49 protein-coding genes and 9 pseudogenes (1 of these 58 only partly in view) are annotated in these 57671 nt (G+C 50.2%); 23 read left to right on the top strand and 35 right to left on the bottom strand.

Annotated features, from left to right (window positions below; all coding sequences use genetic code 11):
• The 7 genes in view from F4V61_RS18200 to yihU are tightly spaced (at most 45 nt apart) and all read right to left on the bottom strand, a layout consistent with a single transcriptional unit that may run on beyond the window.
• A protein-coding gene (locus F4V61_RS18200; protein WP_079828383.1) for an MFS transporter crosses the window boundary here: on the bottom strand, positions 1 to 1289 show its 5' portion. 133 nt of this gene lie to the left of the window's left edge; the window shows 1289 of its 1422 coding nt (coding positions 1-1289); its start codon is at positions 1287 to 1289; its stop codon lies off the left edge, out of view.
• A 45-nt stretch (positions 1290 to 1334) separates the two neighbouring features.
• Positions 1335 to 2717 (bottom strand): MFS transporter, encoded by a 1383-nt coding sequence (locus F4V61_RS18195; protein WP_079828381.1) that lies wholly within the window; start codon positions 2715 to 2717, stop codon positions 1335 to 1337.
• 45 nt (positions 2718 to 2762) lie between these two features.
• Positions 2763 to 4799 carry an alpha-glucosidase gene (locus F4V61_RS18190; protein WP_079828379.1) on the bottom strand — a complete coding sequence of 679 codons (2037 nt, stop codon included), beginning with the start codon at positions 4797 to 4799 and terminating at the stop codon, positions 2763 to 2765.
• A gap of 43 nt (positions 4800 to 4842) precedes the next feature.
• Entirely contained in the window at positions 4843 to 5700 is an 858-nt protein-coding gene (locus tag F4V61_RS18185) for an aldose-1-epimerase (protein ID WP_038397293.1), read from the bottom strand.
• 3 nt (positions 5701 to 5703) lie between these two features.
• Positions 5704 to 6945 carry a sulfoquinovose isomerase gene (gene yihS, locus F4V61_RS18180; RefSeq protein ID WP_000870933.1) on the bottom strand — a complete coding sequence of 414 codons (1242 nt, stop codon included), beginning with the start codon at positions 6943 to 6945 and terminating at the stop codon, positions 5704 to 5706.
• A 15-nt stretch (positions 6946 to 6960) separates the two neighbouring features.
• Positions 6961 to 7839 (bottom strand): sulfofructosephosphate aldolase, encoded by an 879-nt coding sequence (yihT, locus tag F4V61_RS18175; RefSeq protein ID WP_038397290.1) that lies wholly within the window; start codon positions 7837 to 7839, stop codon positions 6961 to 6963.
• 22 nt (positions 7840 to 7861) lie between these two features.
• Positions 7862 to 8758 (bottom strand): sulfolactaldehyde 3-reductase, encoded by an 897-nt coding sequence (yihU, locus tag F4V61_RS18170; RefSeq protein ID WP_000268247.1) that lies wholly within the window; start codon positions 8756 to 8758, stop codon positions 7862 to 7864.
• A gap of 164 nt (positions 8759 to 8922) precedes the next feature.
• Between yihU and F4V61_RS18165 the strand changes: the two are divergent.
• The 6 genes and pseudogenes from F4V61_RS18165 (at position 8923) to fabY (ending at position 13731) form a co-directional block, all read left to right on the top strand.
• A pseudogene (locus F4V61_RS18165) lies at positions 8923 to 9818 on the top strand (sugar kinase).
• A 33-nt stretch (positions 9819 to 9851) separates the two neighbouring features.
• The gene (locus F4V61_RS18160) at positions 9852 to 10655 is read left to right on the top strand and encodes a DeoR/GlpR family DNA-binding transcription regulator (RefSeq protein ID WP_000059685.1); all 804 of its coding nucleotides are present in this window, start codon (positions 9852 to 9854) and stop codon (positions 10653 to 10655) included.
• Between the two features lie 190 nt (positions 10656 to 10845).
• On the top strand, positions 10846 to 11445 hold the full coding sequence (yihX, locus tag F4V61_RS18155) for a glucose-1-phosphatase (RefSeq protein WP_000965699.1): 600 nt from the start codon (positions 10846 to 10848) through the stop codon (positions 11443 to 11445).
• Positions 11439 to 12311, top strand: a complete 873-nt coding sequence (locus tag F4V61_RS18150; protein ID WP_079799522.1) for a virulence factor BrkB family protein — start codon at positions 11439 to 11441, stop codon at positions 12309 to 12311. The genes yihX and F4V61_RS18150 overlap by 7 nt, the downstream gene beginning before the upstream one ends.
• Positions 12308 to 12745, top strand: coding sequence for a D-aminoacyl-tRNA deacylase (gene dtd / locus F4V61_RS18145; protein WP_079828375.1), 438 nt, complete (start codon positions 12308 to 12310; stop codon positions 12743 to 12745). Before F4V61_RS18150 ends, dtd begins: the two co-directional genes overlap by 4 nt.
• Before the next feature lie 44 nt (positions 12746 to 12789).
• Positions 12790 to 13731, top strand: a complete 942-nt coding sequence (gene fabY / locus F4V61_RS18140) for a fatty acid biosynthesis protein FabY (protein WP_000274825.1) — start codon at positions 12790 to 12792, stop codon at positions 13729 to 13731.
• 25 nt (positions 13732 to 13756) lie between these two features.
• Here the strand turns inward: fabY and F4V61_RS18135 are convergent, their stop codons facing one another.
• Complete coding sequence (locus F4V61_RS18135) at positions 13757 to 14671, bottom strand: alpha/beta hydrolase (protein WP_079828373.1); 915 nt, start codon at positions 14669 to 14671, stop codon at positions 13757 to 13759.
• A gap of 218 nt (positions 14672 to 14889) precedes the next feature.
• Here F4V61_RS18135 and F4V61_RS18130 point away from each other — a divergent pair, with 218 nt between their 5' ends.
• Both F4V61_RS18130 and F4V61_RS18125 read left to right on the top strand, forming a co-directional pair.
• The gene (locus F4V61_RS18130; protein ID WP_001159630.1) at positions 14890 to 15201 is read left to right on the top strand and encodes a cytotoxic translational repressor of toxin-antitoxin stability system; all 312 of its coding nucleotides are present in this window, start codon (positions 14890 to 14892) and stop codon (positions 15199 to 15201) included.
• Positions 15202 to 15492, top strand: coding sequence for a helix-turn-helix domain-containing protein (locus tag F4V61_RS18125; RefSeq protein WP_058346057.1), 291 nt, complete (start codon positions 15202 to 15204; stop codon positions 15490 to 15492). It abuts the gene before it with no gap.
• A 46-nt stretch (positions 15493 to 15538) separates the two neighbouring features.
• Here F4V61_RS18125 and fdhE read toward each other — a convergent pair whose 3' ends face one another.
• The 4 genes from fdhE to fdnG are packed head-to-tail and all read right to left on the bottom strand — an operon-like array spanning position 15539 to position 21062.
• On the bottom strand, positions 15539 to 16468 hold the full coding sequence (gene fdhE / locus F4V61_RS18120; RefSeq protein ID WP_000027740.1) for a formate dehydrogenase accessory protein FdhE: 930 nt from the start codon (positions 16466 to 16468) through the stop codon (positions 15539 to 15541).
• Complete coding sequence (gene fdoI, locus F4V61_RS18115) at positions 16465 to 17100, bottom strand: formate dehydrogenase cytochrome b556 subunit (protein ID WP_080161311.1); 636 nt, start codon at positions 17098 to 17100, stop codon at positions 16465 to 16467. Before fdoI ends, fdhE begins: the two co-directional genes overlap by 4 nt.
• The gene (gene fdoH / locus F4V61_RS18110) at positions 17097 to 17999 is read right to left on the bottom strand and encodes a formate dehydrogenase O subunit beta (RefSeq protein ID WP_000331363.1); all 903 of its coding nucleotides are present in this window, start codon (positions 17997 to 17999) and stop codon (positions 17097 to 17099) included. The genes fdoI and fdoH overlap by 4 nt, the downstream gene beginning before the upstream one ends.
• Positions 18000 to 18011: 12 nt before the next feature.
• Complete coding sequence (gene fdnG, locus F4V61_RS18105; RefSeq protein ID WP_077946856.1) at positions 18012 to 21062, bottom strand: formate dehydrogenase-N subunit alpha; 3051 nt, start codon at positions 21060 to 21062, stop codon at positions 18012 to 18014.
• Positions 21063 to 21255: 193 nt separating this feature from the next.
• On the opposite strand from fdnG, the gene fdhD reads away from it, so the two are divergent.
• The 5 genes from fdhD to F4V61_RS18080 all read left to right on the top strand — a co-directional run bounded on the left by fdhD (position 21256) and on the right by F4V61_RS18080 (position 29471).
• On the top strand, positions 21256 to 22092 hold the full coding sequence (gene fdhD / locus F4V61_RS18100) for a formate dehydrogenase accessory sulfurtransferase FdhD (protein WP_038397281.1): 837 nt from the start codon (positions 21256 to 21258) through the stop codon (positions 22090 to 22092).
• 888 nt (positions 22093 to 22980) lie between these two features.
• On the top strand, positions 22981 to 27093 hold the full coding sequence (locus tag F4V61_RS18095) for a YadA-like family protein (RefSeq protein WP_058819895.1): 4113 nt from the start codon (positions 22981 to 22983) through the stop codon (positions 27091 to 27093).
• 64 nt (positions 27094 to 27157) lie between these two features.
• Positions 27158 to 27985, top strand: coding sequence for an OmpA family protein (locus tag F4V61_RS18090; RefSeq protein WP_080161164.1), 828 nt, complete (start codon positions 27158 to 27160; stop codon positions 27983 to 27985).
• 16 nt (positions 27986 to 28001) lie between these two features.
• On the top strand, positions 28002 to 28490 hold the full coding sequence (locus F4V61_RS22520; RefSeq protein WP_000760439.1) for a hypothetical protein: 489 nt from the start codon (positions 28002 to 28004) through the stop codon (positions 28488 to 28490).
• A gap of 96 nt (positions 28491 to 28586) precedes the next feature.
• Positions 28587 to 29471: a helix-turn-helix transcriptional regulator gene (locus F4V61_RS18080; protein WP_058346052.1), complete on the top strand. Its 885-nt coding sequence runs from the start codon at positions 28587 to 28589 to the stop codon at positions 29469 to 29471.
• A gap of 203 nt (positions 29472 to 29674) precedes the next feature.
• On the opposite strand, the gene F4V61_RS18075 is transcribed toward F4V61_RS18080, so the two are convergent.
• From F4V61_RS18075 to F4V61_RS18060, 4 genes are all read right to left on the bottom strand, one after another.
• Positions 29675 to 31774, bottom strand: a complete 2100-nt coding sequence (locus tag F4V61_RS18075) for a peptidase domain-containing ABC transporter (RefSeq protein WP_079828369.1) — start codon at positions 31772 to 31774, stop codon at positions 29675 to 29677.
• Entirely contained in the window at positions 31767 to 33041 is a 1275-nt protein-coding gene (locus tag F4V61_RS18070) for an HlyD family secretion protein (protein WP_000488564.1), read from the bottom strand. Before F4V61_RS18070 ends, F4V61_RS18075 begins: the two co-directional genes overlap by 8 nt.
• 181 nt (positions 33042 to 33222) lie before the next feature.
• Positions 33223 to 33849 carry a hypothetical protein gene (locus F4V61_RS18065; RefSeq protein WP_000873051.1) on the bottom strand — a complete coding sequence of 209 codons (627 nt, stop codon included), beginning with the start codon at positions 33847 to 33849 and terminating at the stop codon, positions 33223 to 33225.
• A 246-nt stretch (positions 33850 to 34095) separates the two neighbouring features.
• Positions 34096 to 34350 carry a hypothetical protein gene (locus F4V61_RS18060; protein WP_001664842.1) on the bottom strand — a complete coding sequence of 85 codons (255 nt, stop codon included), beginning with the start codon at positions 34348 to 34350 and terminating at the stop codon, positions 34096 to 34098.
• Between the two features lie 361 nt (positions 34351 to 34711).
• On the opposite strand from F4V61_RS18060, the pseudogene F4V61_RS18055 reads away from it, so the two are divergent.
• Positions 34712 to 34828: pseudogene (locus F4V61_RS18055) on the top strand (IS3 family transposase); the annotation flags it as partial.
• A gap of 342 nt (positions 34829 to 35170) precedes the next feature.
• Entirely contained in the window at positions 35171 to 35383 is a 213-nt protein-coding gene (locus F4V61_RS18045) for a YdgH/BhsA/McbA-like domain containing protein (RefSeq protein ID WP_058819898.1), read from the top strand.
• Between the two features lie 46 nt (positions 35384 to 35429).
• On the opposite strand, the pseudogene F4V61_RS18040 reads toward F4V61_RS18045, so the two are convergent.
• From F4V61_RS18040 to F4V61_RS18010, 8 genes and pseudogenes are all read right to left on the bottom strand, one after another.
• Positions 35430 to 36344 (bottom strand): annotated as a pseudogene (locus F4V61_RS18040) (PTS sugar transporter subunit IIA); the annotation flags it as partial.
• Positions 36341 to 36541 carry a hypothetical protein gene (locus F4V61_RS22885; protein WP_012210742.1) on the bottom strand — a complete coding sequence of 67 codons (201 nt, stop codon included), beginning with the start codon at positions 36539 to 36541 and terminating at the stop codon, positions 36341 to 36343. The gene F4V61_RS22885 and the pseudogene F4V61_RS18040, both read right to left, overlap by 4 nt.
• 27 nt (positions 36542 to 36568) lie before the next feature.
• Positions 36569 to 36808 carry a hypothetical protein gene (locus F4V61_RS22880; protein WP_012210741.1) on the bottom strand — a complete coding sequence of 80 codons (240 nt, stop codon included), beginning with the start codon at positions 36806 to 36808 and terminating at the stop codon, positions 36569 to 36571.
• Between the two features lie 42 nt (positions 36809 to 36850).
• Positions 36851 to 37024: pseudogene (locus F4V61_RS18030) on the bottom strand (LptF/LptG family permease); the annotation flags it as partial.
• 151 nt (positions 37025 to 37175) lie between these two features.
• A pseudogene (locus tag F4V61_RS22875) lies at positions 37176 to 37238 on the bottom strand (hypothetical protein); the annotation flags it as partial.
• A 73-nt stretch (positions 37239 to 37311) separates the two neighbouring features.
• Positions 37312 to 37758: a PTS fructose transporter subunit IIA gene (locus F4V61_RS18020; protein ID WP_079828367.1), complete on the bottom strand. Its 447-nt coding sequence runs from the start codon at positions 37756 to 37758 to the stop codon at positions 37312 to 37314.
• A 184-nt stretch (positions 37759 to 37942) separates the two neighbouring features.
• Complete coding sequence (locus tag F4V61_RS18015) at positions 37943 to 38266, bottom strand: AzlD domain-containing protein (protein ID WP_079828365.1); 324 nt, start codon at positions 38264 to 38266, stop codon at positions 37943 to 37945.
• Positions 38266 to 38925: an AzlC family ABC transporter permease gene (locus tag F4V61_RS18010; RefSeq protein ID WP_038397271.1), complete on the bottom strand. Its 660-nt coding sequence runs from the start codon at positions 38923 to 38925 to the stop codon at positions 38266 to 38268. Before F4V61_RS18010 ends, F4V61_RS18015 begins: the two co-directional genes overlap by 1 nt.
• 100 nt (positions 38926 to 39025) lie before the next feature.
• On the opposite strand from F4V61_RS18010, the gene F4V61_RS18005 reads away from it, so the two are divergent.
• Positions 39026 to 39574 carry a helix-turn-helix domain-containing protein gene (locus F4V61_RS18005; RefSeq protein WP_179128243.1) on the top strand — a complete coding sequence of 183 codons (549 nt, stop codon included), beginning with the start codon at positions 39026 to 39028 and terminating at the stop codon, positions 39572 to 39574.
• A gap of 42 nt (positions 39575 to 39616) precedes the next feature.
• Here F4V61_RS18005 and rhaM read toward each other — a convergent pair whose 3' ends face one another.
• From rhaM to rhaB, 5 genes are all read right to left on the bottom strand, one after another.
• The gene (rhaM, locus tag F4V61_RS18000; RefSeq protein WP_000619479.1) at positions 39617 to 39931 is read right to left on the bottom strand and encodes an L-rhamnose mutarotase; all 315 of its coding nucleotides are present in this window, start codon (positions 39929 to 39931) and stop codon (positions 39617 to 39619) included.
• On the bottom strand, positions 39928 to 41076 hold the full coding sequence (gene fucO / locus F4V61_RS17995; protein WP_000009266.1) for a lactaldehyde reductase: 1149 nt from the start codon (positions 41074 to 41076) through the stop codon (positions 39928 to 39930). Before fucO ends, rhaM begins: the two co-directional genes overlap by 4 nt.
• Positions 41077 to 41144: 68 nt before the next feature.
• Positions 41145 to 41972: a rhamnulose-1-phosphate aldolase gene (gene rhaD / locus F4V61_RS17990; RefSeq protein ID WP_038397269.1), complete on the bottom strand. Its 828-nt coding sequence runs from the start codon at positions 41970 to 41972 to the stop codon at positions 41145 to 41147.
• A 139-nt stretch (positions 41973 to 42111) separates the two neighbouring features.
• The gene (gene rhaA, locus F4V61_RS17985) at positions 42112 to 43371 is read right to left on the bottom strand and encodes an L-rhamnose isomerase (RefSeq protein ID WP_000211458.1); all 1260 of its coding nucleotides are present in this window, start codon (positions 43369 to 43371) and stop codon (positions 42112 to 42114) included.
• Positions 43368 to 44837 (bottom strand): rhamnulokinase, encoded by a 1470-nt coding sequence (rhaB, locus tag F4V61_RS17980; protein ID WP_079782023.1) that lies wholly within the window; start codon positions 44835 to 44837, stop codon positions 43368 to 43370. Before rhaB ends, rhaA begins: the two co-directional genes overlap by 4 nt.
• Before the next feature lie 360 nt (positions 44838 to 45197).
• Here rhaB and rhaS point away from each other — a divergent pair, with 360 nt between their 5' ends.
• Both rhaS and rhaR read left to right on the top strand, forming a co-directional pair.
• Positions 45198 to 46034: an HTH-type transcriptional activator RhaS gene (gene rhaS, locus F4V61_RS17970; RefSeq protein ID WP_000217121.1), complete on the top strand. Its 837-nt coding sequence runs from the start codon at positions 45198 to 45200 to the stop codon at positions 46032 to 46034.
• Positions 46035 to 46139: 105 nt separating this feature from the next.
• Positions 46140 to 46988, top strand: coding sequence for an HTH-type transcriptional activator RhaR (gene rhaR / locus F4V61_RS17965; protein WP_058346046.1), 849 nt, complete (start codon positions 46140 to 46142; stop codon positions 46986 to 46988).
• Here rhaR and rhaT read toward each other — a convergent pair.
• Positions 46985 to 48019: an L-rhamnose/proton symporter RhaT gene (gene rhaT, locus F4V61_RS17960; RefSeq protein ID WP_000063541.1), complete on the bottom strand. Its 1035-nt coding sequence runs from the start codon at positions 48017 to 48019 to the stop codon at positions 46985 to 46987. The two genes, rhaR and rhaT, sit on opposite strands and share 4 nt — an antisense overlap.
• Before the next feature lie 611 nt (positions 48020 to 48630).
• On the opposite strand from rhaT, the pseudogene F4V61_RS17955 reads away from it, so the two are divergent.
• Positions 48631 to 48924: pseudogene (locus F4V61_RS17955) on the top strand (oligogalacturonate-specific porin KdgM family protein); the annotation flags it as partial.
• A 96-nt stretch (positions 48925 to 49020) separates the two neighbouring features.
• Here the strand turns inward: F4V61_RS17955 and F4V61_RS17950 are convergent.
• The 3 pseudogenes from F4V61_RS17950 to F4V61_RS17940 all read right to left on the bottom strand — a co-directional run bounded on the left by F4V61_RS17950 (position 49021) and on the right by F4V61_RS17940 (position 51785).
• Positions 49021 to 50329: pseudogene (locus F4V61_RS17950) on the bottom strand (TRAP transporter large permease).
• Positions 50322 to 50838 (bottom strand): annotated as a pseudogene (locus tag F4V61_RS17945) (TRAP transporter small permease). Before F4V61_RS17945 ends, F4V61_RS17950 begins: the two co-directional pseudogenes overlap by 8 nt.
• 18 nt (positions 50839 to 50856) lie before the next feature.
• A pseudogene (locus tag F4V61_RS17940) lies at positions 50857 to 51785 on the bottom strand (TRAP transporter substrate-binding protein).
• A gap of 328 nt (positions 51786 to 52113) precedes the next feature.
• On the opposite strand from F4V61_RS17940, the gene sodA reads away from it, so the two are divergent.
• Together sodA and yiiM are read left to right on the top strand one after the other, a co-directional pair.
• Positions 52114 to 52734, top strand: coding sequence for a superoxide dismutase [Mn] (sodA, locus tag F4V61_RS17935; protein WP_079829231.1), 621 nt, complete (start codon positions 52114 to 52116; stop codon positions 52732 to 52734).
• A gap of 69 nt (positions 52735 to 52803) precedes the next feature.
• The gene (yiiM, locus tag F4V61_RS17930; protein ID WP_000559239.1) at positions 52804 to 53475 is read left to right on the top strand and encodes a 6-hydroxyaminopurine reductase; all 672 of its coding nucleotides are present in this window, start codon (positions 52804 to 52806) and stop codon (positions 53473 to 53475) included.
• Positions 53476 to 53574: 99 nt separating this feature from the next.
• Here yiiM and cpxA read toward each other — a convergent pair whose 3' ends face one another.
• Positions 53575 to 54948: an envelope stress sensor histidine kinase CpxA gene (cpxA, locus tag F4V61_RS17925; RefSeq protein ID WP_000580434.1), complete on the bottom strand. Its 1374-nt coding sequence runs from the start codon at positions 54946 to 54948 to the stop codon at positions 53575 to 53577.
• Positions 54945 to 55643 carry an envelope stress response regulator transcription factor CpxR gene (gene cpxR / locus F4V61_RS17920; protein ID WP_038397257.1) on the bottom strand — a complete coding sequence of 233 codons (699 nt, stop codon included), beginning with the start codon at positions 55641 to 55643 and terminating at the stop codon, positions 54945 to 54947. The genes cpxA and cpxR overlap by 4 nt, the downstream gene beginning before the upstream one ends.
• 150 nt (positions 55644 to 55793) lie before the next feature.
• Between cpxR and cpxP the strand changes: the two genes are divergently transcribed.
• Positions 55794 to 56294: a cell-envelope stress modulator CpxP gene (gene cpxP, locus F4V61_RS17915; RefSeq protein WP_001233469.1), complete on the top strand. Its 501-nt coding sequence runs from the start codon at positions 55794 to 55796 to the stop codon at positions 56292 to 56294.
• Positions 56295 to 56660: 366 nt separating this feature from the next.
• A complete protein-coding gene (locus F4V61_RS17910) occupies positions 56661 to 57413 on the top strand; it encodes a peptide transporter (protein ID WP_080161165.1) in 753 nt (250 codons plus the stop codon).
• Positions 57414 to 57671: the final 258 nt, after the last annotated feature.

Here is a 57671-nt window from a genome sequence, read left to right as displayed (position 1 = left end):
GTTAGTGCTGCGATAATGGCAAGACCGCAAGGCCATAAAAAAATGAGCTGACGCAAACCAAGCAACGTGGCGTCACTTTGAGCTATGTTGGGCATATAACCGATTTGCGTCAGCATAATACCTGGCAAGAAGCCAGCAAGCGCAGCGGAAATTTTGCGGGAAAAGGTATAACCGGTATAAACCGAGCCTTCAGAGCGAATACCCGTTTTCCATTCGCCGTAGTCAACCGTATCCGGGACCAGAGCCCAGTTCAGGCTGTTGACGAAGGCGGTACCGAAAAACGCGACACAGGAGAAAATAACAAACAGGAATGATGTTCCACCCCAGATAAAATTCAGGATATCGCCAATGGCCCACAGTATCAGGCCGCCAAGATAAACCTGTTTTTTCCCGAAGCGTTTTACCGCTGTAGGTACTAATAAGACGCCAACCAGGATACAGCCCATGCTGAAAAAGCCCATCCATGACAGTAAATGAATATCGTTTAGCACGTACTGAGTGTAATAAACCTGAATGGCCAGTTTAATATTAAAGGCGGCCAGCGTACACAGATTGGCGATACAGAGCACCAGCAGGGGCGGATTACGAAAAATAGCGCAAAATGATTTCAATATGCTGGGCTTATGCGTGTCAGGCACGGTTTCGATATACCGCTCTTTCACTCCACTAAAACACCACCACATGCTGTACAGCCCGCAGACCGAAAAGATGGCCGCGGCAACCAGATAGCCTGGCGAAGGTATAGTGGTGAACAGCGCCTGAATAGGCATAAAACCTACGGTACAAAGCAGCAGGCCAATGGTAGCTCCACCTTGTCGCCATGCGGCGAGCTGGGCGCGCTCATGCGGATTTTTGGTGATAGCGGGTACCATCGCGCCGTATGAGCAGTTCATCAGGCTGTAGAATAGACCGAACAGCATAAACAGCACCGTCGCGAATGCTGTTTTAACGGGTAAAGTAAAGTGGGTGGCAAAGAATTGCGCAGTAGCAACCAGAGCCACCGGAAATGACGCATACAAAATAAAAGGCCGAAACTTTCCTTTTGTACCAATATTACGGCGTGAATCCAGCAATACGCCGGTGAGCATATCGGTAAGCGCGGTGAAAAATTTCGCCACCAGAAAGATAATTCCGCCGTAATAAGCGGGCATCCCTAGTTCATCGGTATAAAACTTCAGTAGATACAGCGTACCGATACACAGCATCAGATTCGAGCCAAAATCGCCCACGCCATAGGCGCATTTTTCCCGCAGGCTCAACTTTAGCGTTAGCGGATCATGATTAGACATAATCGCCTCTCAAAACGCCCGGCAGGGCGTTATATTTTATTGTTGTTAAACCGTATGTTTCCGGGCCTCAATTTCTTCCACAATTCGCACGTACATTTTTTCGTTGAGATTGTAGAAACAGCCCATCGCAATAATGGTGATGACCGCCAGAGCGCACGGATAAATAAAGATCAACTGGCGTAGTCCTTCGACAGTGCCCGCAGATTGCACGACATTTGGGACATAACCGATTTGCGTCAGCATCCAGCCGGGGAAGAACCCCGCCAGCGCCTGGGAGACCTTACGGAAGAAGGTGAAGCCAGTGTAAACCGTCCCTTCTGAGCGAACGCCGGTGCGCCATTCGCCGTATTCCACCGTGTCGGAAACCAGCGCCCAGTTCAGGCTGTTGACGAATGCCGAACCAAAGAAAGCCAGGCAGGAGAAAGCGACAAAACTGACCGAGCCGCCGCCAAAGAAGTAGTTGAGCAGATCGCCTGCTACCCATATTAACAGCCCGCCGATATAGACTTTTTTCTTGCCAAAACGCCTTACTGCGCCGGGCATCAAAAAGACGCCGATAAAAATACAACCCATGCTAAAGAAACCCATCCAGGAGAGGAGGATCGGGTCGTTAAGCACGTACTGGGTGTAATAGACCTGAATCGCCAGCTTGACGTTAAACGCACCTAACGTGCAGAGGTTGGCGATACACAGAATAAACAGCGGACGGTTACCGGCGATAGCGCGGAACGACTGCAATAATCCGGGCTTTTGCGCGTTATCGACAGGTTTTACTTCGACGTAGCGCTCTTTAACGCCGGCGTAGCACAGCCACATAAATAGCAGGCCAAATAATGAAAATAGCGTGGCGGCGAAAATATAGCTGAGTTGGGCATTGCCTTCGATCAGGTTCATGACCGGCACAAAGCCAACGGTACACAGCAGCAGGCCGAGAGTGGCGCCGCCCTGACGCCACGCGGCAAGCGAGGCGCGTTCATCCGGGTTCTTGGTAATCGCGGGCACCATCGCGCCATACGAGCAGTTCATCATGCTGAAAACCAGCCCGTACAGCATAAACAGCATCGTTGCGACGACGGTTTTTCCCGTCACCTCAAACGGTGTGCCGACAAAGTTAGCAATCGCCAGTAGCGTTACCGGAAATGCCGCGTAAAGCACGAACGGGCGGAATTTGCCCTTCGGACCAATTTTACGCCGCGAGTCGAGCATAATGCCGGTACCCATATCGGTAAATGCGGTGAAAAATTTGGCGATCAGGAAAATGATCCCGCCGTAAGTCCCTGGTAAACCCAGCACATCGGTATAAAATTTGAGTAAATAGAGGGTCCCGATATCTAACAGGATATTGGAACCTAAATCCCCCAGTCCATAGGCAAGTTTTTCTTTAAACGGCAAGCGTAGGGTTGCCGGATTTGATGATGTTTGACTCATTATTCTTCTCCATCTGCCCGCAGGTTTCCCTGCGGGCGAGCCGTATTAGATATTCCGTAAAGAAGCAAAAAGTGAAGCCCACTCGCTCTTCGCGCGATAGAAGACCGGCGGCTTGCCAATGGGCGCATCCACGGTAATTTCACCGCCGTGGTGAGCTTCGCCGGTCCAGATATTCACCCAGTGATCTTCCGGCAGGTACAGCGTCCAATCGCAACGCCCCTGCTCATAAACCGGCGCGACCAGCAGATCCTGACCGAGCAGATATTGATATTTCAGGGTGTAGGTTGCGGCATCGTTCTCGTAGTGCAGGAATAGCGGACGCATGACCGGCAGACCGGTAGCCGCGTTCTGCGCCACCGCCTGCTTGAGATACGGTTTCAGCGTGGTAAAGACGGTGGTCATGCGGGCAAAGTGGGCAATGGTTTCCGCGTCGCCGTCGAACTGCCAGTTATCGCCGGGACGGTTGCCTTCATGGGTGCGCATCATCGGCGTAAAGGCGCTGAAATCGCACCAGCGCAACAGCAACTCTTTGCTGCGCTTCATGTCGAACAACGTGGTGTAACCGCCGATATCGCTGTGATGCAGACCGTGGCCGGTCATCGCCAGCGACAATGCCGCAGGCACGACAGAGGCCAGACCATCATCAAGGCTCCAGTCAACGTTCTGGTCGCCTGCCCACATCATGGTGGAATACTTCTGACTACCGGTATAACCGGCGCGCATAAAGAACAGGATCTCGCCGAGTTTGCCGGTCTCCTGTAACGCGTCATAGTTACATTTCGCCCACAGCGCAGGCCAGGCGTTATGCATGATCTCGGCGCTGACGCCGTTGTGCAGATACGTATCGGTCGGCAGATATTCGCCGAAATCCGCCATCCAGCCGCTGCAGCCGAGCGCGATCATGTTCTTTTTGATAACGTCTTTGAACCAGTCGTAAGCTTCAGGATTGGTCAGATCGACCACGCCGCCATAAAATTCGCCAAACTCGACCAGATAGTCGCCGCCCGTGGCGTCTTTCGCCAGATAGCCGTGTTTCGCCGCCTCGGCGCAGAGGTCTTTATCACTGGCGACGTACGGGTTGATATAAGAGAGGAACTGTATGCCTTCTTCTTTCCACTGTTTGATACGGCTATCCAGCTGCGGATAGTTGTCGCTATTCCACTTCCAGTTCCACATTACGCGCTTGCCAAAGGAGGTCATGCGGATACCGGACCAGTCCTGCGCCCAAATACCGTTCACTTTTACGCCTGCGTTGCGCATGGTATCCAGTTTTTGCTGACAAACTTCCGTACCGCCCTGAATGCCTAGCGTGACGCCGTCGTAAACCCAGTCCGGCAGCTCTGGCTGGCGGCCTAACAGCGCAGTCAGTTTTTCCAGCAGGGCGATGTAGGTGTCGGCACACTCAAAACGCAGCGTAGTTTTATCTTCCCACAGCGCCAGTTCGTGATACTCCGGCGCGCTGAAGTCGAAATTCATATAACAGCTATTATCGACGTGGCAGTAATATTTTTGTGTGCTGACAAAGGTCGGTTGCGGGAAGAAGGTCCAGTAATAGTCGCCGCCGGCGTTCTCTTTACAGTCAGCCTGCCAGGTGACATAGCTGGTTTTATTACGGCCAACGCCCTGTTCGCTGGTCCACAGCGGGAACGGCTTGCCGCGCAAATCGAAATAAGAGAACTGTTCGCCGCAGCCGTAGATATGGTCATCTGGATTAGCCGCGAGGCGTAACCAGATACGGTTGTGGTGCAGGTCGTCGTTTTGCAGATCCAACGTCAGGCGTCCCGCCTCATCGGCAGAGAGGCGAAGGGTGGCGCTAATTGTTGCGCCACGGCTGAATTGTACCAGCCAGCCGTCGGGTAGCTCGCTGACCGTGGCCTCCGTTAAGGCAATCTTCTCGTTAAGTTTGTCTTTGATGCTGAAGTTGCCGCGGAACATATCAATGTCGGCAACGCCCGCGCCAATCCACAGACAGGGGTTTTCGGCGCTGTGCCGTAAAATTAGACGCTTTTGCCAGGTAAGCGCAAAACCATCCTGTGATGTTGTTAGTTTAAAATCGGTTGACCGTTGTGGTAGAGAATTCATTGTAGTCTCCGTGAATGTAGGGTAATTCGGTAATCCATCCGGGCTATTCACAGCCGATGGAAAAATGCAGTTGATGGATCGCTTTTGGGGCAAGATGAATAAGCGCGATCCCGGAATTAAATGCATCGGGCGGGCAGCTCATAGGTTCTACAGCGAGACCTTTTCGGCTTAGTTTTTCGCCGGTATAGATCTGTAGCCAGGGTTGGTTGCTGCGTAAAAATGTGGACATATTTTGCGTCGGGCAGGTAAGTCTGACCTCCCACTCAGCCGGGGTAGCCGCGGCCTTAATCGCATGATCAAGGCGCGTTTCGCCAATCAGGCATGATGCGGAAAAATCCCTGTCTGCGGGCAATTCTTCGCTTGCAGGCAGTGTTAATACACAGCTATCGATGCTTTGCAGATTGCAAGTCAAATAAGGGTGTGCGCCCGCGCCATAAGGCGCTGATTCATCGCCAATGTTTTGCGAACGAATCAATACATGCAGCCCGCTGGCGGCATCTAATCGATAAATCACTTCCGAACTTAATGCAAAGGGATAGCCGTAGGAGGGCGGCAGAAAAATCGTTAGCGACGCTTCTGACGTCGACTGATAGCTAACCTGCCAGTCCCGCCAGGCTAACAGACCGTGAATGGCGGCCTGCGAAATCGGGTCGTTAACGGCAAGCTGGTAATCCTTGCCGTTGTAGTGGTAGCAGCCATTTGCCACTCGGTTTGGCCAGGGAATTAACACCTTCCCCAGATGCGCCAGCGGCATCTCTTCTGGTTTATGCGGGATGACCACATGACGTCCATGATGGGTCAGCTCCGCCAGACCTGCGCCAACCGTGACAATTTTTGCCTGGTAACGACCCGCATTAAGCTGAATAGTTTTTCCATCGCTGTACATGGCTGCAATCCTCATGACCTATTTCGCGTTGATATCCAGCAGACCTGCCGCAACGGCTGGAGCCAGGCCCGGCGCGAGTGGCAGGCGAGGAATGACCAGACAGTGCAGTAAATGATAAATATCTTGCTTGCCGTCCCACACTTTGGTGGTCACTTTGTTATCGGCGTCCAGCTCTTGCCACCAGGAGCCATTTTCATAGTCCATCAGGTACTTAATGCAGTAATCCCACCATTTCTGATACCACTCTTCGTACTGGCTATCGCCGGTGAGGGTATACAGGGCATAAGCGGTGCCCATCGCTTCAACGATCGGCCAGCGCACTCTTTCACGGACAATCGGTTTGCCGTCCCAGTCCACCGAATAGACAAAACCGTCTGCGCCGTCCGGCGCCCAGGCGTCGCGGATGGTGGCATGGAACAGACCTTTGGCGTCTTCCAGCAGCCAGGCGGGAGGCGTTTCGGAGCGCGCTTCCAGCGCGGCATGCAGATGCAACATCAGACGGCCCCACTCGATCCAGTGGCCCGGCGTACCGCCGTAAGCGCGAAAGCGGTGAGCAGGGTTATCTTTGTTGTAGTCGCGGATAGGGTTCCACTGTGAATCGAAGTGTTCATTGACGCGATAATCACCGCTGCGGGCGACATCGTGAATAATCACTGACGCGATGCGTAGCGCACGGTCGAGCCATTTACGGTCATGGGTGACGTCATAAACAATCAGAAACGCTTCGACGGCGTGCATATTGGCGTTGCCGCCACGGTAGTCTTCGGTTTTGCTGAAGGCTTCATCCCAGGACTCCAGGCACATCTGCTCTTCTTCACTCCAGAAGTATTTCTCAATAACTTCAATGGCGTAATCCAACAATTTTCTGGCTTCAGGATGACCGGTAGTGACGGCGCTGGCCGCGCCCAGCAGGGCGAAGAAGTGTTGATAACCCTGTTTAGAGGCATCCACCACGCCCTGGTCGTTAACGCAGGCATACCAGCCGCCGTATTTTTTATCGCGCAGCGCGCCGTTCATGGCTTTGATACCGTGATCGACCAGATCATAAGCGCCCGGTCGGCCCATGGATGCCGCCACGGAATAAACGTGCAGCATACGCGCCGTGATCCAAAGATGGGTGCCCATCTCTTCTTTGATTTGCCCTTTATTTCCCAGCCAGCCGAAGCCTGTCGGCACCGCGGCGTTTTTACCGAAATTAAAGATGCGGTCGGTTTCCTGCTCCAGCCAGCGGTTGTGGCTCAACGTGTTAAACCATTTCATTCTTTCATCCTCGTATTAACGACGTTTCGCCATCATTTCATCGACGATCTCGCCCAGATGTTGCAACTTAGGCGCGGAAACATCACGTAGCATCAGCTCGGTATCCGGTAAACCAATCACTGATGACCAGACCGCGCGTCCCGCCAGGAACCCAGATGCGCCAGCTTCCATGGCGACCCTGACCGCGCGAGGGAACAGTTTTTCGTCCACACCGGAAGAGAGGATGACCCACGGCATATTGATATGCCCATTCAGGCGTTGTGAGGCGGTAAGAAGATCGGAACGCGCGCCTTTGCCGTAGAGCGGCATTTCAACTTTGTAGAGATCGGCGCCGCTGTCGCCCAGCTCTTTGGCCGCATCGATAATCGCCTGCTCGCGATCGAACTTGTCGCCGCAGCGCGGCGGACGTACAACCGGTTCGATAATGCTCAGCAAACCATTGGAGTGGCATAATTCATTGAATTCTTTGACCATATCCAGACGCTGCTGCGCGTCTTCGTCGCTGCGCCACAGCACCAACAGTTTTAAGGCTTTCGCGCCATCCTGTTTTACCGCCTGCGCATTAATTTTTTTATCAATGACCACGTTATCAACGGGAATACCGTTGCCCGGGATGAAATCATCCGCCGCGACGATCATGGCGCAGCTTTTAGCGACCGCGTTTTGTTCTACGGCCTGGCGATAACAGAACTGCTGATCCAGCAGAACGGCAGAGGCATATGGGGAAAGAATTTTCGCCGCATTCACTTTGAAATCCGTCAGCACGCTATCGGCGACGGGTGGTTTCGCACCAGCAGCAGCAAACATTAAACGCATCGCCTCGCGCTGATCGACAGCCAGCATGGCAAACCCGCCGGACGCTCGCGTAATGTCTTTGATGGTGTAGTTGTTCATTCAATTTTCCTTTATACAGTCGTTACTTTTTTACGTTGGCGGTCAGCCCGGCGCTGATGCGCACCTGTTCCAGGATGGCGCTCCAGTCTTCCCGACCGCGGCCTGCGGCCCGCGCCAGGTTATAAACTTCACGGGAGGCGGCGCCGAGCGGCATCGGTACGTGCAGTTGATTGGCGACATCCAACGCGATGCCAAGATCTTTGTGCGCCAGATCGATCATGAAGGCGGGAGATAGATCCCCTTTCATCACTTTATTCGGCCAGGTGGTGGTGAAATGCCCTTTGCCTGCGGCAGTGCCGTTCATCACTTTTAAAGCCACGTCGAAGGAAAGCCCCAGCGCTTCACACAGCACGGCGGCTTCGGCGGAGAGCGCATTTAGCGCAATACTCATGTAGTTGTTGATCAGTTTTACGCGAATACCCATTCCCGGGCCGCCGGTGTTGACCAGCTCATTACCCATCGCCATCAGAACAGGAGTGGCGCGCTCTACTTGCTCTGCCGTACCGCCTGCCAGCAGCAACAATGTGCCGGTAATCGCGTTGTCGGATGTCCGGCCTACCGGCACATCCATCATGCTGAACCCTTTGCTCTGCATGTCGGCAATCAGCTTGTCGGTTTGCAACGGATGAATAGTGGACATATCAATGACCAGCGCTTCACGGGAAAGGGTTTCGCAAACGCCTTGCTCGCCAAACAAAACAGAACGAACCAGATCGCCGTTCGGGAGCATGGTGATAACAAATTCAGCGCCGATGGTTGCCTGAGCCGGGCTACTTGCAGGTTGCGCGCCTTTGTCTACCAGACGCTGTACGGCGTCGGGATTAACATCGAAGACGCTGAGTTGATGGCCCTGCTTTAGCAGATTGCTCGCCATAGGGGAGCCCATCTGCCCCAACCCGATAAATGCTATAACTGCCATATCGTTCTCCTGAACACGGTGGTGTCATTTTTTGTCATTAATGAGCGTTTTTCTGTCTGTTTGTGATCGTATTTGTAATTTATGGTCAAAAAATTGACAGCCGTCACTTTTTAAACATTTCGTGAAATTAAAATGAGCGCATCGCAAATGTTTGAGGAATGACCATGGTTCGTATTGCTTGTGTAGGTATTACCGTGATGGATCGCATCTATTACGTGGAAGGATTACCGACAGAAGGGGGTAAATATGTGGCGAAGCGCTATACGGAAGTGGGCGGCGGGCCTGCGGCGACCGCTGCCGTGGCTGCGGCGAAATTGGGCGCGCAGGTGGACTTTATTGGCCGTGTGGGCGATGACGACACCGGAAACAGCCTGCTGGCGGAGCTGGAATCCCTGGGGGTAAATACCCGCTATACCCGCCGCTACACGCAGGCCATGTCGTCGCAGTCAGCGATTATGGTGGATGCCAATGGAGAGCGGATCATCGTTAATTATCCCAGCCCGGATTTATTACCTGACGCCGACTGGCTTAACGACATCGATTTTTCGCAGTGGGATGTGGTGTTAGCGGATGTGCGCTGGCATGACGGCGCAAAACAGGCATTTACGCTGGCGCGTCAGGCTGGCGTCATGACCGTTCTCGATGGCGATATTACGCCGCAGGATATTAGCGAGCTGGTGGCGTTAAGCGACCACGCCGCCTTCTCCGAGCCGGGGCTGGCACGCCTGACGGGGATGAGCGAAACCCTTGATGCGCTAAAAAAACACAAACGCTCACAAATGGACATGTCTACGTCACGCGAGGCAGCGAAGGCTGCAACTGGTTGGAAAAAGCGGCGGTACGCCACCAACCGGGTTTTACCGTTGAGGTGGTGGATACTACCGGCGCGGGCGATGTTTTTCACGGCGCGCTGGCATTTGGGCTGGCAAGCGGATACGCCATCGAAGAAGCTGTCAGATTCGCCAGCGGCGTTGCCGCGCTGAAGTGTACGCGCCCAGGTGGTCGAGCGGGTATCCCTGATTGTGAGCAAACCCGATCTTTCTTGTCACTTTTTGTATAATATGGGCAGTAGGAAGCTTTTAGAGGAATGCTCATGAGTCTTACCGAACTGACCGGTAATCCGCGCCACGATCGGCTGTTAATGCTCATTGATGAGCGCGGTTATATGAATATTGATGAGTTAGCCTGTTTGTTGGAGGTTTCTACCCAGACGGTTCGCCGCGATATTCGTAAATTAAGCGAGCAGGGGCTGATTACGCGTCATCATGGCGGCGCCGGCAGAGCGTCCAGTGTGGTCAATACCGCCTTTGAGCAGCGGGAGGTCTCCTGGACGCAAGAGAAAAAAGCCATTGCGGAAGCCGTGGCTGACTATATTCCGGATGGCTCCACGATATTTATCACGATTGGAACGACGGTTGAGCAGGTGGCGCGCGCGCTGCTCAACCATAATCATCTGCGCATTATCACCAATAGCCTGCGCGTCGCGCATATTCTCTATAATAACCCTCGCTTTGAAGTGATGGTGCCTGGCGGCACGCTGCGCCCGCATAATAGCGGCATTATCGGGCCCTCCGCGACGGCGTTTGTCGCGGGGTTCCGGGCAGACTATCTCGTCACCAGCGTAGGCGCGATAGAGAGCGATGGCGCGTTACTGGAGTTTGATGTCAACGAAGCCAGCGTAGTGAAAACCATGATGGCCCACTCACGACATATTCTGCTGGCCGCCGATCATACGAAATACCATGCTTCTGCGGCGGTCGAGATCGGCAATGTGTCACAGATTACCGCTCTGTTTACGGACGAGTATCCCGGTCCGGCATTGCAGAATTTACTGCAATCCCAGCAAATCGAAGTGGTTCAGGTGAGTCCTTCGCTGGACGACGCCGTTTCAGCGTGACAATTGCCCTTGTGCCGGATGGTCGCGTCAGCACTTTATTCGGCCAATAAAACGGCGCTGTGATGCAGGCGATATTGGACATCGTCTGCGTTTCTATTGTCTTTTTGTTAATTGATTTATAAAGGGATACATAGTCAAACTTCTCCTTTCCCGCTACAGTTATTCATCCCCGGTTAGCAAGGAGAATGACATGCTCTACATCTTTGATTTAGGTAATGTGATTGTCGACATCGACTTTAACCGCGTATTAGGTGTGTGGAGCGACCTGAGTCGAGTACCGCTGGCTTCGCTGAAGCAAAAATTTACGATGGGCGAGACTTTTCACCAACATGAACGCGGTGAGATAACTGACGAAGCGTTTGCTGAAGCTTTCTGTCATGAAATGGCGTTATCGCTCAGTTATGAACAATTCTCGCACGGCTGGCAGGCGGTATTTGTCGGATTACGGCCTGAAGTGATTGCTATCATGCATAAACTGCGCGAGCAGGGGCATCGCGTGGTGGTGTTATCCAATACTAACCGACTGCATACCCACTTCTGGCCGGAGGAATATCCGGAGGTTCGCGCTGCCGCCGACCATATCTATTTATCGCAGGATTTGGGAATGCGTAAGCCGGAAGCGCGTATTTATCAGCACGTCCTGCAGAAAGAAGGATTTTCTGCCGCCGATGCGGTCTTTTTCGACGATAATGCCGATAATATAGAAGGGGCCAACCAGTTAGGGATCACCAGCATTCTGGTGAAGGATAAAACCACCATCCCTGACTATTTCGCGAAGCTGTTATGCTAAAAACCGTTCACCAAAAAGCTGGACGCCATACGCGCCCTGTTCGGGCCTGGCTCAAGCTATTATGGCAGCGTATCGATGAGGATAATATGACGACTTTGGCGGGAAACCTCGCCTATGTCTCATTACTCTCCTTAGTACCGCTTATTGCCGTCGTTTTTGCCCTTTTCGCTGCTTTTCCGATGTTTTCTGATGTCAGCATTCAGTTACGCCATTTTATCTTCGCTAACTTTATGCCAGCCACCGGGGATGTGATTCAGCGCTATATTGAGCAGTTTGTCGCTAACTCCAACAAAATGACGGCGGTGGGCGCCTGTGGCCTGATTGTGACGGCACTGCTGTTGATGTACGCCATTGATAGCGCGTTAAATACTATCTGGCGCAGCAAACGCACACGGCCAAAAGTGTACTCTTTTGCGGTGTACTGGATGATCCTCACGCTCGGTCCGCTACTCGCTGGCGCCAGTCTGGCGATCAGCTCCTACCTGCTTTCTTTACGCTGGGCCAGCGACCTGAATACGGTCGTCGACAATGTATTGCGCGTTCTTCCGCTGCTGCTCTCGTGGATCTCATTCTGGTTACTCTACAGTATTGTCCCAACGACTCGCGTACCTAACCGTGACGCGATTGTCGGCGCGTTTGTCGCGGCTTTACTGTTCGAGGCCGGAAAGAAAGGTTTCGCGCTTTATATCACTATGTTCCCTTCATATCAGCTCATCTATGGCGTACTGGCGGTAATCCCTATCCTGTTTGTCTGGGTATACTGGACCTGGTGTATAGTCTTGCTTGGCGCAGAAATAACTGTCACTCTCGGGGAATACCGAAAACTCAAACAAGCCGCAGAACAAGAAGAAGCAGACCAACCATGATTGCATTAATTCAACGCGTAACCCGTGCCAGCGTCACCGTGGAGGGCGAGGTGACGGGTGAAATCGGCCCAGGACTTTTGGTGTTATTGGGTGTCGAAAAAGAAGATGACGAACAAAAAGCGAATCGTCTGTGCGAGCGCGTGCTGGGATACCGTATCTTCAGCGATGCTGAGGGCAAGATGAATCTGAACGTACAACAGGCTGGCGGCAGCGTGCTGGTGGTGTCGCAATTCACGCTGGCTGCGGATACTGAGCGCGGTATGCGACCGAGCTTCTCCGGCGGCGCTGCGCCGGATCGCGCGCAGGCGCTTTATGAGTATTTTGTCGGACGCTGCCGCCAGCAGGCGCTAAACACGCAAACCGGACGCTTCGCTGCCGATATGCAGGTTGAGCTGGTTAATGACGGCCCCGTGACATTCTGGCTCCAGGTATGAGCCAGCTTCCGGCGTGGCCGCGGATAACAAGAGAGAGTACTGCTATGTATCACCTTCGGGTTCCGCAAACAGAAGAAGAATTAGAACGTTACTACCAGTTTCGCTGGGAGATGCTGCGTAAACCGTTGCACCAGCCGAAAGGTTCAGAACGGGATGGCTGGGATGCGTTGGCGCACCATCAAATGGTGGTGGACGAAGAAGGAAACTTAGTTGCGGTAGGCCGCCTGTATATCAATGCAGATAACGAGGCGTCTATTCGTTTTATGGCTGTACACCCCTCGGTACAGGCTAAAGGGCTGGGGACATTAATGGCGATGACCCTGGAGTCTGTCGCCCGTCAGGAAGGCGTTAAGCGCGTCACCTGCAGCGCGCGCGAAGATGCGGTTGAGTTCTTTGCCAAGCTTGGATTTGTCAATCAGGGGGAGATCACCACGCCTACGACCACGCCAATCCGCCATTTTTTGATGATTAAGCCGGTAGCATCGCTGGATGATATCCTGCATCGCGGCGACTGGTGCGGGCAGCTTCAGCAGGCCTGGTATGAGCACATTCCATTGAGTGAAAAGATGGGAGTGCGCATTCAGCAGTACACCGGGCAAAAATTTATTACCACAATGCCGGAAACCGGTAATCAAAATCCGCATCACACGGTGTTTGCCGGCAGCCTGTTCTCCCTGGCGACGCTGACTGGATGGGGGCTTATCTGGCTGATGCTACGTGAACGCCACTTGGGCGGGACGATTATTCTTGCCGATGCCCATATTCGCTACAGCAAGCCGATTAGCGGAAAGCCAAACGCAGTGGCGGATTTGGGGTCGCTAAGTGGTGATTTGGACAGGCTGGCACGGGGTAAAAAAGCGCGTGTCCAGTTGCAGGTTGAACTCCTGGGCGGCGATACCACTGGGGCGATCTTCGAAGGCATTTATATCGTGCTACCTGCGAAACCGTTCGGCCCGTATGAAGAGGGCGGCAACGAGGAGGAGTAGTGTGAGCCCGCGCTCCTGATGCTATTTATTTACGAGTGGCCGCGCGCCAGGCCACGTCGCGTATTGCGTCCCGCGCCGTCTTGCTCACGCCGCCCAATTGGAAAAACCCGTGGATAACGCCGAGATAGCGCTGGCAAGTACACGCCACGCCCTGGTCGTTCAGACGGTGATATAGCGCTTCGCCTTCATCACGCAGTGGGTCGAACTCTGCGGTGAGGATATGCACCGGCGGTAAACCGGCAAAATCTTCACGCCATATCGGACTGGCTTCCGGGTGACGGAGGTCGGTACCCTGGAGATACATTTCGAAGCCTGATAGTAGTGTGTCACGGGGGATGATGTAGTCTTGCCCGTTGCTGGCATAGCTGGGGAAACTGGCAGTAGCGTCAAGCATCGGGTAGATCAACAGCAGCTTCGCCGGAGACCAGTGGGCGGTGGATTTCAGGCGTAGCGCGCTGACCAATGCCAAGTGCCCGCCTGCGCTGTCGCCAGCAAGCGTGATACGTTCACGATCGATGCCTAACTGCTCCGCGTATTGATGGACGATATTGGCCCCGCGTTCAGCGTCGTCATGAGCCGCCGGGAAGGTGTGCTCTGGCGCAAGGCGATACTGAATGGCAATCACCTTACAGCCGCTTTTCCAGGCCAGTTGCCGTAGCTGGGGGTCATGAGTCAGAAAGCCGCCGCTAACAAAACAGCCGCCGTGATAGTAGAGGATACAGGGTAGAGAACCGGATGCGTTTGGTGGCGAAACGACGCGAAATGTCATCCCTTCCAGCACGATATCTTCCGAACTCACCCGAATTTCTTTCTCACCCGCCAGCGTCGTGCTGGCAATATAGCCCGCTCTCCGGTCATCAATATTCTGCTCTCGTGAAGAGGGGCGACCCGCGGCGATAAACCCAGCGACCAGTTCGGCAATTCCTTTTTCCAGTGGCATATAACGCTCCGTTGACTGTATGTATGTACAGTTTATAACCTGGTTTGTTGGGGGATGGAAAGTGGTGAAACGAGGGGATAATGATTCTGGATAGAGGTTCGCAAAAAATGGAATGCGGTTGGCGCTGGGTTTTTAATTTTTGTACTGTGAAATGATGATGCTATACGCCATTGACGTATAGATTATTTTCACTACTATAAGCCAATGACGTATGGAATATGCAATTCATAGAAACGGAACTCTTTACTGAAGATGTTAAAAAACTGCTCGATGATGATGAATACCATAAGCTTCAGGTTTTTATGGCTCAGCATCCAGATTGTGGTGATGTAATTCAGGAAACGGGCGGCCTGAGAAAAATGCGCTGGGGAGCGCGAGGCAAAGGAAAGCGCAGTGGCGTACGAATTATCTATTTTCATCGTAGTCAACGGTATGAGATTCGCTTGCTTCTGATTTATCAAAAAGGCATTAAAGATGATCTCACGCCGCAGGAAAAAGCGGTGCTTCGTATGCTGAATGAGAGGTGGTAGATGGATAAAGCGTTATTTGAGCGATTAACTCAAAGTATGTCTCAAATGAATGAAATCATTGAAGGGACCCGTGAGCCTTCTCGTACCTTTCATATTGATGCAATGAAGATTAAAGAAATACGGCAGGCATCTGGGTTGTCGCAATCTAAGTTTGCAGAACTGATTTCGGTCAACGTGGATACGCTGCGCAACTGGGAGCAAGGAAGACGTTCACCGACAGGGCCAGCCAAAGCGTTACTTCGCGCCATTGCCAACGACCCGAGAAACGTTATACAAGCATTGCGTTATTGAGCAATGATCCGGCTAACGTAGATTGCTAGCCGGTATACCAGAGAACTTATTCCCCTTCCCCCGGGAACAGGAACGGGTTGATGGAACTGCGGGCAAAACCCTCCTGCTCCATGCGCGCGTCCAGTACCAGCGAGGCGAGATCGTCGGCGACGGCTTCGACTTTCGGGTCTTTTTCCTGATACAGAATCTTCAGGTAAGTCCCGCAGTCGCCGCAGCTTTCGGTCTTCACTGCGGCCTGCTCATTTTCCAGCGACCAGTAATGTAAATCGCGGCTCTGTTCGCAGTTACTGCATTTTACGCGGACCACGTGCCACTCGGTTTCGCACAGGTTACAGTGCAGATACCGTAGTCCCTGCGTAGTGCCGATTTGCACCACGCTGGAGACCGGCATCGAACCGCACACCGGGCAATACTGGCGCGCTTCGCCGTATTCCGCCCGGGCTTTGCCTGGGATCAGGCTGGCCATTTGCGCCCAGTAAAGGGAGAGCGCGGCCCAGATGAACGGGGCCTTATCGCTGCTGACGTAAGAGAAGTCAGAGTCAAACAGCGCGCTGGCCATCTGCTCCAGCTCCTGATCTGATGCTTTCTCCAGATTCTCGATCACCGCCAGCGCGGGGCCGCTCATCTCGGGTTTTAGCTCAGCAATTAACGAATGCAGCAGTTTTTGCCAATGCTTATCACGCGGCAGCACATGGATATCCAGCGGCGGCTTGCCCTGTTCATTCGCTTCTTTAATACGTGCGGTCAGATCCATCTCCAGCGGATGGTCGTACAGCACTACTTCCTGTGCATGAGCGATAAGCGCGGCAAAGCGCAGGTAATCGCCCAGCGGGTTACTTTCAGCTAGCTCGCGCAGACGCTCGGCACGGCGGTTATAGACGTTTTTGAGTCGGGGGAACAATAACGGCGGAATCATATCCGCCGTGCGTTTCTCGCTCGAACCCAGCTCATCTTGCGGGATTATGCGAATACTCATTCAGTTTCTTTTTCCGTTGTCTTGCGGACTTCTCGGTACCAGCGTGGGTGATGTTTCTTCGCCCACGACCGGGTTACCCAGCCTTCCACCATCGCGGTGATGGTACCTTTCACCCAAAGGGCGGAGTAGATATGCACCATGATAACCACAATTAACGCTACTGCGGCAAAAGAATGCAACATTAACGCGAATCGGATCACCGGGATTGAGAAAGCAGGCGCAAAATACGGACGCCAGATAATCACCCCGCTCACCAGCAGCAGCACCAGGAAGATAATCGCCGCCCAGAATACGCACTTCTGGCCGAAGTTATAACGCCCGGTGTCACCCACTTCCTCGTTGACGACAATCTTACGAATATTCTTCGCCCAAAAGATATCATCCCGATTGATTAGATTGTGGTGCCAGTAGCGGAAAAACATGATGATGAACGAGGCAAACATAACAACGCCCACAAACGGGTGCAGAATGCGCGCCAGTTGTGGGGTGCCCATGATATGCATCAGCCAGTTGAAGGATGGGAATAAAAAGCCCAGCCCGCTCACCGCCGCCAGCACGAAGCAGAAGGCGACGATCCAGTGGTTGATGCGTTCCGGCGCCGTATAGCGCACAATGGTGTCACGTCGTTTCATTTGCGCACCTCGTCTTTCTCTTCATGCAGGTTGTCATCTTCCTCATCCGCACGGTTCGGACCGACGCCGACATAATGGAAGACGCTGGCGGCAAAGGTCGCGGCAAAACCGAACGCGGCGAGCGGTTTCCAGACGCCTTTCCAGAACTTGACGGTTTCGCTGATTTCCGGATTTTCCGGCAGACCGTGATACAGATTCGGCTTGTCGGCATGGTGCAGCACGTACATAACATGCGTACCGCCTACGCCCGCCGGATCGTACAGACCCGCGTTGTCATAACCACGGGTTTTTAGTTCCGCCACTCGCTCGCCCGCCAGCGTTTTCATGTCCTCTTTAGAGCCAAAATGAATGGCGCCGGTTGGACAGGTCTTCACGCAGGCCGGTTCCTGGCCGACCACCACGCGGTCAACGCACAGCGTACATTTATAGACGCGGTTGTCTTCCGGGTTAAGGCGCGGCACGTTGAACGGACAGCCAGCGATACAGTAGCCGCAGCCGATACACTGCTCGGACTGGAAGTCGACAATGCCGTTAGCATACTGGATGATAGCCCCTTCCGCCGGACATGCCTTCAGGCAGCCCGGATCGGCGCAGTGCATACAGCCATCCTTACGGATCAGCCATTCCAGTTTGTCGTTTTGCTCCACTTCCGAGAAGCGCATCACCGTCCAGGATTTAGCGGTTAAGTCTGCCGGGTTGTCATAGACCCCGACGTTATTGCCCACTTCATCACGGATATCGTTCCACTCTGAGCACGCCACCTGACACGCTTTACAGCCGATACAGGTGGTGACGTCGATGAGTTTCGCCACCTCTTCCTGGTGATCCCGCGCCTGCGGCGCGGGGGTGAAACCGTTGGTGGCGGAACGACGAATGATGTCTTGCGATTGATAAGCCATAGGTCGTCTCCGTTACACCTTTTCCACGTTCACAAGGAAGGATTTAAACTCCGGCGTCTGCGTGTTCGCATCGCCGACGAAAGGCGTTAACGTATTAGCGATAAAGCCTTTTTTCGCCACGCCTTCGTAGCCCCAGTGAATAGGAATACCGATGGTATCGATATCCTTACCGTCCGCTTTCAGCGTGCGAATACGCTTGGTCACTACCGCTTTGGCTTTAATATAACCGCGGTTCGAGGAGACCTTCACGGTATCGCCATGCGCGATGCCGAGCTTATTGGCCAGCTTCTCGCCAATTTCCACAAACTGTTCCGGCTGGGCGATAGCGTTAAGCAACGCGTGCTTGGTCCAGTAGTGGAAGTGCTCGGTCAGACGGTAGGTGGTTCCGACATACGGGAACTTATCCGCTTTACCCAGCGCATCGGCATCGTCCTTAAAGATACGGGCGGCAGGGTTAGAGATAACGTTCGGGTGCAGCGGGTTGGTGCCCAGCGGCGTTTCAAACGGCTCGTAGTGTTCCGGGAACGGCCCTTCCGCCATCTTATCGATAGCAAACAGGCGACCCATCCCTTCCGGCTGCATGATAAACGGCCCGACGTCGCTGCCCGGCGCGGCGGCGCTGTAGTCCGGAATATCCCATCCGGCCCATTTCCCGCCTTCCCATTTCAGGAGCTGACGTTTCGGATCCCACGGATTGCCCTGCGGATCTGCGGAGGCGCGGTTATACAGGATGCGGCGGTTGAGCGGCCATGCCCATGCCCAGCCCAGCGTGTTGCCGAGACCAGACGGGTCGGCGTTATCACGACGCGCCATCATGTTGCCTTCCGGCGTCCAGCTACCGGCGAAAATCCAGCAGCCGCTGGATGTCGTGCCGTCATCGCGCAGTTGCGCGAACGAACTGAGCTGTTGGCCTTTTTTCACCACCACTGCGCCGGTTGCCGGGTCGATAAGATCGGCTAGCGCTTTACCATTACTCTCCATCGCCACTTCTTCAGAGGCGGGTTCGTATGGTTTGGTGTAATTCCAGGTCATACTCAGTACCTGTTCCGGATTGGCGCCGCCCTGTTCAGAGTACATTTTACGCAGGCGTAAGAAGATACCGGCCAGAATTTCACCATCGGTCATGGCAATCCCCGGCGCGTCCGCGCCTTTCCAGTGCCACTGTAACCAGCGCCCGGAGTTAACGATGGAACCATTTTCCTCGGCAAAACAGGTGGACGGCAGACGGAACACTTCGGTCTGGATTTTCGCAGGGTCAACATCGTTCGACTCACCGTGGTTTTGCCAGAAGGTGGACGTTTCGGTGTTGAGCGGATCGATAGTCACCAGGTACTTCAGTTTGGAAAGCGATGCGATCACTTTGTTTTTATTCGGGAATGAGGCTACCGGGTTAAAGCCCTGGCAGATATAGCCGTTGACCTTGCCCTGTTTCATCATCTCGAAGTATTGCAATACGTCATACCCTTTGTCCCACTTCGGCAGCCAGTCGAAGCCCCAGCTATTTTCCGCTGTCGCTTTATCGCCAAAGAAGGCCTTCATCATCGAGACGAAGAATTTCGGGTAGTTGCCCCAGTAGTTGACCTGATCCTTCAACAACGGCTTCGGCGTATTGGCAGCCAGATAGGTTTGCAAATCGGTCTGTTTTTCGCTCGGTAGCGTCAGGTAGCCCGGCAGACTTTGCGACAGCAGTCCTAAGTCGGTCAGCCCCTGAATGTTGGAGTGACCGCGCAGGGCGTTTACGCCGCCGCCTGCCATCCCCATATTACCGAGCAGGAGCTGGATCATAGCCATGGTGCGGATGTTCTGCGCGCCGATGGAGTGCTGCGTCCAGCCCAGTGCGTACAGGAACGACGCAGTTTTATCTTTGCGGCTTGTTTCTGCAATGTACTCACACACTTTCAGGAAGTCTGCTTTCGGCGTTCCGCAGATATTTTCTACGACATCTGGCGTGTAGCGAGAAACGTGCTGTTTCAACAGGTTCCAGACACAGCGCGGGTGTTGCAGTGTCGTATCGCGTTTGGCGAAGCCGTTTTCGTCCAGTTCGTAGTGCCAACTGGTTTTATCGTACTGCCGCTTGTCTGCGTCATAGCCGGTGAATAGACCATCATCGAAGCCAAAATCTTCACGCACGATCAGGCTGGCATTGGTGTAGGCTTCGGTGTATTCACGGTTGTATTTTTCGTTTGTCAGCAGATACAGCATCACGCCTGACAAGAAGGCAATGTCAGTACCAGAGCGTATCGGCGCATAGAAATCGGCCACCGACGCGGTACGCGTGAAGCGCGGATCGATCACAATCAGCTTCGCGCCGTTGTGAATTTTGGCTTCCATCGCCCAGCGGAACCCAACCGGGTGAGCTTCCGCGGCGTTACCGCCCATCACCACGACGAGGTTGGCGTTCTTGATGTCGACCCAGTGGTTGGTCATCGCACCGCGACCAAATGTTGGAGCAAGACTTGCTACCGTTGGTCCGTGTCAGACACGCGCCTGGTTGTCGACCGCGAGCATACCCAGCGCGCGGGAGAATTTTTGTGTTAAATAACCTGTCTCATTACTGGATGCGGAAGCGCACAGCATTCCGGTGGTGAGCCAGCGGTTAACGGTAACGCCTTCGGCGTTCTGCGCCTGGTAGTTGGCGTCGCGATCTTCCTTCATCAATTTAGCGATGCGGTCAAAGGCTTCTTCCCAGCTGATCTGTTGCCACTTATCTGAACCAGGGGCGCGGTATTCCGGGAATTTCAGGCGGCTTTCAGAGTGGATGAAATCCACCAGGCCGGCCCCTTTCGGGCACAGCGCGCCACGGTTTACCGGATGATCCGGGTCCCCTTCGATATGGAAAATAGATGCTTTGGCGTTTTTCGCACCGTCGCCGAGGCTGTACATCAACAGCCCACAGCCAACGGAACAGTAGGTGCAGGTGTTACGGGTTTCACGGGTGCGCAGCAGTTTATATTGCCGTGTTTCCGCGAGCGCTGCGCCGGGCGCGAAGCCCAGTGCCGCCGCCGTGGTGCCTGCCATACCGCCAGCGCAGATCTTAAAGAACTGCCTTCTGCTGACCTGCATGGTTTGCTCCTTGTTTCGACATTGTCACTTCTCTTTCACATTTCTCTATCCGAAACGCTCAGGGAGTGGTTGTTATTTTTCTTTGCGGGCGGGCCGCAAAGGTTCAGAATTGGGTAAATTTTCCTCCGTCCGGGAGGAATTGTGACAGAATACCATAATGTTGGTGTGTGTGTTCTTATATGGTTAAAAGAAAGTGAACAATATAATGTCTGAAGAAGTCCTAAATGTGACTAATTTCACAACCTCACGCCAGTTGACTCTATGGAAACGCGAGAATTTGCAGCATCCCCAACGCGATGATGTTGCCGAGGAAGTACCAGTTGCACTGGTGTATAACGGCATTTCGCATGTCGTTATGATGGCTTCTCCAAAAGATCTGACGCATTTCGCAATGGGGTTTTCTCTGTCGGAAGGAATCATTGAAAGCCCGCGTGACATTTTTGGTATGGATGTTGTGCCGTCCTGTAACGGACTTGAAGTGCAGATCGAACTTTCCAGCCGCCGCTTTATGGGCCTGAAAGAGCGCCGCCGCGCGCTGGCGGGGAGAACCGGTTGCGGTGTTTGCGGCGTCGAGCAACTCAATGACATTGGTAAGCCAGTGTCGCCGCTCCCTTTTAGTCAAATCTTTAATCTCGGCAATCTTGATCGCGCGTTAAAACATCTGAATGATTTTCAACCGACAGGTAAGTTGACCGGTTGTACCCATGCTGCTGCATGGGTCATGCCCTTTGGCGATCTGGCTGGCGGCCATGAAGATGTCGGGCGTCATGTCGCGCTGGATAAACTTTTAGGCCGTCGCGCCGTTGAAGGTGAGCGCTGGCGCCGGGGGGCGGTACTGGTTTCCAGTCGCGCCAGCTATGAGATGGTGCAGAAGTCGGCGATGTGCGGCGTGGAGATCCTGTTTGCCGTTTCTGCGGCTACTACGCTTGCCGTTGAAGTCGCTGAGCGCTGCAACCTGACGCTGGTAGGGTTCTGCAAGCCGGGCAGGGCGACGGTTTATACCCATCCGCAGCGGTTAATCGCGGAATAAAACATTACTTCCTAATAATAGTGTGGTAGTTACACACTATTATTTACAGACCCCACACAGAGTCAAATACTGAATATTTGATTAATATATCCTTCAACCAGTGCCTCATCCGAATGGCGGCATCCATAATAATCGATATTATCCAGCAGCTGACTGACTTTCTGCGAGGGTTTACTGATTTTCACCAATAGCCATTCTATCCTGACCTTGTCAGGATCTTTGTAGTTGCAGGTGGGACGTGGTGTCAGACTGTGCGGAGAGACGGTTGTCTGAATGGTATTTTTGAGCGTTTATTATTTGCTGAAAAATTTTATCTGACCACTGTCCTCTTTGCAGGATAGCGGGTTAAGAATGTTATTTATATACCGAGTATATGTAAGAAAGGAAACATACTCACTCGATAGTAAGGAGTGAGTTTTACTCTTTTATTTTGTATATACACAAGATAAACAACAAAATATTTTCATGAAGATATTATATTTTAGTGAGATTATTTTATATATTATGTTTTTTATACAAAGTTTGACTTAAATCAAGATTTTGCAATGTTTGCCACTTCTCAAAAAAATGGTTTTTGATTCAAATCAGCTTGTTACTTCAGTCTTGTCTGAGGTGTTAATATATAGCGGTTGTCGGTTTTGTAATTCATTATCAAAAGATAAATATGCAATGTCCTTGCTGTATCACTCCTCCAGATATGGCTTTAATTACACAATCTAATGTTCTTGCATTAAAGAAATATAAAAATACACCGCATTTTTTATAAAAAAACAATATTATTTTTATTGCTGTTGAAATGTACTGTCACATTCAATTTCTAATCATAAAAAATAATGTTAATATGTATTTAAATGTATTATAACCTTGTAATTAAGAGAGCCCATTTTAATGAAAGGAATACAAATAACACCCATTGCTTTACTGGTGGTAAATACTATCAGTATGAGCTCTGCTTATGCAGATATACCGGTAACTTGTCATACTACAGGCACAAGTGAAAGTGATTTATTTTGTGGTAGTGTTAGCAATACTAACGGGGCAGTAAAAAGTCTGGCGATCGGAAACAATGCGTTTATTCCAAAAGCCATTATTCCTGGTAAAACGGGAATTGAACAGGCTATTGCTATAGGAAGCAATGTTCAGGCGACAGGAGATAACTCTCTGGTTATTGGTAATGACGCTATTACCGGAAAAACGGGTTCTGTTGCTATTGGAGGAGATGATGCGGCAGGGACATACCATGCAAAAGGTAAGGGATATATATTGAGAGCCGCTGGTTCGAATAGTGCGGATAATAATCTCACAAATTTTAGAGCCAATGCCGCTATTGGCAATGGTGCTGTATCGTTGGGTGCTAACTCTCAGGCTCTGTCTGATGGTGCTGTTTCAATCGGCGCAGCGGCAACGGCAGGTGCAGGAACTCAAAACGGAACGACCTGGAATAGTACTTCTGGAAGACAATCAATTGCAGTTGGTGCAGAAAGTTCGGCGTTGCAGGATAATTCTATAGCATTAGGCTATCGTTCCGAGGCAACAGGTAATTCAAGTACAGCTATTGGTAATAATGCATCGGCAAAAAATAATAATGCATTGGCTATGGGACGGGAGGCATCAGCCACCGGGGAACAAAGTATAGCACTAGGTATGAACTCCGGTGCTGAAGGTTCTGATGCACTCGCTTTAGGAAATAGTGCTCATGCAGATGCGGCAGGAGCAATACTTATAGGCCGCGATGCAAAAAATACGAAAGACACGTTGTCGGCTGTTGGTCTGCCCGCAGATAACGGTATAAATGCCATAGGCATTGGTAGCTCGGTGAGGAGTGCGGCAAATGGAATCGCTATTGGTCGAGGGGCAGAGGCCAAAATCTCTGAGGCTACGACGATTGCTATCGGCAATGGTGCAGTTAGTGCAGGCGGTATCGCTATTGGACAGGGGGCTTCTGTTGTCAAGGGAAACAACCCTTCGGGAACAGCCAGTGCATCTGTTTCTGTTGGTCGTCAAACGGTGGTAGCTGACTATGGCGTGGCATTAGGATCCAGAGCTTCTGTTGGAATAACTCTTACTGGCGATGGCAACCCTGAAAGAGTAACCACTGGGGGGCTCTATGGTACAGCTGTCGGTATAAATAGCGGCGTTTATTCGAATTCGGCACTGGCTGTAGGACATAATGCGAAAGTGAGTGAAAATGCGAATGCAGCACTGGCTATAGGATATAATTCTCTGTCTTCAGCACAAAATGCGATAGCCATCGGAAAAGGTGCCAAAGCCTCTGCTGATAATACAATTAGTATTGGTACAGGAAATATAGTAAGTGGTACTAATTCAGGTGCAATAGGAGATCCAAGTACCGTATCAGGTGTGAATTCTTACTCCATTGGGAATAATAATATTATATCTGCCAGTAATGCTTTTGTACTGGGTAACGCTGTTAATAATGCCGTAGATAATTCAGTTGTACTTGGTAATGACTCTACGGTTTCGGCTGCCATTGCAACGCCTGGCTATAGCGTTAATGGTGTGTCTCACAAATTTGCGGGCTCTTCGCCGATATCTACTGTGAGTATCGGAGATTCCGGAAAAGAGCGAACCTTGACGAATGTAGCTGCCGGTCGACTTTCTCCTGTCAGCACAGATGCTATTAATGGAAGTCAGTTGTTTGCGGTTACATCTGAAGTGGAAAAAGGCAATCTGTTTGCCGGTAATACCGGGACATTCAACCGTCGTCTGGGTGAAACCACCACGATCCGCGGCGGCCTGGCCGCAGATGCGGCTGCGAGCAATAAAAATATCAGAACCGTGGCGAAGGACGGGCAGGTGGATATCCTGCTGGCAGATAATCTCGATGTTACGAGCGTGAAAACGGGTGATACACTGCTTAATACTGATGGACTGCATATTACCGGCGGACCTTCTGTCACCACGGGCGGTATTAACGCGGGCAACAGGGTTATCAGTAATGTGGGCGATGCCGTGAACGACACGGACGCGGTAAACAAACGGCAGCTGGATAATCTGTCCACCACCGTCAGCAGGGGCTGGAATATACAGGCCAATGGTGGGGATACCGAGACGGTTGCGCCCGGGGACACCGTGAACGTTACCCAGGGTGATAATATTGAGGTAACCCGTGCTGGTAAGACACTGAATATTGCCACCTCCAGAAAGGTAAACTTTGATAATGTCGTGATCGGGGCGATTACGCTTGATAAAGACTCGGGAAAAATCAGCGGCCTTGCAGATGGGGCACTGGCACCAGATAGCAGGGATGCGGTAACCGGCAGTCAGTTATTCTCGACCAATAAGAACGTCTCGACAAACAGCCAGAATATAGCCGCCAACAAAGCTCAAATAGACAGTGGGCTGAATTTTGCCGGTAATACCGGGACATTCAACCGTCATCTGGGTGAAACCACCACGATCCGCGGTGGGCTGGCCGCAGATGCGGCTGCGAGTAATAAAAATATCAGAACCGTGGCGAAAGACGGGCAGGTGGATATCCTGCTGGCAGATAACCTCGATGTTACGAGCGTGAAAACGGGTGATACACTGCTTAATACTGATGGACTGCATATTACCGGCGGACCTTCTGTCACCACGGGCGGTATTAACGCGGGCAACAGGGTTATCAGTAATGTGGGCGATGCCGTGAACGACACGGACGCGGTAAACAAACGGCAGCTGGATAATTTATCATCTATTGTTGGGCAGGGATTGACATTTGCAGCTAATGAAGGTGGTGATCTTACGAGAAAACCAGGGGATACGCTGGTCCTTAAAGGTGGGGCTACAACAAAAGGTGATTACAGTGGTAAAAATATTAAAACTGTTACTGATGTTTCTAGCGGAATGATTTCGATTCAAATCGCTGAAAGCCCTGTGTTTGGAAGTGTGGTCGTTAACGACAGTAATAGCGGGAAAATTACAGGCGTCAGTAATGGAATTATTGCTGCAGAGAGTAGAGATGTTGTAAATGGAGGACAAATTCATCGTATTACAACCTCTATCGGTAATGTTATTGGAGGTAATGCTTATGTTGATCAAGGAGGAGCGCTGGTAGCCAGTAATATTGGTAACACAGGTAAAAACACAATTCACGATGCCATTGACTCTGTAAGAAGTACTGCTGAAACCGCCAGCGCAGGATGGAATTTATCCGTAAATGGACAGCAGTCAAGTGCAGTTAAACCCAAAGAGACAGTTGATCTCAATAATAATGATGGCAATATCCATCTTTCTAAAAAAGATAATCAGGTCACTTTTAATCTGTCTGACTCAGTGAAAGTAAAAGAAAGTATTGGTATTGTAAATGGACCTTCGCTGAATAAAACAGGTATAGACGGTGCAGGTATGAAAATCACAAATGTGGCTGATGGTGTAATAGCTGCAGGAAGTAAAGATGCAGTAAATGGCGGACAGATTCATGATTTTGTGAGTGGCGAAGTTACCAGGCCGATTACATTTGCAGCCGATAGTGGTACTCCTTACGATGCAAGGTTGGGCTCGACAGTAAATATCAAAGGTGATGATAAAAATATTCGCACGGTAGTGAACGGAAATTCTCTTAGTGTCAGTCTGAATGAGAGAATTAATGTTAAGTCTGTTACAGCAACAGAATCACTGTCTGTGGCAAATGGCGCAAATGTCGATATGGGGGGAAATACCATTCATAATGTAGGTAATGCAACCCGTCCTGGAGATGCTGTTAATTATGGGCAATTCCAGCAGGCATTTAGTAGCCTGGGAAATCAGATTAATCGTGTTGAACGCAGAGCCAATGCAGGCGCAGCCGCTGCGATAGCGACTGCAGGTTTAACCCAGGCATATATTCCAGGCAAAAGCATGATGTCCATGAGTGGAGGGACATTTCAGGGAGAGAGCAGTCTGGCTATTGGCTTATCTACCATTTCAGATAATGGAAACTGGGTATTAAAAGGCTCATTTTCCTCAACGACAAGAAATCAGACCGGAGCATCCGTAGGTATAGGATTCCAGTTTTGATAATCAGGAGTCGGTATTTGTCGACTCCTTCTTAAGTTAAATATCTTGTTCGGATTGAGAAATAATGAAAATATATGCTGGTAAATTATTGATATTGGCTGGAGTAATAACTCTGTTCGGTTGTCAACAAAATCCGAGTCACCCTGGAAAAGATGGTAGTATTAAAGAAATTATCTGGCCAGCGCCTGCAAGAGCAAAATTAGGTTCAGGGCAGGGTGTTTTCCCAACCCCAGAGAATATAACTCTGCTTGATAAAGGAGTGACGAAGGATCAGGTGTATTTACTATTAGGACGCCCTCATTTTGATGAAGGTCTTTTTTCTGTTCTGGAATGGGATTATCTTCTCCACTTCAGAACACCTGGTTATGGTCATCACGGAGTTACAACATGCCAACTCAAAATTATTTATAACTCAGATAAGCGAGTGTCCGGTATATACTGGAGAAGCGTTGGTTCTGAAAACATTATTTGTCCACCGATTTTACATGAAAAAGAAGAGACAAACAGATATACGCTTAATGCTGATATTCTTTTTAGGCTTAATGAGTATCAACTCAACATGTCAGATAAGAATTCACAAAATAATCTCGATAAAATAATTTCCTCTATTAGAGAAAGGGGTAAATATAGTAGTATCAGTGTCTATGGTTATGCAGACCGGCAAGGTACTCATCAACATAATATGAAACTTTCAGCTTTACGAGCAGGATATGTGAAAAAATACCTGGTATCTAGGGGTTTTCCTGAGGATAAAATATTTGCGAAGGGTATGGGGGAGGCAGTACCGGAAACCAGTTGTCCTGGATTAATAAACGAAAGGTTGACTGAGTGTTTACATCCGGACAGGAAGGTTACTGTAATTGTTACACCTGTCATCAATAATAGAAAGTGATTTAAGAAGGTAAAATATGAAAAAGTATCTATCCTTAGTGGGTCTTGGTATTATTTTACTTACATTGAATGCATGTCATCAGAAACCGGTAAAGAGTGTCGTAACTCCTATTACTGCACCAGTACAACATCAACTCCCTTCACTTGAGTTGTTAACACTAAGTGAGTCCGCCCATAATGGATGGTCGGAGGTTGAACTCATTGGAAGAAAATGGTACGTTGACTCTGACACAGCTTTGACACGTAGTGAACTTAACTCTTTGTCATTAGGACAGAATGACAAGAAAGAAATGTTTTTGAATATTATTCCTAATCAGCAAGGGCAAAGAAAAATCAATGAAGCTTTGCGTAAGAAAGTTGATTATGTATTGTTGGTATTAAATGGGCAAGCGATCTCTCTTTCGAAGATTAACTCCTCTCAGAAACTGCCATTTTATGTCGGCGATGAAAATACGACAATAAAAGTGGCCGAAGAGATTACACAAAAGAAAATTACTCACCAGTGAGTCATATGGGCCTCAGTGGCCCATTTAAGATAAATCTAATTTTTATTAGCTAAAGATAGACTTATTGTTAGCGTATAATAATGTGTAGAGATATTCATGGAAAAAATACGCCAAGCTTTTTTGTCTTCAAATTCAAGTATTGATTTTATTGAATACTGCTCGTGCCCCTATATAATACTTCCATGTTCACAGGATACACAGACGTCAGAACTTGATTGCTATATCGATGTTTTTTATATAAAAAAAGGGGTGGCTGAATTAATGTTTAATGCACCTCCATCAATAAAATTGTCACCAGGCGAATTTATCTTCCTTAACAGAAAGTGCAGCGATTGTTTTTTTTTAACGGGAGGGCAGGATACAGAGATATTGCAAACAAGAGTTGTCCCCAGAGGGTTATATAAAGATTTAATAGTGTACTATGGATGTTATAATAGCTTATATGTGCTGGATTCGGGCCATATTGATGTCATACCTGTAGCCAGCGAAATGATCAGCTTGTTGCTAAAGCTTCAGAAAACTAAGTCAGAGGCAATTCTTTCTCTGGAAGTGCCAATTTCACTTTTTTTTATACATATTTATCTTAATAAAGTTGCAAATTCTTCATTGCCTTTTAATAACACGGGGCATCAGTTTTTTAAGCTGATCCTGGAAATGATAAAAAGTCCTGATTATCCATGGCGTGTAAAAGATATGGCAAAAGAATACAATATGAACCCTAACTCTTTTATTAGTGAGTTCAAGAAGATATCAGGATTTACACCATGTAATTTTTTGAAAAAAACAAGACTGAACAGAGGACGACAGTTACTGGAGAATACGGATATTCCCGTAGCAGTAATTGCCCGCCAGTGTGGCTATAATAGCCATGCCTCTTTTGCGTTTTATTTCAAAAAGGAATATGGTTTATCCCCTCTAAAGATGCGTAATAATGCACAGAGTAAATATATGCTTGAGATATCAGAAAGACTTAATCAATAGTAGCTCATAATATGAGATTGTAGTAAGTGATATTTCCCCTAAAAGTTATCTTTATTCTACTTTTAGGGGGGCTATAGGGCTTTCACTAACCAACATCTGTTGTAAAACTAAACTTGGAAAGTTCTACTTTAAATCGAATCGATGGCAGATGAATATTATATATTGTATTTATGTCTAATTAATTACCGTTTATCAGTTTAAGCTCAAGTTAAACTAAATACTCGGTCTACTGATTTTATTGTTGACTCTCTGTGCGCAATAATTATTCGGGTAATGTTCAGAGATTTTATCGCGCTATTGACATAGTTTTCACTTTTACTATCCAGGGCACTTGTCGCCTCATCCATAAATAAAATACGTGGCTTACGATATAAAGCTCGTGCGATAAATAACCGCTGTTTCTGCCCTCCGGATAGACCCTCGCCCAATTCTCCCGTCAATGTGTCGTAACCCATCGGCATTGACATTATTGTATCATGAATAAAACTAGCCTTGGCACATTCAGCCATCCACTCATCATCAATATTCTCAGAAAAACCACAAATATTTTCGCGGATTGTCCCCGAGAAAAGTCGGTCATCCTGCATTACACAACCGGTAATTTTTCTGTAGTTATTAACCCCCATCTGTTGTATATCGTTTCCGTCAATAAGTACCTGTCCTGAGTCCGCCTTAAAAAGCCCGCATAATACTTTCATCAGCGTTGTCTTACCCGAGCCTGAAGGCCCTATTATAGCCACACTTTCCCCCGGAGAGACAGTAAGATTCAACTCGCTGAAAACCGGCATTGACTGTTGATCGTAACGAAAAGTAAGTGATTTTACCTCCAGGGATACTGGCGTTATTTTCTCCGACACTGGAATATCAGGTTTTACTGACTCTTGCTCGTTTAGAGCAATATCCGAGATACGTTCATTATGTAAACTCATCATCCTGAGCTGTAGTAGGAATCCCACCAGAGTTGAGATCCTGTCTGAAAATTGCATCCGGTACGCACCAAAGGCTACGAACATGCCAATTGTCATTTCATTGTCCATAACCAGACTGATACCAAGCCAGAGAATTATAGTTTGCTCACAGGCACTGATAAATATATTGAGCCCGCCAAAAAAAAGATCCATTTTAGTAACGCGAATTCCAGTATTAATTGCGTCCGTTTGCAGATTAAACCAGTGAGTATGGCGACGATCTGTCATCCCCTGCATTTTGATAGCAGCAATTCCATACAGGGTTTCCATAAAATATGAAGATACTCGGGCTTCCATGATCAGTTGTTCTTCAGAAAGCTGCCGATAATAGGTATAGGTAAAAAGACGAATAGCGATATATACCAAGGTGAACCCAAACACTACCCAGGTCAGGCTCTTACCATACAGCAACATCATGATTAGCAGTCCGCAAACCATGATTCCATCCATAATGGCCCCAACCATACTGGTGGTGAAAGTGGTACGTAATGTATTCAGGGAGCCAAATCTGGACTGTATGTCGCCAAGTTTTCTCCGCTCAAAATAAGAGAGAGGAAGGCGTAAAAGATGGGAAAAAAGCCCTGATTGCCACTGTATATTGACAAGCGTTCCCATAATTAATGAGATCCATGCACGTGATGTGCTTACTGTGGCCCTCAGTAAAATAAAAAACATAAGGCTAATACATATCATCGACAGTAGCCCACGATCTCCGGCTGGAAGTGCATGGTCCATAACCAGTTGGGTTCCTGCTGGTAAGATTAATCCAATAGCCTCTACTACTATTGAGAGAGCAAAAATTTTTAGCAGCGCACCTTTTATTCCATGAATACTATTTATAAGCGTAACCAGATTCAGCCGCTTTTTAACTCGTTCTCTTCTGAATGTACTCCCTGGCCAGAGCTCCAGCGCAATGCCTGTGAAACATTTTGAGGCTTCGGCTTTGCTAACAATAATTCTCCCCCGGGCAGGATCATGAAGAACAAAGCCATTACGCTTCACACTCACCAGTACTACAAAGTGATTAAAGTTCCAGTGGAGAATACAGGGTCGCCGTAGCACATTAAGTTCATTCAGATCCAGTGATAATGCCCGCGCAGTCATACCCATCTGTACTGCTATTGTACGAATACTGTAAAGCGTTGCCCCGCGGGAAGATATATTGAATTGTTGGCGCAGGGAAAACAGATCGATACTCTTTCCATAGTGACCGAAAACCATTGCAAGGCATGCAATCCCACATTCTGACGATTCTGTCTGATGGATAACAGGTACACGTCTGAACAAGCTGATTTCTAACCGGGAAATGTACTTTTTTAATATTTCGCTATTCATTAACTGGCCCTGTGGTACTGTTCTTCATGTCGTAAAATGGGGACAACATCCATTGCCAAATTTTTCGTTTTTCGAGAAACAACGTTACCTGCGCCTTCATTCCGTTTTCCAGTGGGCGCGATTTACCGCCATAAGTGATACTTTGCCTGTCCAGTCGAGTGATGACTTTGTAATAGGGTACGGAGAGAGAAGATGTATTCTGGGGGGCGCCCTGGTATGTGCGCATTTCCTGTGGGGTTGCGGGTGCACGTGATATAGACTGAATAACTCCCGGAAACTGTCCGAATTTTTCTGCAGGGAATGCTTCATAACGAATATTAACCCTATCGCCAGTGGTTATATAAGGTACAGCAGTATTTGGCACCCAGAGCACCAGATAGTAGTGTCTGACGGTATCAGGTAAAATCTGAGCCAGACTGTCGCCAGCGCTGACCATCTGCCCTGTACTCACACTCAGTGAATCTATTTTTCCATCAGATAACGCACGAATAATGACAGCACTCTCAATATCTGTATTGATCAGTTCTTTCTGTAATTCATAACGCTGCAATATCATCTGATAAATCCGGTTATCGAATTCTGCAGCCTGAATTCGTATCTGACTTTCAAGGCTGGTTAACTGTAATGCATTCTGTTCATTCTGGCTATTCAGTCCCAGGAGGTTGCTCTGTTGCTGATAATAAATTGTTTCCTGATTCGTCAACTGATCTTTCGTAATCAAGCCTCGGGACTGGTACTGGCGATAATTATCCATATTTTTCTTCATGATTCGGATACCTTCTTCGGCATGACGAATGATATCGGACGAACTTTGAAGCGCCTGGATATACTGTATTTTCTGTTTTTCCAGAGCATCCAGTGTGGCTTTTTTGCTGTCCTTTAGCCCTGAGATAATATTATCCACCTGACGGATCTGGGTCGTGATATCTGCATGATGTCTGCTGCTGACCACGCCATTTCGAGTACTTTTACTGACATCAATTTGATATAGCGGTGTATTCTTTTTTACGACCTGCCCTTCCGTAACAAAGCGGTCAACAACAAATCCCTGCACATCGGAATAGATATTGACGGGACGCGGCCATGTCGTTACCTCTCCACTTACGGTAACACGACGCGTATAGTCCTTCGTAATAACAAAATATAAAAAGAAGGATAAAAAAAACAGACAAAAAAATATTACTATAATGGGAGGTATTCCCGGGAGTAGCAATGCCTTCCCATGCCATATCATTTTTCGGCTTTCCAGAGCTTCCTTACGGAACATAGTGTTATATGCCTTAGTCTTAATTCATCATTAATAAGGCACCCTACTATAATATGGGGTGGATAACAGGAAAACGGACTGCGTAGTGCTTAACGAAATGGGTGAAATGAAATATATCTTCATTAGATAAGATTATCACTCTATGTCAACGAGAAAAATATATTAAGGTATATTTCAGAGACTACTGAGATAACCAATAGCTGATGCCTGGTAACAATCTTACTGCCGCCTTACTGTGCTTCTGAGCCCATTGCTTAAACGCAGGAAGATCGCCAAAAAATCCGTCAAAATCCCAGTTACCAGCCACACATATTGAACCGTTTTGTGAAACGGCGATTATCAGGCCGGCATCGCGACCATCAACAAAAATGGCGTAGTTTGTGTCATAATCAATATCGAAATTTATCCAAACGTCGGATAATATTTGCGGACCATCCTCGCCACAGCAAATGTGTGCATGGCCAAAAACTCGGCTGTAGCCAGAAAGTCTGACAACACCTTCCAACACAGCATTATCAGTAACTACTGCACAATGCTCAATTAAACTAAAGCCAGAAACTCTGGCATTTCCACTTATTTCTGCGTAGTCTGAAATACGGCAATCGCCAGTAACTCGGGCATTTCCCAGGACGCGGGCATCATGATGAATCCAACATTCTCCTTCCTGAGAGAGATTATCGGTTGTTTGTATCCATCCACCAATGTCACCCCTTTTAAATCCGGATAATTCACTATCACGTAGTGCGCGAATGCGACGCAAGGCGACACCATTATAGTACTGAGTAATATTGGTTAGCTCGTATTTCATCGGTTCCATATTCGCTCTGAGAAAGATTAAAGAGAAGAGGTCATCTTCAATCTACCTGTAAGTAGAGTTGCAGTGCCGGTCGCTACCCGGTGAGTCACTGAATGATTAACAATGACCCGCATCACACATGATAAGCAGGTTAACCATTTATGCCCCAACGCTAGTGGGATTCACTACAACAATCCGAATAATACTTTTACAATATGAATGGGTATTTAGGATTTATCTGTTTAATAAACCGTGAAGTTAAAAACCACCATGCCATTCGGTCATCGGTTGGTTCCAGTAAGGTTTTGGTTTTAATGGTTCACTGATATTAGGAGCATGGGGGTCGAGTTTCCCTGGATTTTTACCATTATTATGTCCACATGCAGGGATCCCCAGAATTGAGTCTATGGCACATCCTGCTTTTGCTCCTAATTCACCACTAGTATAACCACCATAATCACCAAATCCGGCACCACAGATATTGTTGATTTCTTTTTCAGTCAATAAGTTCATCTTAACCTCTTTAATCCACTTTTTTTGTTTAAACCCAGCCTGATATTATCTTTTTTAAGAAGCATGGGAAGCATCAAGTCACAGAAAAAGACATCTGAAAGTAAAATTTTTTTTCAAGAGAAGTGCGTAATATTTTATATTTACCATTTAATATTTGATAATGCATTCAATGAAAAATATTTATATTGGAGTAAAAAACTATAAACGCATATTGTCTCCTCTACTTACTGTATTCCCTTAATGCAAATATCATTTTCAATGAGTTACAATGTGCAATATTATTTTCACATGAGATAAGTGAATCGACACGTGTTTAACAGATGCCTTAGAGTTATTTAAGATGGCTAAAAGAGAGGTGCCCATGAGTAGTAAGTGTTATCCCGGCGAGCTCAACATTGAAGCTGTCAAACAGGTTTTTAATCGTGGTCATTCTGTTTCCAGCGTTGCAACACATCTCGGTATCACCACCCAGTCTTTATGCCAGGATAAATGGCGGTCATGATTCCTGCCGATACATTTGATACCAAAATGATGATGAAAAAACGGGTATAGGGCTCTGTAACAGGCTGGATGGTTGCGGATTTTTATCCAGATGCGTTGAGAAGTTATAACGAGATGGTGGATGATTGTAATCGTCTGTGTTGCGTGACGGTACATTAACCACGCACAGACTGGCAGGCGTGCCAGTCTGATTTATGTTTAATAAATTTGAATAAGATTGGCAAATCATTCCGCTTTTAGCTGTTCGAATATCGGACTACGATTTATTGCATCGAGGAGTCCCTACTTAATCAAACAACTAAGTGAAAGGATTTATATCATGAAGATAATCAGAAATTTTGTCGCAGTTGTCGCTTTTACTACTTCTTTTGGTTCTTTCGCTGCGCAGTCAGTGACCGCAACGGATTCCACGCTGGAAAGTGCAGAAGCCAAAATCGCTGCGCAGGCTGAACAGGTTGGCGCAAGCGACTACAAAATTACTCAGGCTTACACGGGCAACCGCGTGCATATGACCGCTGAACTACTGAAATAACAGCCGCTATACCGTAGAAAGAGCGCCTTTGAGGCGCTTTTTGCTCTTAATGATTTAACAGCGAAATAAATGCTTCATAGCTATCTAACCTGCGAACCGTGTCGGCCGGATGGCGGTATATGACGCTAGCCAGATAACTGAAGATTTTCAGCTTGTGACGCGCAGCGGCGGCAGCGCAGGCGAGCAGCACATGGTCAACGGGCTCATTATTAACTTGTACGGGGTTCGCCAGGGGGATGAAAAATCCGCGGAAATGGAATTCCTGCTCGCTCCAGCAGTGGGGGATGGCGAGGTGATTGATAATCAGGTTCTCGCCTTCGCCTTCCCGGGCGCAGATTCGCAGCGCGTCATCCTCGGTGATGTGGGCCTGGCTCACCAATCGGTCACAAATTTGCCTGGTGATGGTATTCCAGTCTTCTCTCGGGAGATTCGGGTAATGAAAACTTCGTGCCTTAGAAAAGAAGCGTTCTGGCTGTTATTGATAATAAGTACCGGATCAATCTCCTGACTTATTGCGTTCACTTCGCCGGGCGTTCGCGCAATCATGACCCGACAATGAAGCACATCCCGCTCAATAGCCTGCTGATTAATGGTAGCAATCGCATTTTGATCGGATAACAAAACGATAGGGCGCCGCTCATTCTGATGCCGCTCCAGGGCGCAGGCTCATGTCGAACGCGGCGGGCCACGCGGACTTCAGGTTATTCATACTGCTCTGACGATGCTCCGGTAACCATATGGGCGCGGATACGCATCTAAGCAGATGACCGGTAATGTTATCGATGAGTTGGGCATCAATAATGTTTAACGAGGCGGCGCCGGGGACGCGTTGCAGTAGAGAACATACGGCGTCAGCGGAGAGGGTCATTGCCTGCTGTTGCTGTGCTTCCAGAAGGCCGATAAGCGTTCCGAACGCGTTCTCGCCAAGGTAGCTCCCTCCTTGCTCTACCGCCTTTTTCAGTGACGTATGCCGGCAATGCCGCCGGAGAGCGTATTGGCGGTAATCATCGGCAGCGGCGCGGCCAGCGCATAAGGGATCGCGGGTTCGGTAGCGACGGTAGCGCCCACCACAATCGCGCTGCTGGCGGCGGCCTTCTCCTGCAGGGTAAATAGCTTCGGCGCAAGATACGTAGCGATACCTGCCGCGACGGGCGGCATCAGCGCCACCACGCCGACAATGGCGTACTAGTCGTAGATATATTTTTCCAGCAGCGAGAAGCAGAAGAACCAGGCGGTTTTGTTGATTGGCCCGCCCATATCAAACGCCAGCATCGTGCCAACGAGGAAGGCCGCGCCCATTTTCATCGACGGTGGAATGGTGTTCAGGAAGTGCAGCAGGCCGCCCATCACGTCGGACATCACCGGGCCGATGACGTAATACGTCAGCACGCCGAACAACAGTAGCGTGACGAACGGGATAAGCATCGAGCCGAGCAGAGGCTGAAGCGCTTTGCCGAGACGGACTTAGCTCAACCCGCAGGCATGCATGACCGTAATTTCACTTTCGGTATACAGTTTGCCCAGCGTCATCAGAAGCCCCAGGAACAGGCTTAATGGCAGGATGAGCTGCGCCATTTCCGGTACGCCCAGCTCCAGAAGCGAGAGCACCAGATTGGCGGGAATATCGCCGTCTACCGCCGCCAATCACGAACGGCAGCGCGGGGGAAACGCCCGCCATCAGATGGCCCATCATGCTACCCTGCTGCACATCCTGCTTACCCAACTTGACGCCGCTATCGGCGGCGGCGATCTCCTCGTGGGTGAGGTGGTTTTCAACGCCGCTTGAACCCTGGGTCTCGACTTTAATAGTATGGCCGAGCGAACGCGCTTTTTGCTCCAGCGCTTCCGCCACCATAGAGGTGTGGGCGATTCCCGCCGGGCAGTTGGTGATCGCTACTAAACGTAAGGATGACTCCATAGCCGCTTCCTTATAAGTTTTGTGTTTGATTTAACAAAGAAAGTACCTGGTCGGCATTCCCTTGCTTTAACAGGTTGATAAAATCCTGGTGGATGATTTTGCGGCACAGGGTGCCGATAATTTTGACCTGATCGTCTTCGCCAGCCAGCGGTAAGCCGAGGCAGGCCCAGCAGTTCACGCCCTCGCCGTCGCTGGCCTTCCAGTCCACGTTTTCAGATTTGCGCGTGAACAAAACAAAGGGATGCTTCACGCAGGCGCTTTTACCGTGCGGTACGGCGATGCCTGAGCCGTACCTCGTGGAATGCAACGTTTCCCGCAGTAGCAGCGTTTGCAGGAACTGATGACGATCGGTGATATAGCCGTTCTGGAACGCCATTTCTGCCAACTGTTTAAGAATGGAGTAAGCGCTGTTGCCCTGAATACTGAGATCGATGCAGTTCGTTGTAAGGGCGGTCATGATGTGGCTCCGTTAAAATCTGTTTAATCTGATTTTAACGAAGAGACGGTCAAGAGATGAGCGGTAATATGTCGGGAGGGAGTGACAATATGCCGTTAAGTTTCTTCCTGATTTTGCGGAGTGTCACACACTATACAGCATTATATAACCCTGATGAATTTTCCATGTCAGGGTTACGATAGGTTCAATGTAAGCCCGCCAGCCGCAGCAGTGCCGTCACTACCGCGGCGGCGATAATCACCACAATAAGCGGCATTTTACGCCAGGCTAAAAATACGGCGAAGGCGACGCCCAATACGCGCGCCATGCCGGCGAAATGTTCGCCTTCGTAAAAGGTGGTCGCCAACGCGACGGAGAATAGCAGCACCGTTGCCGTATCCGACAGCAGCGCCTGTGAACGCTCAGACAGCGCCAGACGGCTGCCAAGTTTCGCTCCGCCGAGGCGCATCAAATAGGTTCCTGCGGATAAAAGAGCAATACCGATAATAAATAGCGTCATATTGCCCATTATTTTTTCCTCGCCAGTAGGCCAAGCAGCGAAAGCAACACCGGCAATCCGGCAGCCACAAAGGGAACAGCGGCAAGCGACAGCGCGGCGCCGCTGCAACCCCGAATCAATGTGGTGCGGTTTTTAAACGCCGGGATCACCAGCGCCAGTAAGATCGCCGGGAATACGGCATCCAGACCAATGGTCTCCGGCGCGGGCAGCAATTTGCCGACCAGTGTGCCGAGTAGTGTCCCTGTCGGCCATAAAATGGCGACGCCTAACCCGCATAGCCAGTAAGCCGCTTTACGCTGTTCCGGCGTTTTTTGCGACAGGCCGAACACCACGCTCTCATCATTCATGATATGGCAGCCGAAAAAGCTGGCGGCGCGGGTACCGACCAAATCGCGCACCGTTACGCCAAACGGCACGTGGCGCGCATTCACCAGCAGTCCCGCCGCCGCCGCTGCCAGCGGGTTGCCGCCGCTGGCGACAATGCCGATAAACATAAACTCGGACGCGCCCGCCAGCACAAAAATAGAGAGTACAAACGGCACCCATATCGGGAAACCGTAGGCCATCGCCAGCGAGCCATAGGACATGCCGACGACGCCCACGGCCAGGCACACTAAAAATATCGCTTTTATCGTGTCTCCCTTGAGACAGGAAAAATAGTGTTTCATCTTCTTTAGTCATATCGAACGAATTTTCATTATAATGAACGGAACAGATTTGCTTTACAAGACGAACGTTTCGTTCGTTATAGTGAACGTTGGATGCTTTATGACACAACCTATTAGCGTTATTGCCAGAAGCCTGGTACGCGAACGCCAGCGAACCGGACTGTCGCTGGCGGAGATTGCGCGGCGCGCAGGCATCGCTAAATCTACGCTTTCACAACTGGAAGCGGGGAATGGCAACCCCAGCCTGGAGACACTATGGGCGCTGTGCGTCGCGCTCGACATTCCCTTTGCCAGGCTGCTGGAGCCGCAGGTACAAAAAACGCAGGTGATTCGCCGCGGGGAAGGCACCAAAGTGGTGGCGGAGCAGGCGCATTATCAGGCGATACTCCTGGCGGCGTGTCCGCCCGGCGCGCGGCGCGATATCTATCTTCTGTTGACGCAACCGGGGGCAGACCGGATCTCTCACCCGCATCCGCCGGGGTCGGTGGAACATATTATTATTACGCAGGGAAAAGCCCTCGTCGGTTTAACCGACGCGTCGGAAGAGCTGGCGGAGGGGGATTACATTTGTTATCCTGGCGACCAGGCGCATATCTTTAAAGCGCTGGAGCCGGATACCCAGGCGATCCTGGTGGCGGAACAGAACTGAGAATGGTAGGCCCGGTAAGCGTCAGCGCTACCGGGCAATGGCTTAAGCCAGCCAGAACACCTCTTTAAGCTCCGCGCTAACCGGACTGTTATCCGGATTTGCGGGCATCACATCACGCATATGCTTCCACCAGCGCTGGCAAATATCGGTACTGGCGACGGCGTTCCATCGCGCTTCGGATTCAATCTCAACGGTAGCGAAAAGAAGATTGCGTTCCACATCAAGATAAATCGCGTAGTGATGTGCGCCGTGAGATTTTAGTACCGCTTCCAGCTCCGGCCAGATAGGGTTATGACGACGCTGATACTCCTCGTGCGCGTCGGCATTTACCTGCATTACAAAGGCTTTGCGGATCATAATGCCTCCAGGTACAGCTCACGCACTTCGTCGCGGCTGGCGGTGCGCGGGTTACACGGCGCACATGGGTCAGCTAACGCTTTATCCAGCCAGCCTTCGATATCGTCTTTCGTCACTCCCAACTGACTAAAACCTTCCGGAATACCGACGCGTTTGCTTAACGCGCGGATGGCGTTGATCGCTTCCTGGCTTGCGGCTTCGTCAGACATACCACGCGTATCTACGCCCATTGCCTGCGCGAGGCGGGCAAAACGCGCCACGGCGTTCGGACGGTTAAAGTTCTCGATAATTGGCAGCAGAATAGCGTTGCAGACGCCGTGCGGTAGGTTGTGGGTTGCGCCCGGCTGGTGCGCCAGAGCGTGAACCAGCCCAAGTCCGGCGCTGTTGAACGCCATGCCTGCCAGATACTGGCCGAATGCCATCTGCTCACGCGCTTCAAGGTTATGACCATCATCAACCGCTTTCGGTAGCCACAGGTTAATCAGCCGAACCGCTTCTAACGCGTTAGCATCGGTGAGCGGATGCGCGCCGACAGATACGTAGGCTTCTACCGCGTGGGTGAGCGCATCCATACCGGTCGCGGCGGTTACAGAAGCGGGGATTTCCAGCATTACGCTGGCGTCGTCCACCGCGATATCCGGGATGATGTTTGGATCGATAATGACTTCTTTTACCTGACGCTCGGTGTCGATGATAACCGCATTGCTGGTCATTTCCGCCGCGGTGCCTGCCGTAGTGTTAATCGCCACCAGCGGTACGCCGGCGTTTTTCACTTTGCCGACGCCGGAGTAGGCGGTGGAAGGGCCTGGATTGGCGGTGAGGATTTTCACTGCCTTCGCGGTGTCGATCGGGCTGCCGCCGCCGAAGGCGATGATGTAATCACAGGCTTCCGCCTGGTACGCCGCATAGCCTTTTTGCACAAGGGCTTCGGTGGGGTTCGGGAACACTTTATCAAACAAATGATAATGCATGTTATGCGCATCCAGAGCGCTGAACAGATTGTCTAACAGGCCGAGTTTGACCAGTTGACTGTCGGTGACGATCAGCGCCTTACCCCATTGCTTATTGGCGATCAGCTTGACCATATCGCCAATAGCCCCTGCGCCGTGCAGACTGATTTTCGGCAATGCCAACATAAAGCTCATAAACATTCTCCTTGAAAATAGTTCCCTGTAGGCTGGATAAGGCGAAGTCGCTATCCGGCGCTGGGTTATCAATACAGAGCTATGGCGCTGGCCAGCGGGGTCACGCCAAAGCGTTTAGCGAGCGCCGTCAGCTCGTCACGCGCGATCGTCTGTTTCATACCGCCCATCGAATAGATTTTGACTAATACTTCAGCGGATTTCTCTGCGGTATCTATCAAACCGAAGGTTTCATCCAGCGTAGGTCCGCTTCCGAACACGCCGTGGAACGGCCACAATACCAGCGAATGTTTCTGCATTTCTTGTGCGGTGGCCTGGCCGATTTCATCGGTGCCTGGCACCATCCACGGCAGAATGCCGACGCCGTCCGGGAATACGACCAGGCATTCGGTGCTGCCTTCCCACAGTTTGCGGGTGATAAGCGCAGTGTTGTTTTCCAGTACATAGGTCAGGGCAATCAGGTTGGTGGCGTGGCAGTGCATGATCACGCGGTCTTTGCCGTGGGTGGCTTTGATGCGCTCGCAGTGGGAGAGGAAATGCGCCGGGAGTTCGGAGGTGGGTACGGCATTGTGGGTTAAGCCCCACAGAATGTGGTAGCCCGCGCCCTCGCTGTCGATTTTGACCACGCCTAAATTGGCTGACGGATCAAGCTGAACGTTGCGGAAAAATTTGCCGGAGCCGGTAACGATAAACGGCGTATTCGCCAGCAGCGGCATCGGTTGGCTTAGTGCGATATAGCGTGGTTTTTCTTCGAAATCAGCAGTAAAAGGCGCGATATCCACTTCATCAAGACGCAGCGTCAGATTACCGCCGTTACGTTCGTCCCAGCCTTTCAGCCAGGCGTCGGAGGTGGCTTTAATCATCCCCTGGACGAACCAGGAAGTAGTAATGTTTTGCATGTTCGTGTTCCTGTTTATTATCCGAAGCGTCCCGGATTTCATGTAGGCCGGATAAACGTTGCGCCATCCGGCAATGGTGTTTCGTTTATTGCCGGACGGCGACGCTGACGCGCCTTATCCGGCCTACAATTTGCGATGTTTAGCGACGTTTGCTCAGAATCTCTTTTTCATATGCCCGCACGCTTTCCAGCCACTGACTGCCTGTCGGCGTGTCGTGACGCTGACAATACATTTCCCAGACGGCCTGCCACGGCAGGGATTTTTGCTCTTCCAGTAGCGCCAGACGTGCGGTGTAATCGCCGCTAGCCTCAAGCTGACGCAGTTGATCTGTCGGTTCCAGCAGCGCGCGCAGCAGCGCTTTTTTCATGTTGCGGGTACCGATAACCCACGCGGCGATGCGATTGATAGAAGCGTCGAAGAAATCCAGACCGATATGAACGCGGTCGAACAGGTTATGACGAACAATTTCGCTGGCAATCGCCTGGGTTTCATCGTCCAGCAGCACCACGTGGTCGCTATCCCAGCGTACCGGGCGGCTGACATGCAGCAGCAGGCGCGGCACATACAGCATGGCGGCGGATATTTTGTCGGAAATCACTTCAGTGGGATGGAAGTGGCCTGCATCAAGGCACAACGCGGTCTGGCGGCTGGCGGCGTAGCCCATGTAGAACTCATTGGAGCCGACGGTGTAGCTTTCCGCGCCAATGCCAAACAGTTTGCTTTCTACCGCATCGATGTGGTGTGCCGGGTCGAATTTTTCGCTAATGACCTCATCCAGTGCTTCCAGCAGGCGCTGACGCGGGGCTAAACGGTCGACGGTAATGTCTTTCATGCCGTCCGGGATCCAGATGTTCATCACCGACGGCGTACCGAGTTGCTCACCGAAGTATGCCGAGACGCGGCGACTGGCTTTGCAGTGATCGATCCAGAACTGGCGGATATTGTCGTCGGCGTGCGCCAGAGTGAAACCATCGGCGCTCAGCGGATGCGAAAAGCAGGACGGGTTAAAGTCCAGCCCGAGCTTATGCGCCTTTGCCCACGCCACCCAGTTTTTAAAATGCTCAGGTTTGATCTGATCGCGGGCAACCGGCGTATCCGACTCAAGGTAAATGGCGTGCAGGTTCAGCCGTTTTGGCCCCGGAATCAGACTCAGCGCTTTTTCCAGATCGGCGCGCAGTTCGGTGGCATTACGCGCTTTGCCCGGATAATTGCCGGTAGCCTGAATTCCGCCCGTCAGCGAACCTTCCGGATTTTCGAATCCGGCAACATCATCGCCCTGCCAGCAGTGCATGGATACCGGCAGGCGATCGAGCTGGCGCAATGCCTCCTCGACATCAATACCTACTGCGGCGAAACGTTGTTTTGCCAGTTCCCAGGCTTGTTCCAGTTGAGTGGTCATGCGCAAAGCTCCTTTGTCTGTCGAGTTGGTTGAAACTGCGCAACGTAGCGGGCAATTTCACTATCAGGATTAGGGGTATACGTTGTCAGGTCGTAGTTAGCGCTGACGACCTGACGGAAGTCATCAACGTTGTTTAATTCGTCGAGGGTCATAAGCTGGACACCAATATTGCCGAGGGTGGAGGCTTCAATCGGCCCAGCCATCACGCAAATACCACAGGCATCGGCGCACAACTGGTTGAGTAGCGCGTTCTGGCAACCGCCGCCAACAATATGCAGTTGGGTAAATGCTTCGCCGCGCAGATTTGCCAGTTCGTGCAGAATGTCGGCATACAACAGCGCCAGACTGTCGAAAATGCAGCGCGCCAGCTCGGCATCGCTGACGGGAACGGGCTGGTCGGTCTCGCGACAGGCGGTCTGGATTTCGGCGCGCATATCGTCAGGATTGATAAAGCGATCGTCATTCGGGTTAATCAGGAAACGGCAGGCCGGCAGCGCTTTCGCTTGGGCGATAAGCGCAGGCAGATCGGTAATGCGCCGTTCTTTCAGCACGCGCTGGAGCAACCATAAACCCATAATGTTTTTCAGTACCCGATAGCGCCCTTCAGCGCCGCCTTCGTTGGTGATATTGGCGGCCAGCGCGTCGTCGGTGGTGTAAGGCATTTTGTTTTCAAAACCCATTAACGACCAGGTGCCTGAAGACAGGTAGGCGCTATGTTTATTTGCCAGCGGAGAGGCAATAACGGCGCTGGCGGTATCGTGGCTGGCGACGGCTACCACTGGAATACGGTTGCCCTGCGGGCAAATCCAGTCGCCGATAACATTGCCCGGGTGCATGGGACGGCCGAACCAGCTTTTTTTCGCGCCGGTCCACGCCAACAGGGTATCGTCCCAGTCATCGGTATTAATATTGACCAACTGGGTGGTCGTGGCGTTGGTATATTCCCAGTTCATTTCACCGGTCAGGCGGTAGCTGAAATAATCGGGCATCAGCAGCGCATGAGCGACCTGCGCCGTTAACTCAGGCTGTTGCTTCGTCAGCGCGCGTAGCTGATAGACGGTGTTAAACGGCAGAAACTGAATCCCGCTGCGGCGATAGATTTCGCTTTTGCCGATCTGGACCAGCGCTTGCGACATGATGCCCATGGTACGGTTATCGCGGTAGGAGACCGGCAGGCCGACACGCTGACCGTGTTTATCCAGCAGGACATAATCGACGCCCCAGGTGTCGATGCCGATGCTGTCGATAAGAATGCCTTCATCGCAGACTTTCTTCAGACCAAGACGAATGTTCTTTTCCAGGCTGTCGATATCCCATGTGTCAAACCCCTCTGTTTTTTGCAGGTAGTTCACAAAACGGTGGATTTCACGTAGCGTTAGGGTACGGTGTTTGCTGTCGTAACGCGCCAGCATCACGCGCCCGCTGGATGCGCCGAGATCAACCGCGACACAATGGCGAAAAGTCATAGTGAGGTCCTTCTTAGAATCATTGCGCACAGTCTAAAAAAGCCCTCAAAGGCCTACCTTCTCGTTACTGACAGGAAAATGAGCCGCTGGCAACAAAGCAAAGATGAACGTGATGGCGTTCACATTTTCTACTAATAAGCCGGTGTGATGTCGTCCGCATTTCCCGATTTTTCCCGCCTTTTCTTGAAAAAAAGACCATGTTTGCGCGCTTTGGCGTCAAAAATTTAAGGTGAGACCGATAACCCTTAATTACTATCACCAGGTCGGGGAAATTCGGCGAAAGACGCCTGGAGGCGAGGCTGGCGCGCCTTATCGGGATAATGGCTTCAGCCAGCTTCATTCATCAGGAAGGGATACATCATGACGGTACTGCATAGCGTGGATTTTTTTCCATCAGGCAAAGCGCCCGTGGCGATTGAACCTCGTTTGCCGCAAGCCGCTTTCCCTGAACATCATCATGATTTCCATGAAATCGTGATTGTGGAACACGGTACGGGTATTCATGTCTTCAACGGGCAGCCGTATACCATCAGCGGCGGTACAGTGTGCTTTGTACGCGATCACGACCGACATTTGTATGAACATACCGATAACTTATGCCTGACGAATGTGCTGTGGCGTTCACCGGAAGCCTTTCAGTTTCTGGCGGGACTGGAGCAGTTGCTGCCGCAGGAGCAGGATGGTTACTATCCTTCCCACTGGCGGGTGAATCAGAGCGCTTTGCAGCAGGTGCGCCAGTTGGTCGGTCTAATGGAACGCGCCGGAGACGGCATGGATGCGCCAGCCGTGGCGAATCGCGAAATTTTGTTTATGCAGTTACTGGTATTGTTACGCCGCAGTAGCCTGATGGAAGGCGCGACCGATAACGACGCAAAACTTAACCAACTGATGGCATGGCTGGAAGATCATTTTGCGGAGGAGGTCTGCTGGGAGGCGGTAGCGGAGCAATTTTCACTGTCGCTACGCACGCTGCATCGTCAGCTTAAGCAGCATACCGGGCTGACGCCGCAACGTTACCTTAATCGCCTGCGTTTGATCAAAGCCCGGCATTTATTGCGCCATAGCGATCATAGCGTGACAGAAATCGCGTATCGCTGCGGTTTTGGAGACAGTAACCACTTTTCGACCCTGTTTCGCCGTGAATTTAACTGGTCGCCGCGGGATATCCGCCAGGGACGCGATGCGATACCCCAGTAACGCGAATGTTATCAACGTTTTCGTGGCCAATTTGCTGATAATTATACTCTTTAATGCCGGATAAGCGTAGCGCCATCCGGCAAGTATCCAACTTGAGGTGCTGCGGTGGCAAATCAGTTAATTCTTCTGAAAAAAGATTTTTTTACTGATGAGCAGCAGGCTGTCACGGTTGCCGATCGCTATCCACAGGATGTTTTTGCGGAACATACGCATGAGTTTTGCGAACTGGTGATGGTCTGGCGGGGCAATGGCTTACACGTTCTCAATGACCGTCCATACAGAATTACCCGCGGCGATCTGTTTTATATTCGCGCTGAAGACAAACACTCCTATACTTCCGTTAACGATCTGGTGCTGCAAAATATCATTTATTGCCCGGAGCGTTTGAAACTCAATGTAAATTGGCAGGCGCTGATTCCCGGCTTTCAGGGAGCGCAATGGCATCCTCACTGGCGGCTGGGCAGTATGGGAATGAATCAGGCGCGACAGGTCATTAACCAGCTTGAACATGAGAATAATGGACGCGATCCGCTGGCGAATGAGATAGCGGAATTGCTGTTTGGTCAACTGGTGATGACGTTAAAACGGCATCGCTACGCGACCGACGATCTTCCGGCGACCTCCAGAGAAACCCTGTTGGATAAATTAATTACCGCTCTGGCTAATAGTCTTGAGTGTCCCTTTGCGCTGGATGCGTTTTGCCAGCAGGAACAATGCAGCGAACGGGTGCTGCGGCAGCAGTTTCGCGCCCAGACTGGGATGACGATTAATCAATATTTACGCCAGGTTCGCATTTGCCACGCACAGTATCTGCTTCAACATAGTCCACTCATGATTAGCGAGATTTCGATGCAGTGCGGCTTTGAAGATAGTAACTATTTTTCGGTGGTGTTCACGCGGGAAACCGGGATGACGCCGAGCCAATGGCGTCATCTCAGTAATCAAAGCGATTAACTGGCCATGCCTAAACCGACAATATTCGCCGCGATAATAATTACCACGCAGCCGAGGCTTAATACGGCAACGGGACGGCGGCCAGCATTTTTCCACTCTTTTAGCACCAGACCGACAAGCCCCCCGCACAGCACATAGAAGCTCATGTGCAGCATCCAGCTCATGTAGTCATATTGCGCTGGAATGCGCGCGTGGCCCCAGGCATAGAAAAAGAACTGTAAATACCACATCAGACCGCCAAGCGCGGACAGCAGAATATTGCTGATAATCAACGGTCTTGCCAGCGAGAAGTCGGCTTTTATCGACAGATTTTGCACTTTTGCCAGGCGGATAAAACAGAAACCGAGGTTAACCAGCGCGCCGCCGCCCATAATCACCACGTAACTCGGCAGCGCGACATAGAGCGGGTCAACGCCAAGCGCGGCAGCAGCTTCATGCATCGGTTTCGCGGCGTTCATGGCAAAAGACATCCCCGCCGAGAAAATACCGCACATCACTGCCAGCAGAAGCCCTTTCTTCAGATTGAACTCCTCTGCTTTAATGCCCATTTTGCGTTCTTTTAACTGTCCGGCGCGCGTCACAATCCCGACGCCTATCAGCGCGACAAAAACGCCAAGTAGCGTCATGCGCCCCCCTTCGGTATGGATTAACACATCGAAGTTACCGTTGATGATAGGCGTCATCAGCGTGCCGACGATAAGCGTAATGCCGATAGCGATGCCGATACCCATCGACATACCGAGATAACGCATGGTCAGACCGTAATTAATATTGCCGATGCCCCACATGGCGCCGAACAGAAAAACCGGTAAAAGGGTGGAGAGGTTAAACTGTCCATAATAGGCCCAGAAATCGGGCAGTAAGAGGGCGCTAATTGTCCACGGCAGAATAAGCCATGAGACGATGCCGCCCACTGACCACATGGTTTCCCATGACCACTGTTTCACTTGCTTGAACGGGGCATAGAAGCAGGCTGCACTGGCCGCACCTATCAAATGCCAGAAAATCCCCATCGTAATCGCGTTACTCATGACATGTTCCTCATTATTTTTTGGACGGGATACCCCTTCCGTCTGCATGAGTTTAAAAATTGCGCAGCCTGGTAACCTTGTAACGTTTGCCGCCGTTGGATGTATTCTGGCAATCAGCACGTTAACGAGGTGATTAACTTCACGTTTTAAAAAAGTCGAAACGGATCGTGACCGCGTGAATGTTATTTAAATCGGTGGGGAATATTTGTTTTCTAAAATGCCTTCATAATAACGACAAAAAACAGCTTAATTGGCACTAATGCAAAGGAAATGCTGCGTAAGATCACATAATGGGGAAAATCTGACTTATTGTTCGATAAAGTAATGGTCATACAACAATTATCTAGTTTTTTATATTTGTGATTTAAATATATGAAGATTAATGTTAGTTATCAATGAAATATAATTATAAGGAAACACCTATATTAACAGTGCTAATGGTGTTTTTGTTTTTACTTTATTTTGCGAATATAAATTTCATTTATTTTATTTTGCTTTTTGAACATTGTCCCAATTTTAAATTAAAAAGAGTTGCCTATGTTGTCGCTATCCATATTGCGTATTATGGTTGTAATTGAATGAGATAAAATGCTATTTTAATTTTAAATTAAATGGGTTCCATTATGAGAAAAACTCTTTTCTTACTATTACCTCTTATTGTAACAAATGCGCACGCAGTATATGTCGGTGTTCGTCATGAATATCTTGATGATAGTAAAGCTAACTATGACCGTGCGTATATTGCGCATCGTTTTGCCAATGGTTTTGGTTTTGCGATAGAAGCTATCTCAAAATCAGGAGGGGATGACACCAATAAAGCGTTTAATGATCTGGAAACGCAGGGTAACGAGTATACGATAAGCTATCAATTTAAAACGGGCGATGTCGTTTGGCAGCCAGATTTTTTTACCTGGAGAGCCTTCCTATAATGATCATTGTGCGTAGGCCGGATAAGGCGCTAACCGCCATCCGGCAACGAGGCGCGACAGAAAATGAAGCGCTTACATGATGCCCAGTAGCCGGGGCAAAAACAGAGTGATTTCCGGAAGGTAAGTAATTAATAACAAAACGCCGATAATTGCCCCGTAAAAAGGCATCAGCGGTTTGATAACGTCCTCAACTTTGACCTTTCCTACGCTTTCCCCTGCGTATAACCCGCTGCCAACGGGTGGAGTAATAGTGCCAATCGCCAGGTTATCAATCATGATAATACCGAAATGGGCCGGATCGACGCCCAGTTTAGTCATAATCGGCAACAGAATCGGGGTAAATATCAGGATTGCAGGGCCGATATCCATAAATGCGCCGATAATCAGCAAAAAAGCGGTGATGACTAACAGGATAACCAGTTTATTGGCGGAAATAGCGAGGATCATATCGCTCAGCGCCGCAGGGATATTAGTGATCGACATTGAGAAGGACATCGCCGAAGAGGTCCGCCAGCAAGAACATAATGACCCCGGTCATGACCACCGTTTGCAGTAAAATTGAAGGTAAATTCTTAATTTTCAGCGTGCGGTAAAACACCATCGTCAGCAATAACGTATACACCACGGCGATAGCGGACGCTTCAATCGCAGTAAAAATCCCCTGTACGATACCCCCGACGATAATAACGATCAGCAGCAGGCTGGGAATCGCTTCTATGGCGAATTTTAGCTCTATCCCCTTCTGGACGGTAAAAAAGACCCGGTAGTTATGGCGTTTAGCGACCACCAGTGTGACCAACATACAGCCAACATCCCACAACACTCCCGCTACCAGACCGCCGGCGAACACGGCGGCAATAGATGTTCCTCCGCTTACCAGCGCGTAAAGAATAAAAGCCGTGGTGGGCGGAATTAACATCCCCGTCGGCGCGGAGGCGATATTCACCGCGGCCGCAAAACCGCGATCGTAACCTTCACGCGCGCTCATCGGCACTCTGACGCCGCCGATGGATGTTGAGGCGGCAATCGCCGATCCGGAAATCGCGCCAAACATCATATTGCCGACGATGTTGATATACGACAGCGAACCGGGCAGTTTGCCAGTAAACAGTTTGGCAAAATTGACCAGTCGGGCGGCAATTCCCCCGATATTCATGATAACCCCGGATAAAACGAAGAACGGCACGGCCAGCAAGGCGAAACTGTCCAGACTGGAGAACATTTTCTGCGCGGTGGCGAACATCGAAATATCAAAAGGCAGCACCAGCATCATGGTACTGAAAGAGGCGATAACGATGCAGATCCCGATAGGCGCGCCCATCGCCAGTAAAACAACAAAAACGGCAATTAGCGTACAGGACGCAAAAATAGGGTCAATCATGTGATTTCTCCAGAGTGTGCTTATTGGTATCTGTGGCGGAATGGATAGCTGTCAGGGCGTCAACGATATTCAGTAGCCCATAGAGGATGATCAGTACGCCCGCGCAGGGAAGCGCGTAATAAAGTTTCCCCCATCGGAATGCCCAGCGCAGGCGAGATTTGCAGCATAGAAATAGCAGAGATTTTTAAGCCGCCGATAATCAACACCCAAATGGAAAACGCGATAAAAATGACCTGCAGGACGATATCCCACCAGCCGAGAATCATCGGCGATACCTTATCCAGGAAGAGGGTCAGACTTATATGCTGTTTTTGGCCGGCGACAAAAGCCATCCCCAGCATTGATACCCACACCAGCAGAAATCACAGCATCTCTTCGATAATGGTACTGGGAACGCCCAGAATGTAGCGGCTCACCACCTGCCAGCAGGCGATGCCAACCATCATAGCCAGCACAAGGCAGCAGATAGCGCCCAGCAATAAATCAAGTCCTTTTCTGAATATGTTCATCTTAGTTTCCTGATGAGATTAATTTTTTGCTATCTGGATACGTTGATACAGCCCGTAAAGCCGCGGCTTGTTTTTCAGTCCGTCGTAAATAGGCTGTACCGCCGCCAGCCTGGTTTTCTCTATTTCCTTGTCCCATGCGGCTTTTTCAAATTCGATCGATGCCTGAATGGCGGCTTTGACGATGCGTTGCTGTTCTGGCGTCAGCTTTTTCTGCGTGAGGGTGCTCATTAACAGGATATCGGGAATGCGGGTGTGCATATCGTAGGTGTAATAACGGGCGACTTCGCCGTGGCGGGCGATAGTGAGGGCGAACTCATTGTTTTCCGCGCCGTCGAGAATGCCTTGCTGTAATAAGGTATAAACCTCCGCCTGGCTCATGGCGATGGGCGAGGTTCCCAGCAGTTTGAGGGTCTGGATCGCCGTCTCACTCTGCATTACGCGGATCTTCTTCCCGCGTAAATTCTCAATGCGTTTAATCGGCGCTTTGCTCATATAAAAATTACGCGCGCCGGAATCATACCTGTCCACGCCAATAAATCCCTGTGCTGCGGTGGACTGATAAACAGGTTACATCACCTGCGGATTATCCATTCCGCGGTAGTACTCATCGACGCTGGTAAACAGGTAGGGGAGTGAGAAAGCGCCGTACTCAGGCGAAAAACTCTCCATCAGACCGGACGACACTTTGGTGATGTCGACGACGCCTACCTGTGTTAACTCCACCAGTTCGCGCTCGCCGCCAAGCTGCCCGTCCGGGAAGTACTGTACTTTGATATCGCCGCCCGTTTTCGCTTCAACTTGTTGCCCAAAGAAATGCAACGCATCTTTTACAGGCTGGCTATTTTCACCGCGTAGGCCAGGCGCAAAATGGTTTCGCCGTGTGAGCAGAAAGAGAATGTGGAGAGTAAGGCCAGCGTAGCCAGACGTATAAAATCAGGTTGTTTCATGATTCCTTCGCAATTGTAATAATTTTGCGAGAATGTGATTACGTAGTGAGATTATAACTTTTTTTCTTTTGCTACCGCTGACAAAACCTGGCACCAAAAGAAATATTTTGAAACCCTGTTTTACGTTTATCTGTTTCCAGGATTTATTCACAGACGGTTTTGGCGGAGTTCGTAAAAAACGGCTGTTTTTAAGCGGATGCCGTAGCGCTTATAACCCTGAACAAAGTACGGCATTGATAATCATTTTCAATATCATTTAATTAACTATAATGAACCAACTGCTTACGCGGCGTTAACACTGTGCCGCTCGACAATAATGGAGATGATTATGAGTTATACACTGCCATCCCTACCGTACGCTTATGATGCACTGGAACCGCACTTCGATAAGCAGACGATGGAGATCCACCACACCAAACACCATCAGACCTATGTCAATAACGCTAACGCGGCGCTGGAAAGCCTACCTGAATTTGCTAATCTGCCGGTGGAAGAACTGATTACTAAGCTGGATCAGGTGCCGGCGGACAAAAAAACCGTGCTGCGCAACAATGCGGGCGGCCACGCTAACCATAGCCTGTTCTGGAAAGGGCTGAAAAAAGGCACCACTCTGCAGGGCGATCTGAAAGCGGCGATCGAGCGTGATTTCGGATCTGTTGAGAAATTTAAAGAAGAGTTTGAAAAAGCGGCCGCCAGCCGTTTTGGTTCCGGTTGGGCGTGGCTGGTGCTGAAAGGCGATCAACTGTCTGTCGTGTCTACTGCTAACCAGGACTCTCCACTGATGGGCGAAGTCATTTCCGGCGCATCCGGTTTCCCGATTCTGGGTCTGGATGTGTGGGAACACGCTTACTACCTGAAATTCCAGAACCGTCGTCCGGACTATATCAAAGAGTTCTGGAATGTAGTGAACTGGGATGAAGCGGCTGCACGTTTCGCAGCGAAAAAATAAAGTTGCATTGAAGCCCGTGAGAAGCGAGTCTGATGGCTCGCTTTTTTTGTATCTGCATAAGGAGTCTCGATGCATTATCCGGTTGAGGTATTCACAGGCAAAATTCAGGATTACGCGGGAAGCCGCCCCAGCGCTATCGCGAAGGTGCAGGTCGATGGTGAACTGATGCTGACGGACCTGGGGCTGGAAGGCGATGAGCAGGCGGAGAAAAAAATTCACGGTGGCCCCGACCGCGCGCTGTGTCATTATCCGCGCGAGCATTATCGTTACTGGGCGCAGGCGTTTCCAGAACTGGCGGAACGGTTTGTCGCCCCGGCGTTTGGCGAGAATCTTTCCACTGACGGTCTGACCGAGCAAAATGTCTATATTGGCGATATTTTTCGCTGGGGAGAGACGCTCATTCAGGTGACGCAGCCGCGTTCGCCGTGCTTTAAGCTCAATTACCATTTTGCGATTAGCGACATGGCAAGCCAGATGCAAAACGTGGGTAAAACCGGCTGGCTCTACAGCGTGATAGCGCCTGGCAGGGTAGCGGCAGATGCGCCGCTGGAGCTGGTTTCCCGTGTGAGCGATGTCAGCGTGCAGGAGGCGATCGCCATTGCCTGGCATATGCCGTTTGACGACGAGCAGTATCACCGACTGCTGTCGGCGGCGGGATTATCGAAAAGCTGGACCCGGACCATGCAAAAGCGCCGCCTGAGCGGCAGGATTGAAAATCAGTCAAGACGACTGCGCGGCTGATATCCCGCCTGATAGCGTTGCGCTTATCAGGCCTACGTACTGCTATGAAAACCGTAGGCCGGATAAGGCGTTTACGCCGCTATTCGGCGCCACGATTCATTACGAACGTTTATACAGAGGCAGCCAGATCACTAACCGCAATCCTCCCAGCGGGCTATCATCCGCTTTCACCCAACCGCGATGCTGTTGAATGGCGGTTTCGACAATCGCCAGACCCAGGCCAGTACCGCCGGATTCGCGGTCGCGCGCCTCATCAGTACGATAGAACGGACGGAAGATCTGCTCTCTGTCTTCAGGGCTGACGCCCGGACCGTCGTCATCAACCGTGATCGTAATACCGTCTTTATCTACCGAGAAGCCGACTTCAATCTTCGTGTGTGAATAGCGCAACGCGTTACGGACAATATTTTCCAGCGCGCTTTCCAGCGCGTTCGGGTTGCCGTAAAGCGGCCACGGCCCCGGCGGATAATTTACCGTTAATGACTTGCCCATCTGTTCAGCTTCAAAGGCGGCGTTATCCAGCACTTCGCCCCATAGCTGATTGGCCTTCATCGTTTCGCTGACCAACGCGTTTTTCTGTTGATTACGCGACATCACCAGCAGGTCATTAATCATGCTGTCCAGACGTTGCGCTTCGGTCTCAATACGCTCCAGTTCTTTGCTTTCGCCGCTACGACGACGCAACAATGCTGTGCCCAATTGCAGGCGCGTAAGGGGCGTTCGCAGCTCGTGGGAGATGTCTGACAGCAAACGCTGCTGCGAGGTCATCATCCTTTCCAGCGCCGTCACCATCTGGTTAAAACTGGCGCCAGCGGCGAGAAACTCCTGCGGACCCGCTTCCAGCTCCGGGTGCTGGCGCAGGTTGCCTTGCGCCACTTCATCGGCTGCGTTTTTCAATTTACGCGCCGGTTTCGCCAGACTCCACGCCAGCCATAGCAAGAGCGGCGAACTGACCAACATCGTGACAATCAGCAACAGTAGCGGGCGGTCAAACAACAGATTAATAAAATCGGATTGTGAACTGCTGGCCGGTCGAATCAGGTAAAGCTGATAATTGTCTTCTCCGTCGCGAACGGAGAATGGCCCGACCATCTCTACGCGGCCATATTTTTTCTTCTGCGGATGATCGGCGTTATCCGCCTGACCAATGAAGTTACGAATGATCTGCATTTCGCTGCGTTCAGCGCCGATCACGCGTCCTTCAGAGGTCACAAGTAATAACCGCTGTCCAGGCGGCGCCCACTTGTCGATCGCGCGGAACAGGCGACGCCACCACATCAGGTCGTTGGGGGGATCGTTCGCAAGTTCAGCTTCTACATGTTGTTCTATCATCAATCCCTGGCGCTGTTCGCTGTCCATCAGCTCGGTCATCTGGCGTGAATCGAGCTTGGGCAACATCAGTACCAGCATTAGCACCAGCGCCAGCGTCAACCAGAAGATGGCGAAAATGCGCGCGGTTAAACTTCCTATCATGAAGCGGAAACCATCAGATAGCCGCGGCCACGCAATGTTTTAAACCATGGATGACCGTCTTTTCGCTCCGGCAGTTTGCGGCGCAGGTTAGAAATATGCATATCAATAGCGCGATCGAACGGCGTTAGACGCTTACCCAGCACTTCCTGGCTTAAATGTTCACGGGAAACCACCTGGCCGAGGTGCTGCGCCAGCAAATAGAGCAGGGTAAATTCCGTACCAGTCAGTTCCAGCGTCTGTCCATCGAAACTGGCTTCCTGACGGCCCGGATTCAGGCTTAACGCATCGACTTCCAGCGTCGGCGAGCCGTTGTCGTTGCTCTGCTGCTGTTCGCTCCAGTGGGAGCGGCGCAAAATAGCCCTGATGCGCGCCACCAGTTCTCGGTCATTAAACGGTTTGGGTAAATAGTCGTCCGCGCCCAGTTCAAGGCCGAGAACACGATCCAGCTCGCTGCCGCGCGCGGTCAGCATAATGACAGGCGTCTGGTGTGTCTGGCGAAGCGCTTTCAACGTATCAATACCGTTTTTCTTCGGCATCATGACGTCAAGCAAAAGTAAATCGATGCTGTCATCCAAAAGCTCAAGCGCCTGTTCGCCGTCGTGGGCCACCAGAACATTAAAACCTTCCATTTCGAGGAGCTCTTTTAACAGGGAAGTTAGCTCTCGGTCATCATCAACTAACAGGATTTTATTCATTGTTTACTTACCTCCGAGGCAGAAATTACGTCATCAGGCGTCGCTAATCCATGACTTTACGTTGTTTTACACCCCCTGACGCATGTTTGCAGCCCGAATCGTAAACTGTCTCTCGTTGAATCGCGACAGAAAAGATTTTGGGAGCAAGCGATGCGCAAAGTTACCGCTGCTGTTATGGCCTCAACGCTGGCATTCAGTTCTTTAAGCCACGCAGCTGAAGTTATTACAAGCGATAACTGGCACTCCGGTGACGGCGCCACGCAGCGTAGTGCGCAAAATCATATGTTTGACGGCATAAGTTTAACCGAACATCAGCGTCAACAGATGCGTGATCTTATGCAACGGGCAAGGCACGAACAGCCTCCTGTTAATGTTAGCGAAATGGAGACAATGCATCGGCTTGTCACCGCAGAAAAATTTGATGAAAGCGCTGTGCGCGTTCAGGCAGAAAAAATGGCGCAAGAGCAGGTTGCCCGCCAGGTCGAAATGGCCCGCGTCCGTAACCAGATGTATCGCCTGTTAACGCCGGAGCAGCAAGCGGTTTTGAATGAAAAGCATCAACAACGAATGGAACAACTGCGTGACGTAGCGCAATGGCAAAAAAGTTCATCGTTGAAATTATTGAGTAGTAGCAACTCACGTTCCCAGTAACAACCCTGTTTTCCTTGCCATAGACACCATCCCTGTCTTCCCCCACATGATGTGGGGGTTTTTTTTATAAAATCTGCACTTACCCTAATTTTGTACATCCTCAAATGCCGCCAGGTTTTTGACCGGCAGACCTTCCCGCGTGCCTGACGCGTAATTAACTTAAGGCAGGTTGACCAGCAACCTTAGATAAAAAAACCTATGTCCAGCTTGATAGTTTGTTATGTATATAATTAATTTAATAATTACATACTTTGATATTTCATTGTAAATATAATGTTACATGTGCGTATAACTTACTTAATTTAATTGGCATGTAATACCTATAGTCGATTGCGTATTTTACGAGTCAGTCGTTCGGAGGTATGTATGTTAAACATCAGAGCCTTTACGTATTTTTCGAGAACGCGTCAAAGCTATAATTTAACAGATAAAAATAGCGCTTCACTTGGGACGAACCTTGCTGAAAGGGTGAATTTATGCAGTTACAGAAATATTAAAGAAGAGTGTCATGAGGTAAACATTAATTTCATGCTTTCCACGCAGCAGTGCGATGAACTCACAAAACTGGGTTGCTATAACTCGCATGATATCATTCGGGACTTATGCAATATCTGTACTTCGCTGGCAAACAAACTAATAATCCAGGCAACTGCGGTATCCCACCTTTACAAGGAGGCGAATATCAGGTTAGCACAGGATATCGAGACCTATGTAGCTTCGAGAATCAATGCAGTACTCGATGACGTTCGTAATGAAAAACAAAAAAATATTCCATCTAAAGTGCGGGCTGAGCTGGTGAGGACAGCCATGGTGAAAGGAGGCTATGAAAAAATAGTGGAAGGGATGAGTGATGAAAAATTACTCAGTTTTGCCAGGCCTGGCCTGATAGCCGAGGTTAACACTTTAGCTGATCAGATGTTACCCCTGAACGCCAGGGTGGTTAACTATTTAAACAAAGCAATCAAGCCGTCAATCTGCGATCAAACCTATGATGCGATTGTTTCACACCCTGAAATTAATCAAAGGCACTTGCAACAAGAACATTATATGCCAGTTTTAGACATATTGAATATAGCCAGGCTGCAGGCAGAAGATTGGCTTGAAGAGGGCAGAGAATAAAATTCTGGCAGGCCAGCCGATCTTACCCACATAAGCGAGTTCCCATCCTGAATAAAATTTTGTTTTTCAAAAGGTACATAGTTAGCCCTGCGCGCGCAGTTCACCCATCAATCGCAGTCTGTAGGATTTTATATTTCTGGAGGAAAGCGCCGCTGACGAGCAGGGACATTGAATCAATGCGGGCGGTTATAGAAATCCAGTGATATAAATTAATTGAGATCAAAAAGTTAGAAAATAATTTTTGTCCCCGCGCTTGTA

The sequence above is a fragment of the Salmonella enterica subsp. arizonae genome (assembly GCF_008692845.1).
Lineage (GTDB): Bacteria > Pseudomonadota > Gammaproteobacteria > Enterobacterales > Enterobacteriaceae > Salmonella > Salmonella arizonae.
The sequence above is the reverse complement of the archived record's forward strand: the minus strand, read 5'-3'. Positions and strand labels throughout refer to the sequence as shown.

Coding starts and splice junctions, on each gene's coding strand:
- F4V61_RS18195 (WP_079828381.1), bottom strand. CDS start 2,717: ATGAGTCAAACATCATCAAATCCGGCAACCCTACGCTTGCCGTTTAAA.
- F4V61_RS18190 (WP_079828379.1), bottom strand. CDS start 4,799: ATGAATTCTCTACCACAACGGTCAACCGATTTTAAACTAACAACATCA.
- F4V61_RS18185 (WP_038397293.1), bottom strand. CDS start 5,700: ATGAGGATTGCAGCCATGTACAGCGATGGAAAAACTATTCAGCTTAAT.
- yihS (WP_000870933.1), bottom strand. CDS start 6,945: ATGAAATGGTTTAACACGTTGAGCCACAACCGCTGGCTGGAGCAGGAA.
- yihT (WP_038397290.1), bottom strand. CDS start 7,839: ATGAACAACTACACCATCAAAGACATTACGCGAGCGTCCGGCGGGTTT.
- yihU (WP_000268247.1), bottom strand. CDS start 8,758: ATGGCAGTTATAGCATTTATCGGGTTGGGGCAGATGGGCTCCCCTATG.
- F4V61_RS18160 (WP_000059685.1), top strand. CDS start 9,852: ATGAGTCTTACCGAACTGACCGGTAATCCGCGCCACGATCGGCTGTTA.
- yihX (WP_000965699.1), top strand. CDS start 10,846: ATGCTCTACATCTTTGATTTAGGTAATGTGATTGTCGACATCGACTTT.
- F4V61_RS18150 (WP_079799522.1), top strand. CDS start 11,439: ATGCTAAAAACCGTTCACCAAAAAGCTGGACGCCATACGCGCCCTGTT.
- dtd (WP_079828375.1), top strand. CDS start 12,308: ATGATTGCATTAATTCAACGCGTAACCCGTGCCAGCGTCACCGTGGAG.
- fabY (WP_000274825.1), top strand. CDS start 12,790: ATGTATCACCTTCGGGTTCCGCAAACAGAAGAAGAATTAGAACGTTAC.
- F4V61_RS18135 (WP_079828373.1), bottom strand. CDS start 14,671: ATGCCACTGGAAAAAGGAATTGCCGAACTGGTCGCTGGGTTTATCGCC.
- F4V61_RS18130 (WP_001159630.1), top strand. CDS start 14,890: ATGCAATTCATAGAAACGGAACTCTTTACTGAAGATGTTAAAAAACTG.
- F4V61_RS18125 (WP_058346057.1), top strand. CDS start 15,202: ATGGATAAAGCGTTATTTGAGCGATTAACTCAAAGTATGTCTCAAATG.
- fdhE (WP_000027740.1), bottom strand. CDS start 16,468: ATGAGTATTCGCATAATCCCGCAAGATGAGCTGGGTTCGAGCGAGAAA.
- fdoI (WP_080161311.1), bottom strand. CDS start 17,100: ATGAAACGACGTGACACCATTGTGCGCTATACGGCGCCGGAACGCATC.
- fdoH (WP_000331363.1), bottom strand. CDS start 17,999: ATGGCTTATCAATCGCAAGACATCATTCGTCGTTCCGCCACCAACGGT.
- F4V61_RS18095 (WP_058819895.1), top strand. CDS start 22,981: ATGAAAGGAATACAAATAACACCCATTGCTTTACTGGTGGTAAATACT.
- F4V61_RS18090 (WP_080161164.1), top strand. CDS start 27,158: ATGAAAATATATGCTGGTAAATTATTGATATTGGCTGGAGTAATAACT.
- F4V61_RS22520 (WP_000760439.1), top strand. CDS start 28,002: ATGAAAAAGTATCTATCCTTAGTGGGTCTTGGTATTATTTTACTTACA.
- F4V61_RS18080 (WP_058346052.1), top strand. CDS start 28,587: ATGGAAAAAATACGCCAAGCTTTTTTGTCTTCAAATTCAAGTATTGAT.
- F4V61_RS18075 (WP_079828369.1), bottom strand. CDS start 31,774: ATGAATAGCGAAATATTAAAAAAGTACATTTCCCGGTTAGAAATCAGC.
- F4V61_RS18070 (WP_000488564.1), bottom strand. CDS start 33,041: ATGTTCCGTAAGGAAGCTCTGGAAAGCCGAAAAATGATATGGCATGGG.
- F4V61_RS18065 (WP_000873051.1), bottom strand. CDS start 33,849: ATGAAATACGAGCTAACCAATATTACTCAGTACTATAATGGTGTCGCC.
- F4V61_RS18060 (WP_001664842.1), bottom strand. CDS start 34,350: ATGAACTTATTGACTGAAAAAGAAATCAACAATATCTGTGGTGCCGGA.
- F4V61_RS18045 (WP_058819898.1), top strand. CDS start 35,171: ATGAAGATAATCAGAAATTTTGTCGCAGTTGTCGCTTTTACTACTTCT.
- F4V61_RS22885 (WP_012210742.1), bottom strand. CDS start 36,541: ATGCCGCCCGTCGCGGCAGGTATCGCTACGTATCTTGCGCCGAAGCTA.
- F4V61_RS22880 (WP_012210741.1), bottom strand. CDS start 36,808: ATGCTTATCCCGTTCGTCACGCTACTGTTGTTCGGCGTGCTGACGTAT.
- F4V61_RS18020 (WP_079828367.1), bottom strand. CDS start 37,758: ATGACCGCCCTTACAACGAACTGCATCGATCTCAGTATTCAGGGCAAC.
- F4V61_RS18015 (WP_079828365.1), bottom strand. CDS start 38,266: ATGGGCAATATGACGCTATTTATTATCGGTATTGCTCTTTTATCCGCA.
- F4V61_RS18010 (WP_038397271.1), bottom strand. CDS start 38,925: ATGAAACACTATTTTTCCTGTCTCAAGGGAGACACGATAAAAGCGATA.
- F4V61_RS18005 (WP_179128243.1), top strand. CDS start 39,026: ATGACACAACCTATTAGCGTTATTGCCAGAAGCCTGGTACGCGAACGC.
- rhaM (WP_000619479.1), bottom strand. CDS start 39,931: ATGATCCGCAAAGCCTTTGTAATGCAGGTAAATGCCGACGCGCACGAG.
- fucO (WP_000009266.1), bottom strand. CDS start 41,076: ATGAGCTTTATGTTGGCATTGCCGAAAATCAGTCTGCACGGCGCAGGG.
- rhaD (WP_038397269.1), bottom strand. CDS start 41,972: ATGCAAAACATTACTACTTCCTGGTTCGTCCAGGGGATGATTAAAGCC.
- rhaA (WP_000211458.1), bottom strand. CDS start 43,371: ATGACCACTCAACTGGAACAAGCCTGGGAACTGGCAAAACAACGTTTC.
- rhaB (WP_079782023.1), bottom strand. CDS start 44,837: ATGACTTTTCGCCATTGTGTCGCGGTTGATCTCGGCGCATCCAGCGGG.
- rhaS (WP_000217121.1), top strand. CDS start 45,198: ATGACGGTACTGCATAGCGTGGATTTTTTTCCATCAGGCAAAGCGCCC.
- rhaT (WP_000063541.1), bottom strand. CDS start 48,019: ATGAGTAACGCGATTACGATGGGGATTTTCTGGCATTTGATAGGTGCG.
- sodA (WP_079829231.1), top strand. CDS start 52,114: ATGAGTTATACACTGCCATCCCTACCGTACGCTTATGATGCACTGGAA.
- yiiM (WP_000559239.1), top strand. CDS start 52,804: ATGCATTATCCGGTTGAGGTATTCACAGGCAAAATTCAGGATTACGCG.
- cpxA (WP_000580434.1), bottom strand. CDS start 54,948: ATGATAGGAAGTTTAACCGCGCGCATTTTCGCCATCTTCTGGTTGACG.
- cpxR (WP_038397257.1), bottom strand. CDS start 55,643: ATGAATAAAATCCTGTTAGTTGATGATGACCGAGAGCTAACTTCCCTG.
- cpxP (WP_001233469.1), top strand. CDS start 55,794: ATGCGCAAAGTTACCGCTGCTGTTATGGCCTCAACGCTGGCATTCAGT.
- F4V61_RS17910 (WP_080161165.1), top strand. CDS start 56,661: ATGTTAAACATCAGAGCCTTTACGTATTTTTCGAGAACGCGTCAAAGC.